Raw genomic sequence first — 57,671 nt, forward strand, 5'->3', positions numbered from 1 at the left:
CTACATAAAAGAGCTTTCCTCTTCAAATCTCCGCTTATATAATGTTTCACCATAAGATGATACCCATATATAAAGGGTTATTTTAGAGGTCAGCTCTTTTAATGTTTATATTGTTTTTAACATTTTACTCAATATTAATAACGGAAGGGTCCACCATATGGGTATCCGAATCCATATCCATAAGGGTAACCACCAAATCCTCCACCATATGGGGGATAACCTCCATATGGATAAAACGGTCGTGGTCTAAATACTGCACTTCCTACTAAACCACCGAGAAGTCCACCAACAAAAGGTCCTCCAAAAAAGAATCTATCCTGGTGTGGACTGCGAAACCCACTTTGTAAATAATGTGACATTATTCTACCTCCTCTAATATTTACCTACACTATTAAGTATTCATGTAAGTAACTATTCGATTGGGTAGATACCTATAAATTAGGTAATTCGCTTAAATATCTTCTTAAGATCAATCAAATTTTGATCACCTTTCATTGATTGAAATTATAATAAAACTACTATTTGAGTGTTTTATCACATTTATTTAATAAGTACTTTTCGTAATAAGTACAAAAGTTAAAGTTAGTGTTCATAAATCATTTTCTTCGTCATTCCACCATCTACTACAAGATTTATTCCTGTGACAAATTCATTATCCTCAGCAGTTAAATAAAAACATGCTTTAGCTATATCTTCTGGTTTTCCAACTCTTTTGGATAAATGTTGTGAGTGATCCACTTCTCTTAAGCTACTATAATCTCCTGTTTCAATCCAACCTGGGGATATCGAATTAATTTGTATATTATCTTCACTTAATGATGTAGCTAGTGCATGTGTAAGAGAAATAATTCCACCCTTGGTTGCTGCATATGCTTCAGAGTCTGGCTCTGACATAAATGCTCTTGTTGATGAAATGTTAACAATTTTACCACCTGTATTATTTTTCTTCATCATTTTCGCAGCTTCTCTTGAGGTAAACATCACACTTCTTAAATTTGTATTAATGATTGTATCCCAATCTTCAACTGTAATTTCATAAGGTGATATCCATTTTGACAATCCTGCATTATTAATTAGGATATCCAATGAACCAAATTGATCCACCGTTTTCTGTATTAATTTCTTTATATCTTCTATAACAGAAACATCTGTTTTAATAAAAAGAACAGGTAAATCATTATTTTTACAATGATCAACAATTTTTGAACCTTCTTTTTCATCTACATCAGCAATAACAACTTTATACCCTTTTTTAGCATATTGGTAGACAAGTTCTTTGCCGATGCCATTTGCTCCACCAGTAATAATGACAGTCCTATTCACGATCAATTCCTCCTTCTGTTTCACAAAAGGTATTTGCCCATTTTCCTACCTCTAGCATTACTCCTTCTAACATTTTCCCTTTATCTGTTAACTGATATATAACTTTAACAGGCGTATCATCTATCACGATTCTTTCTAAAAGACCTTCATTTTCCAATTCTTTTAGCCTTTCAGAAAGCATTTTTTGGCTAATACTAGGGATAATCTCAGTCAGGTCTTTAAACCTTTTCGGACCGTCTAATAAAACATGAATAATAATACCAATCCAACGTTTTCCTAATAGTCGAAAAGCAGATTCCATTTTTGGACAAAGATTTAATTTCATTAAAATCGCCCCTTGTTTTCGTATCTCTTGACTCAATATATTAAATCATTTATGATGTTTCTTATGTTAATCAAACTTACAAAAAGTAAGTTTATTACTTTTAGTATATAATATACACTATATTTTTTCAAATATTAGGAGGAATTTTAATGAGTACAACTTACACCGAGGAATTAATGTCAGTAATAACCTCTCGCACATCAATTCGTAACTATAATGCAAATGAACAAATTTCTATAGAAGAGTTGCAAGAAATTCTCTCAATTACAACACAGGCACCATCTGCTTGGAATTTACAACATTGGCATTTTACTGTATTTCATAGTGAGGAAGCAAAGAAACAGCTTTTACCTATAGCCTACAACCAGAATCAAATTGTAGAATCTTCAGCAGTTATTGCTATTCTTGGTGATTTAAAAGCAAATAAAAATACCGACTCTGTATACGAGCCACTAGTTGAAGCAGGCTATATGACTTCTGAAATCAAAGAAACTTTAGCTAAACAAATTAACGGAGCTTACACTGATGAAGGTTTTGCTAGAGATGCTGCTTTCTCAAATGCATCATTAGCTGCAATGCAGTTTATGTTGACCGCTAAAGCAAAAGGCTTTGATACTTGTGCAATCGGTGGGTTTAACAAAGAACAATTTGTGAAAGAATTTAATGTTTCTGAAAGATATGTTCCGGTGATGCTTATTACTATAGGCAAAGCTCAAAAGGCTGCTCACAAAAGTAATCGATTAGATCTTCAACAAGTTTCAACTTGGCTTTAAGTAAAAAACCAAATTAGAGACAGAAATAGCTCTTCGATAAGTCATAGAATATGTGACTACCGAAGAGCTATTTTTTATAATTCTTTTTTTAGTGTTTTAATTGCTTTATCTAGTTGTGTGTCATTTTCCTTTATTTTCGTTTGTAAAAGCTCAATTAATTTAATTGTTGTACCTTCAGAAATTTTCCCATCAACATCTAGTCCTTGATCTTTTTGAAATTGCTGAACAACTTTTAAAGTTTTTTCATCAAAGAAGCCATTTACACTAACATCATTATAACCCAATGCTTTAAGCATTTGTTGTGCAGCATTAACCTCAGGTGTTGCATCTCCTTGTTTTAATACATTGTCAGGATTAATGTAAGGTAAATTCGCATATTCTGGAAGTACAACTTTCACTGTTGGCTCAATACCTTTATCATGAATCCAACTACCGTCAGGTGTTAACCATTTTGCAGTAGTATATTTAACAGACGAATTGTCTTTAAATCCTTCAGCCGATTGTACTGTTCCTTTACCAAATGTCTTTTCTCCAACAAGTGGAATACCAGCTGATTGATTTAAAGCAGCAGCCATAATTTCTCCAGCACTCGCAGTACCACCATCAATTAACACAGTTATAGGCAAGTCAATAACCACATCATTTTGAGCCTTATAAACATCTTTATTTCCATTATTATATTCTACTTGAAGAAGATTTTTTCCTTTTTCTACAAATATGTCAGACATAGCTATTGCTTGATCCATTAAACCACCAGGATTTTGTCGAAGATCAATAATTAGACCTTTAACATTCTTATCCTGAAGTTCACTTAATGCTTTAGCGAGTTCTTCACTAGTACTTTCTGAAAACTTAGTAATTTGAATTTTACCAATATTATCTTCCACTACTTCAGAATATACTGTTTCAATAGGGATAGTATCTCGTGTAATGGTAAAATTCAAATTACCAACACCTGGTCTTTGAACAGTGAGGTTAACCTCTGATCCTTTTTCTCCTCTTATTAACATAACAGCTTCTGTCACAGAAAACCCTTCAACTGATTTATCATCAACCTTTGTGATAACGTCTTTTGGCTTTAATCCAACTTCTTCTGCAGGAGATCCTTTTATTGGAGATACAATGATAATACTTCCATCATTTTCTTGTATTTCTGCACCGATACCTTCAAAAGTCGAAGAAATGTTTTCATTAAAGCTCTTCGCTTCCTCAATATCCATGTATACAGAATATGGATCTTCTAAAGATTCCACCATTCCTTTGATAGCTCCTTCTACTAACTTTTCTGTCTCAACATCTTGGTAGTAATTTTCTTGTAATAAATTATATGTTGATTTTAGTTTTGAGAAAGGGTCATCTTCTTTCAACAGTGTTACTTCTTTAGGTTGTACAACATTGTATGTAATACCTGCTGTAATAATTGCTGTAACAATAATTGAAATTAGTATTTTACTGTTATTCATTCTTTACTGCACCACCTTTATGTATGTATTTATTATGTCTAACCACATTTAAAACGTCAATGAATATGTCTAGATAGATATATTAACAACATGTAAATTTGGACATATTATGTAAGATCACATCAATAATGTAACCAATTTCATTGAAACAATGAATTTTAGACAAAATCGGCTTTTATTTTCAATGTAATAATGGACTTTAAGAAATATTCGAGAATACTCTTTTTTCAATCGACAAAAAGCACGATACTTTTTCATTAATTTAATGTAAAGTTCATTACACGAATGTAAATATGGGAGGTTTTATAATGCAACTAATAGATTACATCGGAAAACACGATTTTAATATGATTCACTTTTCTTTGACTTTAATTAAAGATATTGATTATAAGATAAATAGCAATATTCTCTATTATAAAAATCAAGTATTACATTATATTGAAGATCGTATTGAAAATTATCTAGAAGCTTTACATGTTAAATGTTCATTACAAACAATTTACAAAGCTGAAATTTATCATTTTCTTCATCCGAAATTAAATAAATTATATGAAAAACACCAATTATTCTCTTGCTTATAATCACAATCATCTCATTCCTTCATACTATACATCTAGAATATACATGGGGGAATCATGATGAATTATTTACAAATGTTGTCCTATTTAGGGATTGGGGGAGCTCACCCTGGTGGTCTTTCACTTACAAAAGCAATTTTTGAGCTGGAAAATCTCCCACCTTTTACAACTATTCTTGATGCCGGATGTGGAACAGGACAAACAACTAATTTTCTTCACCAACTAGGCTATGAAGTTACAGGTCTCGATCATGATTTACGAATGATCGAAACAGCAAGAAAAAGAAATATTGATCAAAAAAACGAAATAACTTATTTACATGAAAGTCTTTCAAACACTTCTATTGCAAGCAATGTTTTTGATTTAATTTTATGTGAGTCAGTATTATCGTTTACCATCCTTAAAGATTCACTCTATGAGATAAAGAGAATCATGAAAGAAGATGGAAAAATGATAGCCATCGAAATCATAAAAAACGAAACATTGACAAATGATGAAGAAACAGAGTTACTTGATTTTTATGGATTTTCTTCCATACTTACTATTGAGGAATGGGTAACTAAGTTTAAAGAAAACAATCTTTATATATACAATACTTTAAAAGCAGCTGATATTATGATTAATGACCTTCATGAACCTAGTACTGAATTCAACTTAAGTAGTGATATTCCAGAAAGCACCTTTTCCATCCTTGATGAACATGAGCATTTATCTAATAAGTATAGAGATAAACTTTCATATTGCGTTTTTTTCTTACAAAAAACTCACGATCAGTAGTTTTGTTTTCGATAATTATTCATTGTTTTTCAAATGTAATGGAATCTGGTTATATCTCTTAAATTGGATAAAGTTTTAATTGTCTATGAGAAACCAATTGTTTTATGCCCTATGGTTTTAAAAACTGAATAAATTATTCGTAAAAGCTATGTTTGTACTTTTTTCTTCTATAAAAAATTTAAACAAATAAATACTTTTAACTGTGATAGGCGTACAATCCCTCTTTATGCACTCATCATAAGCTATGTTGAATGATTATAAAGGAGGGATTATTTTGTCACAACATTATTATCAATTATGTTGTCGTTATAATGGTAAAGTGGTTAGAATTAATGATAGACATGGTCGAGTTCACGTAGGAAGAATTTGCCGAGTAACAAATAATAAAGTATTTATTGAACCTGTTCTTCAAAGAGGTGGCTATGGATTTGGCTTTGGTTATGGTTATGGCTATGGCTTCGGTGCCCCATATGGACTTGGGCTAGGACTTATCACTGGAATTGCACTAGGCGGTCTTCTATTCTGGTAATAAGTTAAGGCTCTTTTCTAAACGATTGTTGCAATGTAACCAAAATTTATAGTGAAAACAGTGTTTTTTCACTATAAGAGTACTAATTTATGAAGAAAAGATGCCACTAGACTTAATACAGTGCTGATTGGGTATTTAAAAGCAACAAAGTTTGCGAAAACAGCCTAATTAAAAAGGTAAGGGTTACTGCTCCCTTACCTTTTTATATATAATCTTTCAGGTGTTTATAGATTGTAGTGACATCCTTCATCTTCATTCGGACTAATCCACTAGAGGAAGGTGCAACAAAATCAATTACACCAGGAACAATGTTTTTTTCTTGCTGACCCCATGGCGCTTTTTTTAAGTGACTATATTGAAGATAAACACCTTTACCTACAAAACAAGCAATTTTAGGTTTATAAGAAGTAATTTTTTCATAAAGGATTTTCCTACCTTCTTGATATTCCTCTTTTGTAATTTCATCAGCTGCACGAGTAGGTCTAGAAACAATATTTGTAAATCCAATTCCTTTATCTAATAATTTTAAATCTTCTTCAGGAAGATACAATCTGTCAGTTATACCTGCTTCATAAAGAATTTTCCAAAATCTATTATTTTTATTTGCATAATTATGTCCTACTTGACCAGAAACCAAACTTGGATTGAAGCCAATAAATAAGACCGTTAATCCTAACTTTAAATGGTCCAAATTTTTCGTCATAAAACAAATCTCCAACTATATTTTTTTCACTTTTTCAAAATATTCCTCTAAAGTTAGGTTATTTTCATAAATAACTTTTGCCTTCTCTACTCCAACATAGCGAATATGCCATGGTTCATATTGATAACCTGTTATTGCCTCTTTTCCGAGGGGATATCTAATAATAAAACCTGCTTTGTGGGCATTTTCCTTTACCCATTTTCCTTCTTTTGTTTCTCCAAATTTTGATGTAATAGCAAGATTTACACTTCTACTCGTTACATCCATAGCTAATCCTGTTTGATGTTCACTTTGACCAGGTAATGCTACTGCTTGTAAAGCTTCATCTTCACCCTTATTCTCTTTTTCAACATTAAAAATACCTTGCTGTCGAGAATAAGATCTATATCCTGAAACGGCAAGCAACTCTATATCATCCTGTTTTGCTAGTTGAAATAATTTTTCTAATGCAGTAGCTGCTTCTTTACGTAAATAGCTCTGAGGTATGTCAGCATCTCCAAAGGAAAAGTCCACATTTGGGATCACTAAGTTTTCTGGTTCATACTCATTTGATAGACCATAATCTTTATTAACCATCGCTAAAATATTGGAAGGATTTTCAATAACTTGAACACCATCCACTACTTTCACTTCATTAAAATATTTAGACTGTAATAAGAAATCTGTATCAATTTCCTCTTTTTCTTCAATGTCATCAATTCTATTGCTCTCTTTTTTCAAATTATCTTGTTTTTCTCGATCATTTATACTTTCTACTCGTTGTCCTTTTTCGTCCTCATTAAAAGGTATGCCTCTTGGTAATGAGAAATTTGCACATGCAGATAACACTATAAACATACTTAATACGACAAATACCTTTCCATTAAACAACATCTTATCACCCAATCTAAAATAGATAACAAATCTATTTTATCATTAAGTGCCTTAAAAAGGATATGATATAAAGCACCTACACACATTTTTACCCTATATTCCTAAAATTTAAAACAAACGATCTTAAAATAGTCTGAATTATTTATCGACAAATTTCACTAATCGAATTTGAATCAAAAATAAAAAACGTATACTTTTCGCATACGTTTTAGTAATAGACAATCTAGCTTATCCTGCCAACAAGCCTTATTTTTTTATAGCCGCATCTAAAGCAACAACAATCATATCATTGAAGGTTGTTTGTCGTTCTTCAGAAGTTGTTTCCTCACCAGTTAAAATATGATCACTTACTGTAAGAACTGACAAAGCTTTTCGCCCAAATTTTGCAGCTAAAGTATAAAGGGCAGAGGATTCCATTTCAATCGCAAGAATTCCGTAGCGTGCCCATTTTTCTAATTCAGCATTATCATTGTAAAACATATCAGCAGTGAAAATATTACCTACTTTTAAATTTAACCCTTTTTCAATACCTGTATCATATGCTTTTTTAAGCAATTCAAAATTTGCTGTTGGAGCATAATCAACTCCACCAAATGTTAAACGGTTCATTTGATTATCTGTTGATGCACTCATTGCTAGAATAACATCTCGAACTTTAACATCCTTTTGAATTGCCCCACATGTACCTACACGAATTAGCTGTTGAACACCATAACTATTCATTAACTCATTTATGTAAATTGAGATAGAAGGCACACCCATACCAGTTCCTTGTACAGAAATACGTTCACCTTTATAAGTACCTGTAAAACCTAACATTCCTCTTACTTCGTTATAACATGTTACATCGTCTAGAAATGTTTCTGCTATATATTTTGCCCTTAATGGATCTCCTGGTAATAATACCGTTTCTGCTATTTCGTTTTCTTTTGCACCAATATGTACACTCATTCTCTTTTACCTCCTACTTAAATAATCAAAAAGAGTACATTTACTATAACACAATAATACAAACATGAAAAACGTTCTCTCATAAGTATCCATATTAGCTTAACCTATAAATAATAGCTCTATTATAGTTCTCCTCCTTTATTTAGGATAAGTTATGAAACATTACTACATTTGTGTTAAGTATTTTTTAACAGCTTTAAGCTACGTATATAAGGGCAATATAAACATGAATTCATTTTAGGAGGGATTTCTATGAAGAAAAAGCTTGAACAAGCTGTGCAACATGCGAACGAAACAACTCCTGGTTCAAGGAATGGAACAATGCCACATGAATCAAAAAAGCCTAGAAAGCAGAAAACACATACAACAAATAGAACAAACGAAAATTAAGGGGGATTTTAGATGGGAAAAAAACATCGCAACAGAAACACTCCAAAAAAAAATAATCATATACCACCTGAAATAATAGCAGCAGAAGAAACAGCACACTCAAAAGAACATACTTCTGAAAAACGCAAAAATGGACCAGGACACAATAATTAATTACAAAATCAGGAGGCTATGATTTCATTTATGGCCTCCCATAATCTGTTGCTACCTTACTTGTATCCGATTAATTTTTTGCCATCCTTGAGGAAACAATTTGTAATAATATTGACCTTTTTTCCCTTCATCAATTAACACGATATCACCAGTACTTAAGTATCTAGCTCGATAATCATCGGGAATACGGTCATTCACATTAAAAACCTGAAAGACATTTTTTAGTGCATCTTTATGTGTCATGCCATCAACACTTAAGCGGTACACATCTTTATAACCTTTTTTGTCACCAAAATTCGGTGTTTGAAAAATTGTCATATCATAAGTTATAACACGTTTCTTTACTAGTAAGGAATACATGTTTTTCTTCCTCCCTAACTAAAGTTTTGTTTATATCTTTAATTAGAGAAATACTATGAAAAACCCTTTATCTAATATCTTCTATTTTTGTCGAAAAACAATATTAATTTTGAGTGAATTAATGTTATAACAATGAGCAACATTAGACCTGCACTAATCCCAGCTATCACATCTGATATATAATGAACGCCCAAATAAATTCTACTTATCCCAATTATTCCGACTAAAATAATTGTACTTATTAACAATGTATTTCTATGATTTCCATTTCCACTAAAATGGTTGAGAATGATAAAACATATAAAACCATATATTGCAGTGGAGTTCATAGCATGTCCACTCGGAAAACTATAATGACTTTCTTCATATACAAATTGAAATGAAGGGCGATCTCTAACGAATAAGTCTTTTAATACCACATTGAGCTTTCTTACGCTATAAAAGATGATAACTAGCATGATAATATCTAACACTTTTCTTTTTTTATAATAAAATAAAGCACTGAAGACAATACAAATTGGTAATGTATATTTGATTGAACCAATATCGGTTATAAACATGAATACTTTATTTAAAAAAGGGCTACGTATTTCTTCAAAAAATAAAATGACGTTTACATCATACTGGTAAAAAAATTCAATAGGATAAATAAGTGCACAAATACAGAATACAAAAAAAAGAATAAGAAATCTAAAAAGCATCATTTCCCTCCAACAAATAATTTATCATATAAGCGGCATCTATATGTAGGTCTCTCAAATCTATACTATCGCTATTGCTATTTTATACCTATTTATGTTCCACTAAAGTTTTTAGTTCAATGATGCTTTTTTACCCCAATCCCTCTTACCCTTGTATCATCACTGTTTTAGTAAGGTATTTTACAATTAATAGAAACGCTAACTTATGAAGACTCTTTTGAAAGATTTTTGCTAATTAACTTAATTATCAGTTGAAAAAAGTCTCTTCATCACATAAATGGTACTTATCTAGCTTTCCTCAGAGGTTTTGAGCGTTGGAGCTAGACATTGTCCATCTGAAAAAAACTGATTCTAAAAACATCTCCGCAAAGATTGTTTTTGAATCAGTCATTATTTTTATCATTTTCTTATTATTGATTTGCTGCTCCAATTGATGTTGTATTACGAATATGGTCGTCTTCATAATTATTAGCCTTCGCTTTTTCAGCCTTATCATTTACTAATTGTTTTTGATCCACTACTTTTGAAGGTGTTACCTTTTTCTTAGACATTTTAAAACCTCCTACAAAAAGTTTTATAGCCTTCTTAGTTTATCTAAAACGATAAAGAAAATTCCTTTAACAAAGTTTTTTGAAAAGCTGTTTTTAAAGGGGCTCTTCAGAAGGTTCTTTTCTGAAAGATTTTTACTAATTGACCTAATTATGCATTGGAAACATTGTTGTTAAAGCAAAATAGGTACTATCCTAAGAAGAAAAGATGCCATTATGCTTTATATAGTGCTGTTTACTTGGAGTTGTTAAAGCAATAAAGTTTACGAGAACAGCCTTTCAGAAAGATAGTAGATATTGGACCTTTTTATACAGTCGGAACTTATTTTATAGCATAAAAGAAAGAGGCCTAATGGCTTTTCACCAAATTATTTACTTAGAATTGGTAAGACAACAATGTTTACAAAAAAGAATTAAAAAAGCAGACCTTATAAAGCCTGTGGTCTGCAGCATGAATCCTTTATTCACCTAAGTCAACATTATGATAAACTTGTCGAACATCCTCTAAGTCTTCTAAAGCATCAATTAATTTTTCGAATTGTTGTTGTGCATCTTCTGCTAACGTAACATCATTTTGAGCTAACATTGTTAATTCAGCAACGTTAAATTCAGTTATGCCAGAATTCTTAAATGCTTCTTGTACAGAATGAAATTGATCTGGATCTGCATAAACGATAACAGAATTTCCCTCTTCTAAAATATCACGAGCATCAACGTCTGCTTCCATTAAAATTTCAAGAACATCATCAGCCGTTTTACCTTCCACACCAATAACTGCTGTTGCATCAAACATATAGGAAACTGAACCACTCACTCCCATATTTCCACCATTTTTACCAAAAGCTGCTCGAACATCAGAAGCAGTTCGATTAACATTGTTTGTTAATGCATCAACAATGATCATCGAACCATTTGGACCGAATCCTTCATATCGAAGCTCATCAAAATTTTCTTCTGAGCCACCCTTGGCTTTATCAATAGCGCGGTCAATAATTGTTTTTGGGACATTGTATGTTTTCGCTCTTTCAAGAACAACCTTTAAGGCTTGATTAGATTCTGGATCTGGTTCACCTTGTCTAGCTACAACATAAATTTCTCGGCCAAATTTGGCATATATTCGACTAGTGTTAGCATCCTTAGATGCCTTTTTCTCTTTAATATTATTCCACTTACGACCCATTATGAACACTCACTTTCAACTTTAAATCATACCAGTAACATAATCCATATATGTATTACAACTACTTACAAAAAATATATTTCGAACTATGTCATGGCAGTTCTAGCACTTGTCTATATTATACCTTAATTGATCCATTTGTTAAGTGGTTAATGATAAGAAAAGTACAAGGAGTTTTACCTAAGTATCAACGGAAAAATCGATACTATTTCTCAATACGATCATGTTTTGTCTTAGGTATTTATATCCTTGCTTAAAAAGGCAATCTTAAATAAAACTTCATGTTTTTATTGGAACTGAATATAGGAAAATCGTGCTGATAGCGTGCCAAGGGAAAGTGAATGTCTGTAACTTAATCAAAAACCAACTCATCAGAGCCTTTAAAATGGTCAGGAACTTTCAATACATACCGAGATTAAAAGCAATCGAGAATTAATCATCGAGCTTTATTACCTCTAAATATGAAATATGATGTCCTTTAATATCCCTTATTCTAAAAATATAACCTTCTGCTAAGATTTCAGAACCTGATTTGGCTTCAAAATTTCTAGTTAAGAACCAACCACCAATTGTATCAATTTCTTCATCTTCTAATTGAATTCCGAGTAATTCATTTACCTCATCAATTAGTATTTTAGCATCTAGTATATAATGATCTTCACTGACTTTTTGTATCTCAGGAATTTCATCTTCATCAAACTCATCCCGAATTTCTCCAACAATTTCTTCGAGAATGTCTTCAACTGTAACTAAGCCAGATGTACCGCCATATTCATCTATTAGTATTGCAATATGAATGCGTTCTGTTTGCATTTTCACTAATAAATCATGAATAGGTACTGTTTCACTTACCTGTATAATAGGATTGATAAAGGAGTGAAAAGGTGGTTGTTTTTCATCTGATTTTTTCATAATCATGGCAGTGAGAAATTCTTTAATGTTAATAAACCCTAAAACATTATCTTTATCACTATCGTGAATAACTGGATAGCGAGTATATTTCTCGGCAGTTACAATGTTTATTACTTCCTCATAAGTATGTTCCATTGATATAGAAACAATTGCCGTCCTAGGAACCATCACTTCTTTTGCAATTCTTTCATCAAATTCGAAGATATTATTTACGTAATTTAATTCATTTTGATTGATTTCACCACTCTGATAACTCTCTGATAACAATATTCTTAATTCTTCCTCAGAATGTGCTAATTCATATTTTGGAGAAAATTTAAAACCAAATAGACGAACAAAGATACGAGCTGCACTATTTAAAAGCCAAATAAAAGGAAACATCAATCGATAAAACCAAATGATTGGAACTGAAAAAAGCAAGATTATTTCTTCTGCTTTTTGAATTGCAACTGTCTTAGGAGCTAATTCACCTATTACAACATGTAAAAAAGTAATACCTCCAAATGCTATGGCAAATGATAAAATTTGTATTACTTTCTCATTTAACTCATAACTACTAAAGAAAGGTTCTATCATCTTCGCTACAGTAGGTTCTCCTAACCAACCTAATCCTAAAGCCGTGACAGTAATACCAAGCTGACAAGCAGAGAGATATTCATCTAGATGAGATAAAACAATTTTTGCTGATTTAGCACCTTTTCTTCCTTCAGAAATAAGCTGATCAATTCTTATTACACGAACCTTTACAATAGCAAATTCTGTTGCCACAAAAAAACCTGTAAAAGCTACTAATAAGATAATTAAAAGAAAATTTAGTGTAATCAATAGAACTTCTTACATATGTAAGCATTACTTGAATTTTTACTGACAAATAAAAGAAGGATTCTATTTTATGTTTATAAGTGACTCATTATAAAATCAACATGAAGTATCCAGCTTTTGATATCTGTCTGTTTTTACAAATGTAAGATCTACACCTCCTTGTTACACGTCGTTGAATTCAGGAATATATCCAAATTTTTTCATGCGCCGGAATTTGAGTACCCTTATAATAAACCTTTCCCGAATAAACAATAGCTATACTAAATCCATTAATTCTAAAAGCATTAAAAATAATTTTTCATTCAGGTAATTTACTATCTAAATTTATCTATATGTTTATTTTTCATGTGCATCAGTAATGTTTTAAGTTACTCTGTCGTATTATACCTTTAATTTAAGATAATCAACCTATCATGAATTCGTAAAGACGAGCATTCTTAAAGTTTATATGAAATAAGAATGTTAAAGTATGTTATTAAAGGAGCAAATTAATGAGTAAGCTTATATATAATGTAGCAAATGTTGCAAAACAACTATTCATATTGTTATAGAGGATCGTGCTTACCTATTTGGAGACGGTATTAATGAGGTTATTAGAGTATATAACGGTAAGTTTACAGCTACTAAACATTATGCAGAGAAGAGGCATCTTTTAAATGCTGATGAAGTGTTTATAACAGGAACAACAACTGAAGTAATAATTGATCAGCAAGTAATTGCGAATAGTATACCAGGACCGTTTTTAAAATAGACTATGTTAAAGCTTAATGTTGATTTTTAGTACTTTGTTGCTTGGAGTGAAAGGCATGAGACTCCTGCGGGAGGAGCGTGTCAAAGGGAGACCCCACAGGCGCTTGCGCTGATGAGGCTCCCGGACCGCCCGCGTAAAGCGAATGCCTGTAACGGAAATCAACAACAAAGTTTAACAGAGCCTTAAAATAAGAAAAGAAATGCAGTGTGGAGCTATTCTCAAGTATCATATGGAAGGCTTTTGGAAGAAATAGAACTTAAGTAGCTTTACCTTTAAATAAACTAGATGACTAGTTTTTAGTCATCCTGTTTTTTTGTGAGCTTAATAAAGTTCTATTCATTCAGCTTTGAAGCAACTTATTTTCATTTAGTTGTCGTTAAATCTCAATGAATTTTTTGAGACTTTGTTGATTGGATTGGTTAGATGAAACAGGCAAGAATAACTTTACACAGAAACTCAACATCGATGTACAAGATCACAAACAAACACTAGTTTTTCTGATCATATACAAGCCAATCTGAACCGTTTATCTCATTAGAGTAATGAATAATTTTTTCCATAACACGATTAGATTCTGCTCCATTTAACTTTGTCGGTTGATAATTATTTCTTGAAGCAACTGATGATATTGAAAAGGGAATGATATTTATTTCCTTTTTCACTGTCAACTTACCATCCTTCAAATGAAATGTTTGTTGAAACACAAAAGTATCTTTATCACTAGGGTTTTTATTTCCTCCAAACATAAAATTTCCTAAGCTATATACGATAAATTTACCTTTGTATTCTTCTATCCCTTGAATCACATGGGGATGATGACCTAAAATTAAATCAGCTCCAGAATCAATCGTAAATTTCGCTAGCGTTTGTTGACTATTATTTGGTGTATACTGTTTTTCATCTCCCCAGTGAAAGTGGACAAGAATAATTTGAGATCCTTTTTTTCTTAAATCAATAATATCTTTTTCAATTTGAGCTCTTATTTCTTCTGTATCCTGCCAACCTTCATACCCTAGAGCAGCTACTTTCACATCTTTAATAGTAGTTATAAAGCTATTTTCATACCCAAAGTAACCAATATTATGTGAATCCAGAGCCCTCTTCGTATCCTCATAGCCTTTTTGTAGATAATCAAACATATGATTGTTCGCCAAATTAACTGCTTCAATGCCACCTAGTCTTAGAATTTCAGCATAAGAAGGATCACCTTTAAACCGAAATGTCTTTTCCGCTTTCTCTGTAGATGTTGTTAAAGTTGTTTCCAAATTAACTGATGTAAAATCATCCGTTAAAAATAGTTGATTAATATCTTCTACAAAATAGCGAAGACCATTTTTAGTCGCTTCATCTGTAAATGAACCAGAATAGTCATAATTTTCATCTCTACCTAATGTAAAATCACCAGCCGCACTAATTTTTATTGTTGTATTACTCGACACAACTTTGGAATTTTCTTTTACCAAAACATTTATTTCCTTAGGATTATGAGTTGTAGAAACGATCGCTTTTTTTTCTGGTAAAAAGATTTTATATAAAATTACACTGCACATTAAAAATATGAATAAAAATAATAATCTACGAAATGACCTTCTAAGTCTTCGGCTTTTCTTATTATTTCGAGTTCTTACCCTTGAAAATGTCCCCTTTTTTTCATCCATCTTTTTTCCCCTTAACATTCTCTTACAATTGCTATCTAGTTAATCAATTCAGTGAAAATCAAGTATGATTTGATAGAATGTCTTCAATTGTTTCTCTTAGACTAGGTACATCTTCCATTTGAATTGTAAATTTTATAATGGATTCATCAAGATCTAATGCCTCAGTAAGTAGACCGGTGATACCTTTGGAGCGACGATCCACTTCAATAATAACATCCATTTTTGTTTCACTTATAGGAAAGAAAATAACTTCAACTTCATCAAATTTTCTGTAATAAGGTCCTTCAGTAGGAACGAGTTCAAATTCTTGAATAAACGGTAACCTTTTTCGTATTTTATATGAAGCGGCTTCATTTTTTACCTTTCTCATAACAAATCCCAAATTTTGAAATGCCTCTAATGTTTCTTCCATTAACTGATTTGGTAAAATTGTAACAATATCACGATCAGTTGGATCAACAGAACCTTTTATATCTATTCCTGTTTGGATCCATACTTTTGTTGAACCCGCTGAAATTGGAGTATCTAAAGGTAATGTAAATTGAAAAGGTATTGTTTTCTTTTCTCCAGGCATAATAATAAAGGGTTCATTAAGTTTAACTGTTGAAATCACAGCTTGTGTATGTATAATTCTGTCATCATCTTCTTTTTCGAAATTAGTGTTTACGGTTAAGTATATTTCTTCAATTGCTTGCTCAACACTACCACCTGTTACTTCAACTATTCCTTCTACATCTTCTCCCACTCTTATTGAAGAATGTGTTAGCTTTGTATCAACCTTTGAAGAACCTATTCCTACACTCGCTAAAATTTTATTAAAAAAAGACATAATAAAAACTCCTTTATTTGAATGAATTAATTTGCAAGATCATTTATAAGTTCATTGACATGATTGTATGGCACATCTAGCTGAAGCATTTTCCTTAAGATTCTTTTGCTTTCATCTGTTATAGGTAGTTCTTCTTCCCATGTTTTTGATTGTTTAGAATCTGGTTCATATGAAGAATACAGTAAAAATAACATAAAATGTCCTAAAGCATATAAATCGCTTTTATAAGAGATCTCCCTAAATAACCTCTTTTCTTCATTATTGAAAGTTTCTTTTGAAACTTCACTTACACTTCTTGCTAAACCAAAATCAATGATACAGATATCATTTCCATTCTTAAGAATATTCGGTATCCTTAAGTCCCTGTGTATATATCCTTTGTTATGGATTTTTTTGATTAATTGTAAGATATAAGCTAATTCTCTAAATGCTTCTGTTTCAGTAAAGATCCGTTTTTCGTGGAAAATTAATTCTTCATATGTTTTCCCACTTAAATATTCCATGACGATAAATAATTTACCTTTGTCAGTAAATTGATCAAATAGTTTTGGAAAAGCTGGATCTGCCAAGTCATTTAAAATATTCGCTTCTAAAAGAAAAGACCGTTTTCCAGTTCCATCAAGCATTTTGTACTTTCTTAACTGTTTTAGAACTCGTATATTCCCATCAAGATCTTTAACTTGATAAGCGAACCCATAGCTCCCCTTCCCAAGTAGCTGAAGAATAACATATTTTCCACCAACCACATGACCAATCTGTAAATGTTGCTCAAAAAGCTCTATTAATTTTATATAGAGCTTTTTCATTAGCTGCTATAGGAACTAAAAAAACCACTTGATTTATGTTTTTTCTTATAATGTTGATGACCATATTTTGAGGGATGATGACTTCCATACTTCTTTCTTTTAAAATCGCTTGAACTATAAGAGCGACGATTAGTATGTTGTTTATTTGAAAGTAATGATTTTAGAATTTTTCGAATCATTTTAAATACCTCTTTCTTTCATTAGTTTAATTATATATACGGTGATTCTTAACAAAAGTTTCAAAATTTCATATAAATATACTATATACCATCTAATGAAAGTTTGGACTGATTAAACATGAGAAATATAACTAAAAAAGTAAAAGGAGCCAGTCATAACAAAGGATCTTTAAATGAAAAAGACCGTGAGCAGATTTATGAAAATATCGAGGGTATTTTAAACAAAGTTCTTCCAATTGTTTTAACACAAAAAGAAAAAGAACTTATACGTAACATTTATCAAGAAACGCAACATCTAAACGAGAACAATGTTACGAGAACTTCAGCATATCTTTCTTTTTTTAATAAACATCCTGAAGTTCATTGGTCTTTTTTAGCACATATGGTTTCACGTAATGGTGGATATAATATGACAGATTTGAAGGGAACTCTCTTGAATCCTTTTCTTACTGAAAAAGATCAATTAACATTATTTCAATTTCTTGAGAAAGCAAATGCATTAATCTTCCATGATGCTTATCCACAGCTTTTACTATATAAAGCTAGTAAAAAAGAACAAATGTCATTATTTCATTTGTTACCAACTTTTAATGTATCGAGGTTTATGATACCTATTTGGGAATATTTTTTTAAGTGCAATGAATCTACACTTTTAACACATGCTTTAATAACAAATGAACAACAATATATTGAAAAACATTTAATGACATTACCATTTATAAAGAATAATGTTCTCAAATCATTTTCTTACATTCTACAAGAAAAATTAGGTTTTACTCATGTCATTTTTCCATATAAGCGATATCCATTTTTACCTAAATATTCATTAGCTGGTATAGAGGTTCACAATTTCACTTCAGTTAAGCAAAGAATTGATCTTGGAAAAAATCTTTACAATATTCTTTATACAAACAATCGCTTCGATGCCTTCCATGAATTCAGTAGAAATCATCCTCACACAGGTTCTAGAACTGATTACTGGGCACATATTTTTTCTGAAAATAAATTAGATTCCCGTAGGTTAAATAGCCCTTCATTAAAAAAGACTTGGGCAAATGTAACTCATGAATTTAATATAAAGCAGGATTGGTTTAAACAGGTATCTCAAATAGAAAATTTCGATTTAGTAAGCGAATATCGATTTCAAGACATTACAAAAGAAGTAACAAAAGACATAAATATTTTAAAAACATTAGGAAAAATCAAAGAAATATCTCCTCTTCACACGGAAAAAGGCTGATAAAGAAAATAGGTACTATTACAGTATCCAATCTCTTAATCAGCCTAAGTTTTTAAATTTTACTCAATACCCTCAAATTCTTCATCTTCATCGATAATACATTTGTTAAGAAGGTAATCAAATGTGATATCAGCTAGTTCTCCTAGCTCTTCCTCTCCAGGAACATACCCTCTTTTTGTGAGCTCATTGTAAAAGAACTCCGCAATCTCCTCTGTATCAATAATTACTTCGATCTCCTTCACAATATCGCCCCCCTTTTATTGTTTATGTCCTTATAGAGGGACATATGTCTATGAAAACAACAAAATTTTCACATTTTAATCATTACCTTGAAAATAAAGAAGTTGCAGTACAACAATTTATTCTAATTCACTACCCATTCAATCAGAACTGACTTCAATATTCATTTCTTCCTAGTTAAAAACATCCAAAGCCTTTCATTTGCTGAAATACTTAAACATTTGATTTTAAAAAGGAAAAATAATTGCATATGTTCAAATACTTCGTCATATAAATAATTTCAGATGGACAAGCTTATTTAAAATAAGGGGTTGAAGACAATGTTAAGAGAAAATTTGCAGTATATTGAATTTACTAAGAATGATAAAGAAATGAAAAGTAATAAAATAATGAACTTTCTTGACGGAGAAGGATTTGATCATTTTTTACAATTTTTATTAAAAGGTTTGTATTTCGGTATGATCTTCTTTTGTATTCCTTATCTTTGCTTTTTACTGATTACGTTAAATCTTTAATTCAGGAATCACTTTTAAGATCATTATTGAGAACATACTTACAAATTAGTAAGATCTAATTTTTTATTACTTCAATTGAAGTCAAATAGACCCAAGTTAAAATGGAAACTTACTTTAAACATTTGGATCTTTATATCTTTTTAAACTTTTCACAACAAGCTTCATCATTTCTTTATATTCTTGATCACAAAACATCTGATATAAAGCTTGGTAATCATTATACATATCGAGTAATTCATCTATTATTTTGATATTTGTATTTTCTTCTACCACTTCATTTATGGATTGAGTGATTATTGATTTATTTATCTTTGTTTCATGATAATTACTTTCATCATCTATTGTATGGTGTAAGAAAAGTTGTTGCATTAATGACTCTGCTTCATGTTCACTTATCATAAGACTAAGTTCATCTTCATCTGCTTCAAGCCATTCCCCATCAGACATTCTTGTAAGCTCATATGTTAAATCCTCCCAACCATCTTCTTCATATCTCCATATTTCAGTTCTTACTCCCACAATTTTAAATAAGGATTTTCCGTAACCTTTAACTAAAACAATATCTCCAATTTGGTAAAGTACATCAATGTTAATTTTTTCTGTTTCTATAACTACTCCATCATAGTCTGAAAATAATTGAAGCGCATTTTCGAAATATAAAACTTCACTATAGTTCACTTCATAGATCACTTGTTCATCTATTAAATGAATTTTAGTTATCGTACCGACAGTACCATATAAAATAATCACGACAATATCACCTATTTTAAACTTTGGTCTATTTATATTTTTCATCATCCATCTCTCCTTTTGTCGTGATTTATAAGGATAAGATAGTATATGCTTTTATTTACATTTCGTCATGGGCACTTATAATAAGAAAAGCGCAAAGCACTTAGCCTTGATTATCGCCCCTGAAAAATGGTGTATCTTTATCTTTCGAGGATTAGCAGTTATAGCTATATGTCATAGCACAGCTAAGTTTTATGATTTACTAAATAGAAACAAACTAAGATAATCAGGTCTCAGCAATGAAAAAACAAGCAAGAAAGGTAGAAAATCCTTCTATGCTTGTCTTAAAGTGATCTTATTCTAAACTAGAATAATTATATTCTTTTTAATATTTCGTTTTCATATCCTTCCCATGCCTGATCGAACACTACCATACTTTTTAAATAATGACCATTCATCTCTAAATAAGAACTCAGTTCATCATAACTGATTGTATTTTTTGGGAAGCTATGATCAAGATAAGCCTCATTAGCAAATTGTGAAATGTCATCTTTCGGCTTAGGATGACGAAACTTCATTAAATAGTGATAAAAGGATTTCATCGTTTGTACCCCCATCGACAAGATTTTTTCATTATAGCTTGTAAATGATCAGAATGAAACCCTTTTAATTGAAGGCTCTTTCTTTTCTAAAGGCTCTGTTAAACTTTGTTGTTGATTTCCGTTGCAGGCATTCGCTTTCCGCGGGCGGTCCGGGAGCCTCCTCGGCGCAAGCGCCTGTGGGGTCTCCCTTCGACACGCTTCTCCCGCAGGAGTCTCATACCTTTCACTCCAATCAACAAAGTGCTAAAAATCAACATTAAGCTTTAACATAGCCTTTCTAAAAGATCGTTGCTAATTTGCCCTAATATTGCAGTTTAACATTGTTCTTGTTGCATAATAAGTACTATTAGAAATAAAAGATGCCACTATGCTTGATAAAGTGCTGTTTACTTGAAGTAGTTAAAAGCAACAAAGTTTACGAAAACAGCCTAATTGCACAATCAAATAGGAGAATTCTCAAAATTAAAATCAACTTCAAACCCTAAGTCTTCTAGCATTTTATGATCTGCAGTGCTTTTTTGTCCTGATGTTGTTAAATAGTCACCTACAAAGATTGAATTAGCAGCATATAAACCCAATGGTTGCAACGATCTTAAATTTACTTCTCGACCACCTGAAATTCTGATTTCTTTTGTAGGATTTATATATCGGAATAGAGCAAGTACTTTTAAACAATATCTTGGATTTAATTCACTCGTTCCTTCTAAGGGTGTTCCATCAATTGCATGGAGAAAATTTACCGGTATTGAATCCGCATTTAATTCTCTTAAACTATAAGCCATATTGATAACGTCAAAAAATGTTTCTCGCATGCCAATAATCACACCAGAACAAGGAGATATTCCTACATCTTTAACGGTTTGAATTGTATTTACACGATCTTCATATGTATGACTTGTAGTAATCGCTGTGTGATGTTCTTTAGATGTATTAACATTATGATTATATCGGTCTACTCCAGCTTCTTTTAATGTTTTTGCTTGTTCTGGTTTTAAAAGACCTAAGCATGCACAAATTTTCAGACCATATTTATTCTTTATTTCACCTACAGCAGATGCTACTTGTTCTACTTCTTTATTTGAAGGACCTCTACCACTCGCAACAATACAATATGTACCAACCTTCAAATGGTGCGCCTTCTCTGCTCCCTTTAAAATTGTTGCTTTATCTAACATTTTATATTTCTCAATTGGTGCTTTTGAGACAATTGACTGGGAACAATATCCACAATTTTCTGGACATAACCCAGATTTTGTATTCATGATCATATTTAATTTAACCTTTTTACCATAATAATGTTTACGAATAGTAAAGGCACCATGAAGTAATAACAATAAATCATCATCTGAACATTGTAATATTGACATCGCTTCTTCTTCACCTAATAACTTGCCATTAATCACATCTTGCGCTAATAAATCCCATTTCAACCTAATCCCCCCTATTAAAAAAACACTTTAAATATATGGTAAGGAATGGGTAAATATATGTCAACACATTTTGTTTTTAAGTTTACATAGCTACTTTTTAAAAAGACAAAAAAGAGCCCACATAGGAGCTCTTAATAAAGTATTCTTAGTGAATATATGCTGCACCAACAATTATTAATAAGATGAAAAGAACAACTATTAAAACGAAACTATTTCCGTATCCACCTTGAACACCTTGTGTATATGGATATCCATAATCATAATAACAATGCATATTAAACTCCACTCCTCATTAACTAATATAGATTTCTCTCTATACTTTATGTAACGGGTGGGTTGTTGTGTATGGTCATTAGCCCAATTTAGGTGAATGACTTAAAAAAATGATAAAGAATAAAATAGAATTTGCGTCCGATTTGTTGTTTGGGTACATGAATATTATGAAACTACATCACATATCTTATATTATAAATCTACAGGCACTTATCTTACCTGAAGACTCACGGAACCACACAGTAAAAAAACGTATTACTATTTTCCGCAGAAAACGAGTAAAAGCAAACAGCAACTAAGCAGTAATTCTAGTTTTTATCTTCATAGAATTCAATCCATTCCCGATCAGGTCCTCTAAAAAACAAATACTTGGCACCATTTGGTAATACTGTGATATCTTCAAAAATTAATTCTACCTCTAATTCTTCAAGTCTCTTCTTTTCTTTTTCAATTTCGTTCACTTTAAATGCGATATGATGCACTTTACCTTCTTCAGGCAAATTAGGATTATAGCCTTCAATCAATTCAACTATTATCTTTCCATTTATACCTAAGAATGCTAGCTTCATTTTTCCATCTGTATGTTTGAATTGATCAATTAAATCCAGTGTCACAACTTTTTGATAGAAATTAATCGAGTTTTCAATATTTTCTACTTGAATACCAACATGTTCAAACCCTAATACTGTCATAAAAAACCCACTCCTTTTATTATTTTATATATGTAAATTAAAAGATCCTGTAAGCTGGTTTGAAGAATATTTGAGAAGTTCACTTTCCAGCACGGTCCGTGAACTCTCATAAATAAAACTTTATACTATTCAGGCAATTTTTTTTTGAGAGTATTGATCTTTCTCCTACTTTTGTTTCTAATCCATTAAGACTTAAAAAGATAACAAACAGCTTTCCATTATTTTAATTTATGCTTCAAAAATTTTAGAGTATTTTCCATAACCCTCTTTTTCAAGATCATCTTTTGAAATAAACCTTAACGCCGCTGAATTAATACAATAACGTAAACCGTCAGGACCTGGGCCATCATCAAATACATGTCCTAAGTGAGAATCTGCCGTTTTACTTCTTACCTCTGTTCTAACCATGCCATGTGTTGTATCCATTTTTTCAATCACTTCTTGATCTTGAATAGGTTTTGTGAAGCTTGGCCAACCACAACCAGCATCATACTTATCCAAAGAACTAAACAATGGCTTTCCAGAAATAATGTCTACATATATACCATCTTTATTATTATTCCAATACTCATTCCGAAAAGGTGGTTCAGTACCGTTATTTTGAGTTACTTCATATTGAATTGGATTTAATTTATTTAACAATTGACTTTTTTCGTTATCTTTCCAATGTTGTTCTATAAAACGATCTCTTCCAGATCCTGTTCTATATTGCTTATATCTGGTTGTGCTCTTTTTATAAAAATCCTGATGATATTCTTCTGCTGGGTAAAAAGGTTTTGCTGGAATTACCTTTGTAACAATCGGTTTGTTGAATCTGCCACTTTGGTTAAGCTCTTCTTTTGACTTCTCAGCTAGTCGTTTTTGTTCTTCTGAGTGATAAAAGATTGCCGTTTGATAGGATTCACCACGATCATGGAATTGACCACCTTCATCCGTAGGATCGATTTGTTGCCAAAACAATTCCAAAAGCTTTTCATAAGGAAATATTTCAGGATTAAATACGATTTGCACAGCTTCAAGATGTCCAGTTCGATTTGAGCATACTTCCTCATATGTAGGGTTTTCTTTTTCACCACCTGTATAACCAGAAACGATTGAATCTATCCCTGGAAGCTCATCAAAAGGCTGTACCATACACCAGAAACAGCCACCTGCAAAGGTAGCAAGCTCTAACTTGTGATTATTAGACATTATTGGTCCCCCTTATTTAGATAATTGTTCTTATTATATAGCATGTTATAAAGAGATTAAAAGTAAACTGATTTTAAAGTATTACTTTTACTTAGTATACAGCCAATTTTAAAAAAATCTTATGACCATCACGATTGCCTACAATTATTATTTTCTTAAGCTCTGTTAAACTTTGAGGTTTATTTCCGTTACAGGCATTCGCTTTCCCGGGAAAAAATGCAGTTCGTTTTTTCCTAGGTCCGGAAGCCTCCTCGTAAGCTGCGCGCCTGTAGGGTCTTCCTTCGACACGCTTCTCTAAGCAGGAGTCTCATGCCTTTCACTCCAATCAACCAAGTGCTAAAAATCAACCTTTATCTTTAACATAGCCTTTTCTTATTAAAAATTTCCTCAGTAGTTCTTGACACAGCCTTGAACTTTCCTTAGTCTAAACAAAAGAATAAAATGTTATTTCGGAGGAAATTAGCTTGAATAATCGTCAAGACAAAATGTATGAAATGGAAGCACTTATGCGCCATGTATATAAAAAGCTACGTCAAGAAATGAACCTTATTTATGATAATGAAATATCAAGAAATGAATTTTTCATTTTAAAAAAGCTTTTTGAACAAGGTCCTCAAAAATCATCGGATCTGTCTAAAATGTTAAATGTGTCAGCTTCACATATTACCGCTGTTACTGACTCACTTATTGAAAAAAAATGGATCGAACGTGTACGCTCAAAAAATGATAGAAGAATAGTTGTTATTCATTTAACAAATGATGGCAAGCAAACATTAGAGTTATTTGAGAAAAGAAAAACGGACTTTCTTTTAGAAAAGTTTAGTAATCTTAGCAACGATGATATTGAAAACTTCATCAAACTATTTAATAAAATGCTTAATAATTAATTGTAAAAAAACTATCGTTTAGACTATTTACATAAGTAAATAGATTGACGATAGTTTTTTTACATATATTCCGTCATATTAGAAAAAGATATGATAAATACATTTTTCTACGATGGAGGAATATCCAAATGACTGCTCCTTATTTATGTCCTAATTGTAAAACAAACAAAACCAGGTTCAATCTTATCGAACAACATGTTAAATCTGTAAAATTAGATCCACAAACAGGTGTTGTCATCCAAGAAATCAATCAGTCTTCGCTAGACCCTTTTCATATCGCTTATAAAGGCCCAGCATATAGAGTACAGTGTGGTGCATGTGGATTGATTGAAGACGAAAGAACCTTTATAAAAAGAGCTGAACTACACAAATAACTCGTTACAACTTGGATAATTAACTTTACAGGTATTTATTTAATAGCATTCTAGAACCTCTGAAGGCTTGCATGAAGTTTTCTAAACTTGCGTTACTAACAACACAAGGTAACCTGTATACAAAACTCTTTAAAAGAGATTCTTTGCATAACATAGTCTAATTAAGAAAATATCAATTTCACACTAAAAAACAATCGAATATTTATCCCCTTCTAAAGGGACTTCAATCCGATTGTTCATAACATACGTGTTGATAAATGAGTTCTCTAAGAGCTTATTCCATTTTACTGTCAATAACTCCCTCTAAAAAGGACTGTAATACCTCAACCAGTTTATCAGGTTGTTCTAACATTGACATATGGCCAGAATTCTCTATAACTGCTTGATGCATATTATCATTTTCAACAGAAAATGTTCGTTCTTGTGGAATAATCTCGTCATCACTTCCTGCAACTAGGAGAATAGGGACGATGAGATCTTGGAGGACTTCATTTCTATTAGGCCTATTTTTCATCGCATTAAGAGCACCAATCGCACCAAATTCTGATGTTCCATATCCAATATTTTTCACAAGTTTTACTTGATACTCAAGTTCTTCTCTATTTGTCATAGAGAAAAGGTTTGGTACAAGTTCATCTATAAAAGGCTTAATACCGTTTTTCGTTATTTTTTGAATACCATTCTCTCTATTCTCTTTGGCTTCAGTTGTATCTGGTAAAGCAGTAGAGTGAACTAAAGATAATCCACATAATTTATCAGGATATTTCTCTGCAAAAGCGAGACTAATGTACCCTCCTAATGAGTGACCAATAAGAGTTGCTCTTTCAATTCTAAGTGATGTTAAGAGTGATGAAATATCATCTGCAAAGTCTGTTATTTCAAAATCATTCTTTGGAGTACTTGAATCACCATGACCTCGTAAATCTACAGTAAGAACTCTATTTTTCTTCACTAAATGTGGAACGATGTATTTCCAATAATGGGAATCACCACAAAAGCCATGAATCAACACAACACAGTGACCTACACCTTGGTCAGTGTATGAAATCATATTTTCCCCTACATTATGTGTATAACGTTCCATCGTTTACCCTCCGAGTTCAGAATGTAGAATTTAGTATATCAATGGTAATCGTAACAAACATTGACAACGAACTCAAATATTAGTTACGAAATTCAGAAGAATTTTTAAAAAACAAAATTAATTCTGTTAAACACTTGAAAGCTAAAAAGAAAGAAGTCATCTTTTTTTAACTGTAAAAATTATTCACTATCTTGTGTTGTATTAAAAAACAATTCTTCTTTTTTACTTTCCGTATTCTTTTTATTTTTATCTTTACCCATTTTACCATCTGATTCATAGCTAAGTTTTCTTATAGATTTTTTCAATTACTTTGCCCCTCTACATAATATTCATCTTCATTCTGTCCATTCAAATAAAAAATTATGTAAAAAATACTAGTGACTACAGATATGTATTTTTAATTATAAAGGACCATTCCTCCTATTATTCATATAAAAATATGTAAATAACATTAATATGTTTTTAATAAATTATAAATTTTTAAAGAAAATGTATCGTTTTTGTAAAAAGAGGTTTTTCTCCGATTTTTTCCATTATTATTATGTTATACCAGAATTTAAAACACTGGTTATATAAAGATACTTAATCGTTACATGGGAGGAATAACAATGAACAAAAGCTTATTATTAAAAGTAGGAGCTTCATTACTTGCTGTATTCTTAATGGCTGCATGTAACAACACGGATGATACTGAACAAGAAGACACAAACGTTGAAGAAACAGAAGAGGGCACTGAAGAGGGTTCTGAAGAGGGCACTGAAGAAGAAGCTGAATAATAAAAAGATACCGTTAAAAAATGAGAGGTTTTAAGCCTCTCATTTTCTTAATTATTTTTTTGTTTCTCATCCTTAACATGCCACAAATAGATTGAAACACTTAAAAACAATGTACTATAAGCAATATTTAAATAAACCTCATCCATATTTTCAGCAACAAGTTGTTGATACGCAATACTTCCAAAAACAATTGAAATAAGAATAGCAACAAGACTAAATATAAACAATTTATTTTTCATTATTAAGTTCCCCCACATACGTTTTCTACAATCGTAAAGCTTTTTTATTTCTCTGACATAATCTTGGCTTGGTCATTTTCGTAAGCAACAACAAATGTTCTGTTTTTTGTTTGTGTCTTATTTTCTCCAACATTATGCTCTTCTATAGATAAAACCGTTTCGACAAATACACGATCGTTTTTGTAATTAGTTGTTAATTCGTTAATCTTTATAGAATTAATATGCAAATACTGACGCCGAAATGTTTCATAATCAACATTTGATTGCCACTCACTACCTAATAGTGAATAAGCTGTAACAAAATCTCTAAAATTTATGCTTTCTATAAAATAATTCACAAGATATTCAGAAGTTTCCAGCATTTTACTTTGATTTATTTGCGACGTAATATCCAACGAAGTAATTGATGGTAGATTTCTCATAGGAGTCTCCGACCAACCATTTACTAATGGTAAAACAGTACTGATAGGAATACTAAAACCAATGCTCCCCTGTTCTATTCGTGCCGAATTAATTCCAACAACATGTCCAGACTTACGATCTAATAAAGGACCACCACTGTTACCAGGTGCAATTGGGGCAGATATCTGATAGACATTTTCATAAAAATACGGTTCAACATTTAATTCTCTGTCCGTACCACTAATAATTCCTGTTGTAACAGTATTTTGAAAACCCAAAGGACTTCCTAATGCTAAAATTTCGTCACCGATTTCAAGCTCTGTGCTTGGAGAGAGAGTCAATGGTTCAATATCTTTCAATCCTTCGACTCTAATTACTGCAATATCAGTTTCAGTGCTAATTCCAATCACTTCTCCATCATAACCTTTTGCATCTGTTGTGCGAACCTTTACAACAGATGTACCATCCACAACATGCGCATTTGTAATGATATCACCCTGTTCATTATATAAAAATCCAGATCCAACAGTCCCATCTTCCAATTCTACCATGACTACTTTCTTCTGGGATTCTCTAATAATTTCCTTTATTTCTGGAATGGTTTGATTATCGGTATCTTCATTATTGTGTTTAAGAATGGTTGATTCAGCATAAATACTTGAAGCTGTATAATCTTTAATATAAAAATAACCAAATACACCGATTAATAAAATAAGAAGGGATACTATTATGCTAAAAATCAATTTTTTATCCATATTTTATCCTTTCTTCTCCTCTAATAACCATGAGATCTTTGTAATCTCTACCTTTGCATCATTTTTTGTAGAATAGGTAACATGTTCAAATTCACCTGTTTCTCCTGGATCTAGTTTATTTGGAAACACATTTGTTTTCCCTTTTTCAAGTATTACTCCATCTTTATCTGTTACAAAAAACTCAACTAGAATAGAATGAACAGTTTCAGTACCATTGTTCTTAACCGTACCATTCATATAAGCATCACCAAATTTATCTACCTTAAAATCTAAACCTGTCAATTCAACTGCTTTAGTTAAATTTAGTTGTTCTTCTTGCTTTGCTGCTAACATTGCCTTATCGATTCGTTCTTGTTGAGCTTTTTCAAACGAAGCTTTTTCCTCTATTATTCTTTCTTTTAAAGATATGAGCTTCTCATTGTTAACCACATACTGAAGTGCAGCATCTACTTGATATAACGCTTGGTTAAAATGATTATTTTCTAAGTTTTTTTCTGCTTCAGTAGAGCTTAAAATCACCATTTTGGTGTATATTTGTTGTTTTAATTCAGATGCTTCCTTTAAGTCTAAAGAGTATATCGTTGATAATTTTTCTGCTAACTGATTAATCGTAGATAATTTATTTATCTCTTCCTTTATTTCTCCTATTTTTACACTGGATTCAACTTGTTCAATTTCATGAGTAAGTTTTGCATATAGAGGTGATTCATTTTTATCTACTTGACGCTTTAATAAATTGATTTCTTTTTGAGCAGCTTCAAAATGCTCGTCCATAATTTTTTGTTCAACTTCATTTAGATCATCATTTAATTCAAGGACAGATTCTATCATTTTCTTTTCTTCTAATAATATTTTGTAATTATTGCGATAGGCTATCGCATCATCAAGTAAACTAAGTGCTTTCTTATATTCCCCTGAAAGTGCAGCTCTTTCTGCTTTATCCTGGAATTTAAGAACCTTTTCATTCACTTTAGATTCAAAATATTGAGTAGAAAATATAATAACTGCCACGATAATAGAGCTAATTATAGGAAGCATAAACGAAAGAATATTTATTTTTCTTTTTTTCGAAGTATCCATGTTTAGCTTTTTTCCACATTGAGAACAATAATTTGCATTGTTTTCAATGTTATTTGTTCCACAGTTCGGACAAAACAATAGAATACCTCCTTTTTTCTATTTTTCCATAGTTAAGGAGAATAATTGTTATATACCCTTATTTTAAATTTACTATCATCATATGATTTCGACATACTATTTTATTAGTATACATGTTTCGTGCATTTCATTCTAGACATTCGATAGAGGGTAATTCGTACCATTTTATACAATATAACAACAAAACAAAAGGAAAGAGTCCAACAAAATGAATGTTAGACCCTCTATTATGTCAAAATTAAGGCATAGGAACATACAAAGTAAACGTTATATCATCTTTTTTTAAATTAAAACTCTCAGCTCTAGCGCTTAAACCATTTTTAAATGTTAACTCATCTAAATATATGTCAATTACCTTTTCACTTGAATCAATCACAACATAGCTGGGTAACTCATAATAAGTATTCATGTATTTTAATACATATGAAACAGGTAATTGTAATTGACCAATAGACATCTCTTTTACATGTAATTGTACATTTCCATCTTTCTTTACGGTAGGTTCTAAAATTAACTTCATATTTATATCTTTATTAAATGCTTTAACACTTCCATACACATTGACTTCATCTTCTAACTCAACAGTATAATTAAGGTTTTCTTGATCAGCTTCCTCTTCTAAATAACGATTAATTAGACTTGTTAAATGATCTTTTTGTGTACTAATTAAAAATGGTACTGTTGCATCAGATTCAATTTCCTGTGGCTTCTCTACTGTATGATTCCGATCAGTTGGACTAAATAGAAACACCAGAAATACAATTAGTATAAATAAATTTAAGCCTAATAAAATTAAAAAAGATAATTTCCATTTTTTCATTTTTAAATCACTCTTTTCTACCTATTGAATCTGTATTAGTTAATTCTGTATTTTTTAAGCTTTCATAAATTCTATCTGCCATTAAAGAATACCCGATTTCGTTCGGATGAAACTCATCTTTATAGAGAAGTTTCCCATTTGTTGTAGTTGAGAAAATATCCGAAACAGAAACAAAAACACCATTTACGTCACTTAAGATTATTTCTTTCGAATCATTGTTCCATTCTTCCATAATTGTATCAATCTCTGTTATTTCTGGTAGCATATACTTAAATGGATTATACAATCCAATATAGACAATTTTAGCAGAAGGGTTATAACTTCTGACCGTTGTTAGAATGCTCTCAAATCGTTTTTTGTAGTTTTTTTGCTCTTGACGAAAAGGTTCAAAATCCAAAGAGAAAATATTTTTTCGAACAACATTCATTATGTCATTTCCACCAATCGTCATAACAATAATGTCTGCTTCTTTAATACCATTAATTACTTCTTTATCCTTGAGTTTTTTTTGCAGATTACTTGTTTTATGACCTTTCACTCCAAAATTCATCACATTAACTTCTTTAATATTATCTTGCGTTTCTAACTTTTCAGTTATTCTCCCAAAATAACCGCCCAATTTTGCTTCATCCCCGACACCTTTTGTTAAAGAATCACCAATCCCAACCATATTAATTGTTTTTGGTATAAAATCTTCTGCTGGTTGATTCTTCAACGCTAAAGAAACTGACTTTGAGCTAAGGCTAGTGCTTACATCTGATTGACATCCGCACATTGTCAAAAGTATTATACTGTTCACAATAAAGTTACGTATCACCAAATCACCTTCGATCTATATAAATATTAGTTAGTGAGGTAGCTACTTTTTTATCTTACAAATATTTCTACTAACAATTTATTCTTATTTCCCTTATAAGAATACAGTAATGATATAAGGAAAGAAGATCATACTTAAATTTATGACTATTAAAAGCTCAATGTTGATTTTTAGTACTTTTCATAGCTATTCTGAAAGATTGTTGCTAGTTGCCCAAATATTGCAGTTTAAATATTGTTCTTATTGCATAATAAGTACTATTCTATTAAGAAAAGATGCCACCCTGTATGATAATGTTAGTCAACAAAGTTTACGAAAAAAATCTATTAATTAGACTATGTTAAAGCTTGATGTTGATTTTTAGCACTTTGTTGATTGGAGTGAAAGACATGAGTCTCCTGCGGGAGAGCGTGTCAAAGGGAAAACCCACAGGAGCTTGCGCCGAGGAGGCTTCCGGACCTAGGAAGAATCGCCCTTTGAAAATGCCGGTAGTTTGGCTTTTTCATTATTCTTCCCTAGGAAAAAAGGAATGCCAAAATAAATTGCTAAATTTAAAAGTTTATAAAAATTCATTTTAACAATCATTTTGATAATTTGATACACCTTTAACAATTTTTATAAAATTTCGTATCTCTAAAAAAAGATTCCTTAGCTTAGGAATCTTTTTTTCATATATATTAATTACTTAGTGATTTTATATCTTCGATTATCTGATCGTATGGTGTATCTGTAACTCCACTATAATCCTTCATAACAACACCATTTTGATCTACAAGATAAAAGTTGGATACATGGATAACTTGATCACTATCTTGAGGTTTCTGAACAATCGTTTTGAAACTATCCATTGCAAACTCTTCAATTTCTTTTTGCTCATAGCCCGTCAAAAAATACCAATCATCAAATGATATCGAATAATTTGAAGCAAATTCTTTTAACTTCTCTTTCGTATCGACTTCTGGATCTACACTGAAAGATACTACTTTAACGTCAAGTCCTTCCGCCTCTGCTCTTTTTTTTAATTCTTTCATATGAGCTGTCATTGGTGGACATACCGTTTCACAATTTGTAAAGATAAAATCTGCAAGCCATATTTGTCCGCTTAAATCATCCAATGATACACGATCACCATCTTGATTGGTAAACTCAAAAGACTCTATTTCATAGTTTAGTGGATCCTTAATTTTAGCTGAAGTTCCACATGCAGTTACTGTAAAAACCATAAAAACAATAAGTAATAACAATGAACTTTTTTTTGTATTTTTCATTTAAATTGCACCCTTCTTCAAACATCAACAATGAAAGTGTATCAAATTCATTATAAAATGAAAAGAATTACAGTGTGAAGGTTTTATGACTGTTTTATTGTCTAAGCTGTTCCACCATTTAAAAACGTATTAAAAACATCTTTAACAAAAAATTCATAATTAAATTTTATTGCGATCGTATGGACTGGATAATCTGCCAATTCCTGAAATGGTCGAAAATCTCCAATACTTACTCCTCTTCCTTCTCCACTTTCTGTAATAATATCAACTGGTTTTTCGATAAATTCGAATGAATTCATGTTAGTAACAGCCCATAATGTTAACAAATCATGTAGAGGTCCTCCTAATATTGATGGATCTCTGCTTTTATACCAATTTGTATAATATGTAATCATCGGCTTTAATAACATACCTACCGAATCATTTCTTTTTCGAAACATAGTATCTAATTCATTAATCGTTTCAGTAGGTAGTATGGCATAATTCGTTACATTTAGAGGAAAAATTCTTGCGTTTTTAACATATTTAAGAACAAGATTTGCCGCAAAGTGATCACTATAAAAATTTGCCTCAGCTAATGGTGAAGCATTACCAGGATAAAGGAAGCTACCACCCATTATATAAATGTTTTTCACAGCTGAAAGTATATTTGGATATAAAACAACCGCTGTTGCAAGCGATGTAAGTCTCCCAAGGTTTACAATCGTTAATTCATCTTTATATTGACTAATTATCTTTAATATTTCGTAAAAATTCTCAAATTCGGTCGTTTGTGTTGTTGGTATATCTGGAGTAATTGGTCCGAGGCCGTATTCTCCATGTATTTCAGGAAAATATGTTGGTAGTTCTCCTGTTAGTGGACGCTCAGCACCACCGATTATTGGTATGTGAGTTAAGTTAGTCAATTTCTGAAGATATGTTGCAGAAGTTAAAGCATTTTCTTTTGATATATTTCCATAGTCAACAACAACACCAACTACTTCTATTTCTTCACTATAATATGCAAATATTAAAGCAACGATATCATCAATACCAAAATCACCAATGAACAATACCTTTTTACCTATTTCCAACACCACCTTTTAAACATTCTCTTTATATTATATGATGTGGTTTTAATGTTATTTCAAATCAATATCATGAAAAAATATAAGGACACATTCTTAAAAAATTTGGCTCTGTTAAAGTTTACTATTGATTTCCCACTACAGGTCTTCACTTTTCCTCGGCCGGCCGTGAGCCATCGTATACTGCGCTCCCAAAAGGCCTCACTTTAACACGTTTCTATATTAATTCACCTCCAAAAAAGTGCAATAATCAACATGAAGCATTAACATTGCCAAACGATAAAAAAACAAAATAAAAAGGCCTGCAAATTGCAGCCCATTTATTATTCAGCCATAAACATAAATCCAATTGCGCCTGGTCCTGTGTGAGTTGAAATAACTGGTGTTGTAAATGAAATATCTACATGACAATTAGGTGCTATATCATGTATTGCTTTTTTTAAGTTTGAAGCGTAGTCATATGCATCTGCATGAGCAATGCCAACTGCCTTAACCGTTTTACCTTTTACAGCTTCCGCGAACTGTTTTGCTAAGTACTTAATGGCTTGTGATTGACTTCTCACTTTAGCCACAGGAGTATATACACCATCTTGAAGGCTTGCAATAGGCTTGATGTTTAATAATGAACCAATCATTGCTTTTCCTCTTCCAATGCGTCCACCTTTCACCAAATTATCTAGCGTATCAACAGCAACGTACAAATTTGTGTACTGTCTAATTTCTTCAATTCTGTCCAGAATTTGTTGTTTTGATGAACCATTTGAGGCCATTTTAGCAGCTTCTAATACTTGATAGCTTAGAGCCTTTGATATATACATTGAATCAATCACGGTTACATCTGCATCTGTCATTTGTGCTGCTCCTTGTGCAGATTGAACAGTTCCACTCATTCCTTTTGTCATATGAATAGATATGACTGAGCTTCCGTCCTTACTAAGATTCTCATAAACTTCAAGAAATTCTCCAGTTGGTGGTTGAGAACTTTTCGGAAGTTCTTTGGCTTCCTTCATCATTTGAATAAATTCGTCAGGCATAAGATCCACACCATCAGTATATGTATTATTTTCAATAGTGATTGATAAAGGTACAACTGTCACATTGTAGCTATCTAAAATATCTTTGCTAATATCTATTGTTGAGTCTGTTACGATTTTAATGTTACTCATGATATCACATCCTTAAAATACTACCCTCTATTATACAGTCAATTCAGTAGGATTCAATTAATTTTATTGAATCCTTAATTCTAAGCATTCAAGTTAATTTTATCTTTAGTCAATCTCTTTCAAGGGTTGTCTTGAATATTCTGGCTTTAGGATTTTCTCATGATACACTTCTTCTTAATAAACAAAATAGTACTTTAATATAGACTATTTTAACCACGAACGAAAAGGACCATTCTTAAAAAATAGGCTATGTTAAAGGTATATGTTATTTTTAGTGCAGTTTCCGATTTGAGGTGGATATAGGGTGACTCCTTTTTAGATAGGTGCGCCAAAATATTACCACAAATACCTGTTACAGTATCAATACTAAAGAATTGACACCGCTAAAAAGAATAATATACGGTTATAACAAATAAGATCTGTTATCCAGAAAAAACTGCAAAAAAAGAACCCAGATACATTCTGGATCCCACAAATATTATGCATTGTACTTTAAAATAACAGAGCCAAATAATGCCTCATAATCAGGCCACTTTAATGTTTTCTTTAAATAATCTTTAAATGAGTAAATACTTTTAGGTTGTTTTTGAGAATAAATCGTTGTTAAAAATTTTTGTAAACGGATTTGAAGCATGAAACGATATTTGTTATCTTCCTCCAATACAGGAATATCAGTAATTTTTACCTTCTGTCCATTCATTAGCTTGAACTCTAGGCTCTTGAATAACACTTTATCAATCCTCTTTTTCTACCCGTTTCCTATATTATAACCCATTTTCTAAAGAAAGTATGTCTAAATATGTCGGTCAGAAAAAAATTTCAGCAATTGTTTGACTCGTTTATTATTTTTCAGATTAGCAGATGAAACAAATTACTATCCTTATTGACTTCTGTGTAATAAAATCCTTTTTTCTTCATTCTTTGGAGAAGTGGTTGGTAGTCTTCTCGTTGTTTGAGCTCAATTCCAACGAGGGCTGGTCCTTGATCTTTATTATTCTTTTTTGTATATTCAAAGCGACTAATATCATCATTAGCCCCAAGTACTTCATCTAGAAATTCTCTTAAGGCACCAGCACGTTGTGGAAAGTTCACTATAAAATAGTGTTGTAACCCTTCATAAATCATTGACCGCTCTTTAATCTCCTGCATTCTACCTATATCATTATTTCCACCGCTGACAACACATACTATATTTTTTCCTTTTATTTGATCTCTAAGGAAATCTAGCGCAGCAATTGACATAGCTCCTGCAGGTTCGGCAACTATGGCATTTTCGTTATATAACTCAAGAATTGTTGTACAAATTTTACCTTCTGGGACAAGTAAAACGTCTTCTACAACATCTTTACAAATCGAAAAGGTTTTATTACCAACTTTTTTCACAGCAGCTCCGTCAACAAATTTATCAATTTTATCAAGAGTGATTACTTTATCCTCTAGTCTAGAGTTATATAAAGCTGGTGCACCTTCTGGTTCAACTCCGATCATTTTTGTATTAGGCGAAATTGAGTTAAAATATGTTCCTACTCCCGAAATTAAGCCTCCACCACCAACACTCGCTACAACATAATCTATTTCAACATCTGTATCATTTAAAATTTCTACTGCAACCGTACCTTGACCAGCAATAACATCAAAATCGTCAAAAGGGTGGATAAATGCACGTTGCTCTTCTTCACTACTAGCTACAGCCTTTTGATAAGCATCATCAAATGTATCTCCAGCTAAAATAATCTCCACATACTCTTTTCCAAACAATTCAACTTGCGACACTTTTTGACGAGGAGTAGTAGATGGCATAAAAATCTTTCCATGAATTTTCAATTGTTTACAAGAATATGCCACACCTTGTGCATGGTTTCCTGCGCTCGCACACACAATTCCATTTTTTGTTTGTTCTGTATCTAATTGCTTTATTTTATTAAATGCTCCACGTATCTTAAAAGATCGGACAACTTGTAAATCTTCACGTTTTAGATAAATATTACACTGATACTTATCAGATAGTTGTTCATTTTTTTGAAGTGGTGTGTGTGTTACAACATCTTTTAAAAGATGGTGTGCTTTTAAAATATCTTCTACATAAACATTTTCTACATCATTTATCATTTGTTTCATTGTCACGACCCTTTCCAAAAGCTTGCTTGTTAATTTGAAATTATATCATGAATATTCTAAATTTAAAGGTAATATCGTAAATTTTTACAGAATTTTTAAATGTAAGGGTTCACATAAAAGATAAATAATAAGTCAAACTAAGTTTTGAGGTGATAATGAATGGAATTTGATCTTAAGAATAAAGATGGAGCGATTCCTTGCTGGGTTGTAGCTGATAATGATAATGGACGGTACATGATAAGAGAGGAAGATACTAGTGGTGAAGTGTTTAACGATCCTACTAGTATGCTATTATGGATAGAAAATAATTGGGATATAAGTAACTTTGAAAATAAGACCTTATTTCTTCAAATGGTTAAGTCCTTACAACAAGTTGTTGAAGAAAAAAACTGAATAATAAATAAAAATCTTTTAAAAACGTTTTCATCGTTTATTGCTTTCTTCCTACAAAATATCACACAAGATTACCATTCTCTTTTTTGGAAGAAAGCCTTTCTTATATGTTAGGATTAGATGTCATTTGATGGTATAATAGATCATAGGATTTTAGATCTTTGTAGGTAAAGATTCATAGAAAGTAAACATAATAAGTACTTGCTCTTGAAAGGAGATAGCAATGGCTAATACACACACATTCTCCAAAGGAGAGGAAATTGCAAATTCTATCACTCATGGTATTGGTGGACTGTTAAGCGTGGCTGGACTTGTTCTATTGATTGTCTTCTCTTCCTTATATGGTACACCTTGGCATGTTGTAAGTTTTACTTTATTTGGCGTAACGATGGTGTTATTGTATACATCTTCAACACTTGTTCATAGCTTTCCAGCAGGAAAAGCGAAGGACATATTTGAAATATTAGATCACTCAGCAATTTATTTCTTTATTGCTGGTACTTACACACCTTTTTTATTTATAGCTGTGAAAGGTTGGCTTGGCTGGACATTATTCGGAATCGTCTGGGGATTAGCTATTGGTGGTACTGTTTTTAAATCCTTTTTCGTGAAAAAATATCTGTTTTTTTCCACTGTAATGTATGTTGTTATGGGCTGGTTAATCGTATTTGCATGGGGACCAATTAGTACAAACGTTCCTTCTAATGGGGTTATTCTCCTTGTCATTGGTGGCGTATTATACACAATAGGTGCAGTCTTTTATGTTTGGAGAGCATTTAAATACCACCATGCAGTTTGGCATCTGTTTGTTTTAGCAGGTACTATTGTACATTTTTTTGCAGTATTATTTTATCTTTTACCTTAAAAAAACAGACTAGTAGGCTAGTTGTTTCTCTAACAATTAGTTCTAGGTCTGTTTTTTTACGACATTCATTTAATTATGATTTATCTTTATATTTAATTGCGTTCCTTATTAACTCGGTTATCTCTTTTACTTCTAAAGTTGTATCATCTAGATAGAGAGGCTTATGAATATACAAATCAATAGGAGATGATGTGAATTTTTTTCCTTTGTTTTTCTCCATTATTTTATAAGTTCCGCTAACCGTGATTGGCAAAATTGGAATTCTTGCTTCTAGAGCCATTCTTATTGCTCCTGTCTTAAATTGGCCAATTTCTGTTCCCTTACTTCTTGTACCTTCTGGAAACACAATAAGCGATTGTCCTCTTCTGAGCTCCTCAACACTATCGTGAAAAGCTTGAATAGCCCCTCTACGGTCATTTCTTTTTACAAGCACACACCCTATCGCTTCCATCCAAACTGATGCGAATGGCACTTTCTTCATCTCATTTTTAGCTAAAAAACCAGCTGGTTTCTGAAGATATCCAATAATAACAGGAATATCAAAATTCCCTTGATGGTTTGAAACAATAAGAACAGGTCCTTTTGGTATATTACTCTCATTATGTACCGTGACAGTTGAACCAGTTAATTTAACTAATAATCTAGCCCAACGTTTCGTGATCATATGAACTTCTTCTTTAAATTGGTTATTAGTGAAATCACTAGTGGATCTTTTAATCCTCGATAAATGAGGAAGTTTATAAATAATATAAAGATAGCCAATTAAAATTGTAGAAATCATTCTTAACATAATAACTCATTTCCTTTTCATTGATTACATACACTAATCAAATGTCAAATAATTTAATGCGGATACTATAACATCTATCGAGTATTGTTAGGAGTATGACATAAAAAAGGGTAACACATGAACCTTGCTGATCATGGTTACCCTTTTTAAAGAACTATTTACTTTTTTTCTCATAAACGACAAAATCAAATTCATATGGATTTCTATCATCTTTTACTCCGTGCTGTGTTGAAACAGATTCCCATTCAGAACTTTCTAGCTTGGGGAAATACGTGTCACCTTCAAATTCATGATGGATATGGGTAATATACAGTCTATCAGAGTATGGTAAAACCTCTTTAAATATTTCGGCACCACCTATGACAAAAACGTTCTCATCTGTATTTCTTGCTAAATCTAGAATATCATCTATTGAATGCAATATCTTACACCCCTCTATCTGATAAGAAGGATCTCTTGTTAAAATAATATTTTCTCTACCTGGCAAAGGTTTTCCGATAGATTCATATGTCTTACGACCCATCACAATTTTGTGATTCATCGTAATCCGCTTAAAATAAGCTAAATCTTGAGGTAGTCTCCAAGGTAGTTCATTATTCTTGCCGATTAAATGCTTTTCATCCATTGCAACGATTAGGGAAATCAAACACTAACAGCTCCTTTGATGTGTGGATGTGGTTCATAATTTTCAAAAGAAAAATCATCAAAATTAAAATCGAAGATAGATTTTACTTGATTATTAATTTTTAAAGTTGGTAAAGTATGTGGCTCTCTTTGTAATTGTTCATGAATTTGTTCTAAATGGTTCGTATAAATATGAACATCACCAAATGTATGAACAAATTCTCCTACTTCAAGATCAGTTGCTTGTGCCATCATATGAACTAATAATGCGTATGATGCAATATTAAAAGGAACGCCTAGAAAAACATCTGCTGAACGTTGATACAGTTGTAAAGACAACTTCCCTTCTGCCACATAAAATTGAAAAAGGCAATGACAAGGTGGTAATGCCATATGATCAACATCTGAAACATTCCAAGCTGATACAATTAATCTTCTAGAATCAGGATTAGTCTTAATTTGCTCTACAACATTTGATATTTGATCAATCGTTGAGCCATTGCTTGTAGGCCATGACCTCCATTGGTGACCATAAACTGGACCAAGTTCCCCATTTTCATCTGCCCACTCATTCCAAATGCGTACACCGTTATCTTGTAAATACTTAATATTTGTGTCACCTTTAAGGAACCATAATAGTTCATGAATAATTGATTTTGTGTGAAGTTTTTTTGTTGTCATTAATGGAAAGCCCTCTTGAAGATTGAACCTCATTTGGTAACCAAAAGAACTTATCGTCCCTGTGCCTGTCCGATCTTCTTTTTTAAATCCATTTTCAAGAACATGCTTACATAACTCTAGATATTGCTTCATAATCTCGACACTTCCCTTACTTAGTACTCCATGTATTTTAACATTTAGTAATCTGATTGCCCATAATAACTATTATATTCTTGAACTGTGACCTTTTTTTCTAACGATTGTATAAATTGAAAGGTAAGTGGTGCTTTTTGCTTTAATAATTTACGTGTTTCTTCATCAAAATAAAACATTGCAAAGGCTTCAGCAAAATATTCTTCAGGAAAATTGATAAAATAGTCTCTAAACGGAAAGATTCCTTTCACTTCTTGCTTCCAGATATTAATAAAAATTGGATCTAATCTAATATAATGAAAAACATATCGATCTATCGCATGTGCAAATTCATGTAATTCTAATGAAACAGATCCATGTCCACTACCGAATTCACTGTGACCGATCTTTGCGTAGACAACTCTATTATCACTCATACCAGGAACTAAATCCCAATAAGAATCAGATTCGGTATAGCCTCTTGGTTTACTATTTTTTAAGCTTCCAAGTCCTGGTTGATTAGTTAATGAACCAGTGAAGAGTTTTATTTGAATACTTTCTCTAGCAGCAGCAGATAAAATGCCTTCATCTATTTTTTCAAGATTTTGGATCATCCTCATTGCATCTTTTTCTTCAAAAAAGCTAGTCGGTAAGTAGACGAGTTCTCCTAGCACTGGTTTCGTTAAGGTAAGGTTAGTATTCTTAAATTGATACTCTGATAATTGTATCCCTTTTGGGAAAGCCATGGCTAAATGATAAAAAGGAATACAACAAAGCAGGATGATAAGGAAAATAAGGACCTTTCTCACGGTGTTCATCCTCTCGATGTCATTAAGGATTTAAAGATGAGGTATATTTAATTAAATGCGAAGTCTGTCTTTCAATCTACTATTATCATATCATATCTAGTAAATCCCAGCTAGATATCTACAAATATTGGAAAAATTATAGAAGTAAATATTGATAGATCGACTAAGTTAGAGGATGATTTTACATTCTCTTAGAAATGTAATTTATAGCACACAAAAAGGTAGGTATTTTTCCTGATTTAAATTAGTTTCGACGACTAAACTATTTAAATAAAGAATAAATACCTACCTTATTAAATTTAAAATAATTAATGAAGAGTATTCCAGTTTGGTGGTGTATTTTTGTTCCAATATATACTTCCTAGATCTTTATGAGATTGAAAGGAATCATGGTAAGTATGATAATGAAAATTAAACCAGTAGCCTTCTAATGGTCGATTCTCACGACGAACATGAAATCTTAATACATCTTGCCCTGTTTCCGTGTTATAAATATGGAAAATTTTCTCTCCAGTACCACCTGAAGGTTTAGAAATAGCTAAGTGTTCAAATTGTTCATCAGCTTCTACATTTAAATAATAAGTAATAACTTCTTCTATTTTCGGAAAAATAACCTGTTTAAATTCTTCTTCAATCACAACAGAGATTTTATCTCCAAATTTAAGAAATGATTTATGTTCCGCTTCAGTAATCATATGTGTCAAAAACTGCTCTTTAGTAAGAGAGTATTGTTGATCATCAAACTGCTCTAAATTTGCAGATAAAGCGTTATCAATTTCTCCATTAGGAAATGTAGCTTTTGAAAGGCTATCTTCAGAAGGCTTATCTTGCACCGCAAGAGATGCTGGTGGTGTGACAAGTCCGAAGGTTGCGATAGAAAATAGAATGACAAGTGATTTTTTCATCCATTTATTCATAGGATTACTTCCTTCCAAACTATACTAATTTAATAATATTCTAACATACCAGAATACAAATTTATATAACAATATTGTTACAGTTGCCTAACAAAAAGTAATAGATAAAAATAAAAGCATAATTATTCACACAGGACATTTTCACAAATAAAATATTCCTTATATAATAGTTTCTTATATAATGTATTAAAGAATATTCTTATATATCTGCGGTATGAGGATTCATAAGGTGAACTCACAGGCCCATGTCGCTTTTAATGAACATACAACCTAGGAGAAAGTGGATAAACCAAGAAAATTAATATAAAGCATACTGAGTCTCAAAAATAAGCTTTATCTGTATAGTGAAAGATCAATTTTAAGGTTACGAGAGATTTATCTTTTCGTTCTTTTACAAGATATGTTTGATGTTATCCATTACATTCCATGTTAAAATCCATTTAGTAGATAAAATAACACTAAGGTACCTATACCAAATTATGTATAAACGTCTTTATTTCTTCTAAACGCTTCAAATTCTTAAAAGAAATTAAATAATAAATGAAAGCTCTTTTAATAATCATTAAAAACGTTTAAAATAAGATTACATATATTTATTATTTTCTAAAAGTGCTAGGAGGGGTTATAACATGAGCTACGACACTTTATTTTTCATCGGCTGCTTTGCAACACTTGCATTTTTCATTTATCTTGAAATAACTGATTAATACATAAATATAACAAAAATGGGATCGTAATGATCCCATTTTTTACTTTTGTTTCGTTTTTTTTCTTGCAGAGTCTACGCTTTTCCCTTTTGTTTCTCTTGTAGTTGTTCCCTGTCCTTCAACATTAGGCGAACCTAAACCTATTCTAGATGGATCTTTCTTTATTTTAGACATATAATAACACCTCCAATAGTGTTATCATCTGCTATTCACCTATTTCTATAACTCCATAATGAAATTTTGCCGTTTTCCTAATGTCGACGATAAAACCATGTTCTTGAAATCGAGTACTTTTCCAATGATCCTTTAATACAACTCTTTTTTTCGCTACCCTTTTCGCTTCTACTATTGCTTCATGAACTAACTGTTCATATACGGCAACGCTTTTCAAAGGTAACAATCCAATAGATTCATCAATTGATTCTTCAAACATAGGATCAAAATAAACAACGTCAAAAGTGTTATTTTTACACCCTTTTAAAAAGGTTAAATGGTCTTGTGAAGAAACTTGAATACGATCCATAGCTTCATTGAGTTCTGTTAAATCAGTGATCCAGCTCTTCAAACCCATTTTAACGATATAAGCTAATTTCTCACTTGCTTCAATTCCTTGAATAAAGCCTTGTTCTCCAACACAATAGCTAGCAATAATACTATCTGAAGCAAGACCTAACGTACAATCTAAAAAAGAATCACCAACTTCTAAAAGACAGGCTTCTAAAAATGAATCAGATTCACCTCTTAACAATCGTTTTATTCTAAACATAGCTGAGTTCGGATGAAAAAATAAAGGAGCATTCGTATTCAGAACATGCAATTCCATTCGATTTTTTCCAATGACTAATATATCTTCCTTTAAGGTTATCTTCATAGTTTGTATCGCTTGTTTATTTCTCAATATAAATGGACTATTTAAATCACTTGCAGCTTTTTCAGCTGTAAAAAGCAATTCAGGATCTGGTCTACTTGATGTGGTTACGATCATGATCACGCACTTCTTTCTACTTTTTAAATTCTTGTTTTGGAAAAATGTTTTTCATTAACATCAGATCCAATCCGCAAAGCACCTTTCATGTTGAGAAGGTTTCTAACAAAAAAAAGATGCAAAATGCATCTTTTTTAACAATGTTGATCAAAAGCATTCTGAAGGTTTTCCATAATACCTTCAATTGAATTACCTTCAATATCATGTCTTGGAATAAAGTGAACAACTTCTCCATTTTTCATTAATGCCATTGATGGTGATGATGGTTCATACCCTTTAAAGTACTCACGCATTTTACTAGTTGCTTCTTTATCTTGACCAGCAAAAACAGTGACAAGTTTTCCAGGTTTTTTCTCTGCATTAAAAGCTGCTTGGGTAGCTGCTGGTCTAGCTAAGCCTGCTGCACACCCGCAAACAGAATTAATAACAATAAAAGTTGTTTCTTTTGAATCGTTCATTAACTCAACCACTTCTTCTTCAGTTGTTAATTCTTCAAATCCAGCATTTGTTAGCTCTGCTCTCATTGGTTTAACGATTTGTTTCATATATTCTTCATATGCCATTGACATAGAAATCCCTCCTGGCTATTTACATGTAGTTAAAGAATACTATAGCAAAACTTTTTCTGCAAATAATGTGAAATAACCAAAAATGGAGAAATCTCCACTTTTGGTTATTTGTTTTGTCTTAATATTTATCTATTTTACTTCAATAGTTTCCTTTTCTTCTTCAAATAAATCTGTAACTGCTCCCTTTGATGCACTTGAAACATTACGAGCATACTTTGCAAGAACACCTCTTGCAGCTAGCTTAGGTGCTTTCCAATTTTTCTTTCTTTCAGCAATTTCAGCTTCAGTTAATTCAACTGTAAGTACTCTTGCTTCACTATCAACCGTTACAATGTCTCCATTTTCAACAAATGCTATTGGTCCACCCACTTGTGCTTCTGGAGAAATATGACCGACTACTAGTCCATGAGATCCCCCTGAGAAACGTCCATCGGTAAGCAAGGCAACACTTTCCCCAAGTCCTTTTCCAACTAATATTCCTGAAATAGAAAGCATCTCAGGCATACCTGGACCACCTTTTGGTCCTTCATATCGAATAATTAAAACATCTCCTGCTTTAATATCACCAGAAATAACCGCTTCTGAAGCTTCATCTTCAGTATTAAATACTTTTGCTGGACCCGTTAATTTAGATACCTTTAATCCAGACACTTTCACAACTGCTCCCTCTGGAGCTAGATTCCCACGTAGAATCACAAGTGGACCATCTTTACGTTTTGCTTCTGAAATAGGATAAATTACTTTTTGCCCTTCTTTTAAGTCAGCGCATTCTGCAAGGTTCTCAGCAATCGTTTTACCTGTTACTGTTAAACAATCTCCATGAAGTAAACCTTCTTGTAGAAGATACTTCATAACAGCAGGAACACCACCAACTTGATGTAAATCATTCATAACATATTTACCACTTGGCTTAAGATCAGCTAAATGTGGTACACGTCTTTGAATACGATCAAAATCGTCAATTGTTAAATCTACATCAACAGCATGTGCAATCGCTAGTAAATGTAAGACTGCGTTTGTAGAACCACCAAGAGCATAAACAACAGTAATTGCATTTTCAAAAGCATCTTTTGTCATAATGTCTTTAGGTTTGATTCCTTTTGCAACAAGATTATAAACAGCATCACCTGCATCAAAACAATCTTGGTATTTTTCTTCTGATTCAGCAGGATTTGATGAACTTCCTGGCAAACTCATACCCATAGCTTCAATTGCAGATGCCATCGTATTAGCCGTGTACATTCCTCCACAAGACCCCGCTCCTGGACACGCATGACATTCAATTTTACTCAATTCTTCTTTGTCAATTTTTCCTGCATTATATTGCCCGACACCTTCAAAAACAGATACGATATCAATGTCCTTACCGTTAAGGTTACCAGGTTTAATAGAACCACCATATACAAAGACAGATGGTAAATTCATTCGAGATAAAGCAATTAAACAACCGGGCATATTTTTGTCACAGCCACCAATTGCTACTACTGCATCTAAGCTCTCTCCACCAACAACTGTTTCAATCGAGTCTGCAATAACTTCGCGACTTGGTAATGAATATCTCATACCTGCAGTTCCCATTGAGATACCGTCTGATACAGTAATCGTATTGAAAATCATCCCTTTACCGCCTGCTTCATTCGCCCCTTTTTTCGACTGAACAGCAAGCTTGTCTATATGTATATTACATGGAGTTACTTCACTCCATGTGCTAGCAACCCCGATCATTGGCTTTTTAAAATCCTCATCGCTAAAACCAACAGCACGTAACATTGCACGATTCGGCGCTCTTAATGCACCTTCAAACACTTTACTTTCACTTCTCAAATCCTTGGTCATGATTGAACCTCCAAAATTTATTATTGTTAAATACTATAGTTCGAATTTGCATGTTTTGCAACAATATTCAAACAATTTATAAAAAAAAATAAAAAGAGGCTGGGATATAATTAAATAAGTCATACAAAAAGGCGCATAAATCTAAATTCAGTTAAGCTGACAGAAACAAGTTCGTTCCATTGCGCTGCAGCCACTCGCTTTCCACGGGGAGGAAACTGAGCCTCCTCGGCATGCCTGCGGGGTCTCAGCCTTTCCTCAATTCCCGTAGGAGTCGAGTGACTTCCGCTCTATTCCACTAGTTGTTAAAATTATTACGCAAAATCAAAAAAACTATTGATAACAGCAAATAAAAACCCGAACTATTAGGCGAATGATTAATTGATATCCCACCTAATAATTCGGGTTTATCATTAGCTTTAATACTTATGTCCCAGCCACTCTATTGATCTTATGTTTAGCTTTTTCTACTTTCTGTCATTTGTTTCCATACAGATCCTTTTGCTTCTTCTCCACCTTCTATACGTTCGATCGCCATTTTTATTTGCATACTTACCTCAAATTCAGAATCATTTTCTGCTTCTTTTAAAGCAGGTAGAGCCTGATTATCTCCTACTTCAAATAAAAACATTGCAGCTCTCCATCTAACAAGTTTATTTTTGTCTTTAAGAGCTTCCATCATGGCTGTCGCTGCTGATGGGTCACCTATGTCTGATAAACAGTCTCCAGCAGTTCTTCTAACAGTCACTGATTTGTCTTTTAAAGCTTTATACAGAAGCGGCAGTACATCTTGTTTTTCAATCATTCCTAAATAAACTGTTGCCAACCTTCTAATTGATGCTTTTTCATCATCAAGCGCCTTCTCTAAAACTTCAAGATCTTCTTCAGAAGGATTCATCTGATCCAAATGAGCAAATCGTTTTGTCCAATCATCTTCATTTAACATGTCTAGAGTTACTTTATATGATGTTCTCATTAATTTTGTTTTATCACTTTTTCCAGTTGTTTCATTAACAAGTTTTTGTAATCGCTCATCAGAATAAGCAGCATTTATTTCATCAACAACTTCTTTTCCGATATCTTCTAGATCGCCATATCTTACACCCTTCTCTTTCCACTGACGATCTAATACTACATTTTCATTATCTTGCTGTGCATTCAATACAGCTTCTTTAAAACGATCTGGAAGTCCAAACCTCTGTTCTTTGATACCGTCGGTTAATTTCACTTGCATAGGGATATTATTAAACATTTGAATAAATACTTTCACTTCACCAAATGCGTCATCACTAACTAATCGATCATTTGATTCTTCTGTTATACCTTCTCCAAAAGCTTGACGAACTCCTGCTAATATATCTTTCCAATCATATTTCGCATTACGTTCTACTGCTAGGAAATCAGCAACATGGTAGACTCCTTTTACACCCTCTACCTCAAGAATTTCCTTAATTACAAGAGGTGCTTCACTCGCTTGATCCTTTTTATAATTGTTACTCTTACCAGAAGGTAGCTCTTCTGTTAAAAGTATTTTCATTGTATTAGGACTAGGAGTAGGTTCAATTGATTTTATCTTCATTCTGTCACTCCTCTTTCATTTGTTTTCGTAACGATATTGTAACATAGCCTATTCTTCACTTGCTATTATTAGGTTTCAACTTGTCTACTACTGGTGGATGAACAAGGATTTTGTCATAATATTTTAATTTCACAGTATCCTTTAGGGACATTGTTTTATATTTTATTCATGTTAGGAGAGACAAAGTATGTCAATAGCAAGCTCGGCGAAAGAAGCATTTGTCATTTCATCAGTAGCTGCTGGAATTATGCTTAGTGGACCTTCTCTAGTTAAAGCAGGCATTTCTACAGATCAAAATGAAGATAAACATGTTTCCATTGAAACAACTCAAATTGTTAGGTATGGTCATATCGGTCAAGTTGTTGAAAATGTTCAAACTAAACTAACGAAACTCACTTTATACAATGGATCAATTGATGCTGTTTATGGAAAGAAAACAGAAAACGCAGTCAAACAATTCCAACGACTACACCATTTAAAGGTCGATGGGATCGTTGGTAAACAAACATTAACAAAGCTAACAACATTAAATTCCTCTACAAAGGAATTTAGATTGGGTGATCAAACTGAGGAAGTAAAACCTTTTCAGCAACAGTTGAAAACCTTAAACTATTACAATGGGCAAATCGATGGTATTTATGGTCCATTAACTTTATCAGCAGTAAAAGAATATCAACAAAAGAATAACCTAGAGGTAACTGGTGAAATAAACACACCTACTCAAATTCATCTTCTTTCTAACAGAAACAAAAAAGGGAAAACACTAAAAACTGTTAAAGTGAAAGCAGCCCAAACTACGGAGGTAAATTCCTCAGTTACGTCTGTTGCTAAGTCTCTTTTAGGAACAGCTTATGTATGGGGTGGTACTTCACCCTCTGGTTTTGATTGTAGTGGCTTTATTAAATATGTTTTTGAAAAAGCAGATATCCTTTTACCTCGGACTGTCAATGAAATGTGGAATTACTCTAGAGAAGTACAAAAGATTGGAATTGGTGACATCGTATTTTTTGAAACCTACAAGCCTGGACCATCACACGCAGGAATTTATCTAGGTAACGGACAATTTATCCATACAAGTTCTTCACGAGGAGTAACGATTAGCGATTTATCAAACAGTTACTGGAAGGAACGTTATCTTGGAGCAAAAAGAATTCCAAATTCTTAGTAACCGCAATAATTTAATAGATTATTTCGACGCAAGATTTAAAATTCTTATTATTCTTGCGTCTTTTTATTGACTATTTTTAAAGGTAATTAACAATATTTTTTTCAAATGCCTCTGTTAAAAACCATTTTATTCATTACTTCCCCATTCGTGATAAAACTCTTCTAGATACAATTCCATAAACTCATGTCTTTTATTTGCTAACATTTTACCTGTATCAGTGTTCATTAAATCTTTTAATTTTAATAATTTTTCATAAAAATGTTGGATTGCATCTTTTCCATGTTTATTACTTGGATTATATATCAGTTGTCCTCGTGATCCTGAATATGCAAACGTCCTAGCTATACCAATAGCACCAATAGCATCTAAACGATCAGCATCTTGAACAACCATACCTTCGAGTGATAAAAATTCTCGCGATATATTAGAACGAAAACTAATTTTCTGAATAATAGAAAGGACCTCATCTATTACTGAATCATAAACAAATTGCTTTTTTAATAAAGACCGTACATCATCTGGAGAAATCTTTATTTCTTCTGCGAGCTTGTCATCTATTAAATCATGTAACAACGCTGCCAGTTCAACAGTAAACAAATTAGCATGTTCGAGCTTTCCTATTTTAAGTGCATTTTTCCGTACTCTGTCAATATGCCACCAATCATGACCGCTTCCTTCATTTATAAGTTTGTTATAAACATAATTTTCAATTGCTGCTATAGTTACTTTTTTGTCCATTTCACATTTCTCCTATTCATAAATATAATGTGATAAAGAATCCTTATAATTCGGTAATTTTTGTTATTTAATACCAATCAGGCTCTGTTAAATATGGTGGCTAATTTCTGTTGTAGTTATAGTTCGCTACCTTTCACACCCTTCTCTAAGCCAAGGGTCTCATATCTTCAATCGGATCTACAAGTGGCTAAAATCCAATATTGAGCTTTAACAAAGCTTATTAAATAAAAGGAGATTATGTATGAAATTTCATCGAAATCCACAATTAACGATTGGTCAGCCTTGGACTGGCAAACATGTGATATTAATTCAATGTGATGGAAATACATTTAAACAACTTTACAAAAGTTATCATGCACCTGTTGAAAGACCACGCTATCATTGTGCAGAAACTTTATCTCAATTATTAAGCATTGGTTATAAAGTATATAAAATTACTCCTCTCCATAAAAACCAAATTCAATACTTTTTAATTTTAGAGTGAGTAAACAAAATTGAAGGGTTAAATGATTTTATCGCAAAACATAGTGATCTATAAACGAAATTTATTTGGAATTAGATATTAATTAATCTGACTATTATAAGGAAAGAATAAGCGTGCTAAAACTAGATAACTCATTACTTATCCACAGCTACTAATTAATATTTCTAAAACGCAGAAAAAAAGAAGTCCATGATTAGACTTCCTTTAGCAATTTTTCTATTTTCGGCTTAATTTCGCTAGGATTTGTATTAGGAGAAAACCTCTCAACTACTTCACCCTTCGCGTTAACTAAGAACTTTGTGAAATTCCATTTGATTGCTTTACTTCCAAGTAATCCGGGGGCCTGTGAAGCTAGCTCTACAAAAAGGGGATGAGCATTTTCACCATTCACATCAACTTTTGAGTGCATTGGAAATTTCACCCCATAATTTATTTCACAAAAACTTTCGATATCGTTATTCTCTCCAGGTTCTTGACCCATAAATTGATTGCATGGAAAACCTAGAACTGTAAAACCTTCTCCTCCTAGCTCATCATATAACTTTTGTAGCTCCTTATATTGTGGTGTAAACCCGCATTTACTAGCTGTATTCACGATTAACAAAACCTGATTTTTATATTCTTCTAAAGTTTTCTTTTCACCTTTAATTGTTTCAACTTCAAAATTGTATATACTCATTTTATCCCTCCATTATTATCTTAATCATCACATGTTATTAGAAAAGACACAAGAAATAGTATGTTAGTTCATAGATTTCATTCTTAACAAAAGAATTGCAGAATCGACAATATTTAAAAGCTCTTCAAGGTCATCTTCACCAAACAATGTAGCGAAGTTTATTTGATACTTATGAATGTGTTTAATTGATGATTTTGATTGTTCTTTAATGACAATTAATTTGACATCATGATTCTCTGCCCAATTTCTCTTCAATTTCTTATAAAAGAAAACATCATAATCCTGTGATTGACTTTCTTCAACGAATGTTAGTGAAACAACACACCCTGGGTTATTAATCGTTTGCAAAAGTTCACCTGCTAACTGATGCTGATCCATATTAATATCAATTTTCACATATGTACTTCTGAAATGGTCACTTACAAAGTGAATAGAATATTTCCGAGACATCGTGGCCATATCTACAACATCACTACGGTGTCTAATTGAAATCTCATTTCCTAAGTCCAAGTCATAGATATATCCTTCTATTACTACTTTCAGGTTATCAAATACAGTTGGATCAAACATTCTTACCTCCTATTGAGTAAGCTACTTTTTCAAATTACTGCCTAAATTATAGACCGTGAGCAAACTTATAGTTGTTTATTACCACTAGAACGACAAACTAAAAAACAATCTTAAAATAGACCTGTAGCATTCCCATCATTTGTCACATCCATTAATAAAGCAGCTGGCTTGGAAGGTAATCCTGGCATTGTCATAATGTTTCCAGCTAAAGCAACAATAAAACCTGCCCCACGAGAAATTTTGAATTCACGAATTGTAATAGTGAAGTTTTCGGGTTTTCCTAGTATTGTAGCTTCATCTGTTAACGAATATTGAGTTTTGGCCATACAAATTGGAAAAGCCCCCCACCCATACTTTTCGTATTCTTCCATTTGTTTTTTTGCTTTCGATGTATATTGAACTCCTGTTGCACCATATACCTTACTAACAATATTAAAGATTTTTTGATTGATCGTATCTTCTTCTCGATAAAGAAAACGGAAATTGTTCGGCTTCTGATCGATTACATTAAGAACCTTTTCCGCTAGTTGAATTCCACCTTTACCACCATGTTCCCACACTTCACAAAGAACAGAAGGATGTTCGTATTCCCCACACCAATCCAAGAGCGCTCTTATCTCTCCATCTGTGTCTGTAATAAACTTGTTGATTGCAACTACATAAGGCAACCCAAAACTTTCTATTGTGTCTATATGCTTCTTAAGATTTGCTACGCCATTAAGTAGTGCTTCCACATTTTCTTCCTTAAGCTGCTCCTTACTAACTCCTCCATGCATTTTCAAAGCTCTAATTGTTGCTACAATAACAACTGCCGACGGCTTAATATTACCTTTTCTTGCTTTAATATTAAGGAATTTTTCAGCACCAAGATCGGCTCCGAAACCAGCTTCAGTTACTACATAATCACCTAACTTTGATGCTATTTTTGTGGCCAATAGGCTATTACAACCATGCGCTATATTTGCAAATGGTCCTCCATGAATAATAGCAGGTGTATGTTCAATTGTTTGAACTAAATTTGGCTTAATTGCTTCCTTTAATATTAATGTAAGAGCACCTTCATATCCTAAGTCACTGACAGTGATTGGTAAGTTCTCATATGTATAACCAATAACAATTTTTGAAAGTCTTTCACGAAGGTCTGTAAGGCTATCTGCTAAACATAAAACCGCCATAATCTCTGATGCGACAGTTATATCAAAATGATCTTCTCGTGGTACTCCATTTGCAGGCCCACCAAGACCAATTGTTATATTTCTTAACGCACGATCATTTAAATCTAAAACTCTTTTCCAAATAATTCTCCTTGGATCAATATTGCATTTATTTCCATGATGGATATGATTATCAATAAAAGAAGCTAATGCGTTATTTGCTGTCGTAATTGCATGAAGATCTCCAGTAAAATGCAAATTTATTTCATCCATTGGAATCACTTGTGAGTATCCCCCACCAGTTGCTCCTCCCTTCAACCCCATAGTAGGACCAAGAGACGGTTCCCGCATCGCGATAATTGCTTTTTTATTAAGTTGATTAAGAGCCTGTCCTAACCCCACAGTAACTGTTGATTTCCCCTCACCTGCTGGTGTAGGATTTATCGACGTGACTAAAATGACTTTTCCAGGATCTTTCTCCTTTAACCTATCTAAAATAGTTAAAGAAAGTTTTGCTTTATATTTTCCGTACAGCTCTATTTCATCTTCACGAAGATCCAAATAATTATCAGCAATCTCTTGTATCGAAATAAGAGGTGTTTGTTGTGCGATTTCAATATCTGATTTTATTTTATGATGCTCCACAAATTTCCCCACCTTATTGATTTTTTCCATTCAGAATATTTTACCATAAATAGAATAGGAACCTTCAATTTACGCTTCGGCGTATTTGAAATTTAAGGTAAATGATACTTTGGTGAAAAAATTTGAATTGAAAAACTTTTCTAATTTTTCTATAATAGTTTATTAGCTATTCAAATACTTTAATTATTAATAGTTAACTTCAACTTTAAGAGAGCTTTTAAAAAGCATCTTTGATAGTTAAGGAATTAAGAAAATCTAAAACCAAGATGTTTTGTTGTTTTATTTCTACACAGAGCTTACTAATTTTATTTACAAAAGAGCTATGTTCATACTTAGCGTTAATATTTAAGTTTGTTGGTTGAAACGGATAGATGAGACTCCTGATTAAATTTTTTTCTCAAAAATGAGTATCAAACAGACTTCATTTGAAAAGAGCCACCAGTTTGACATCTTTATATTCTCTCCTAGGAAAAACGTATTATTTTTTCCTTGCGACTGACTATAACGGAAATCAACAACAACAACGCATAACAAAGTCTACATAAAAATATGGAGGTGCTTTTATTGCCAATTAATATACCAAATCATTTACCCGCAAAGGAAATACTTGAACAAGAAAACATTTTTATTATGGATGAAAAAAGAGCTTATTCACAAGATATACGCCCGTTAAACATTGTTATTTTAAACATCATGCCTGAAAAAGAGAAGACAGAAACACAGTTATTAAGATTACTTGGAAATTCACCTTTACAGTTAAATATTACTTTTTTAAGACCTGAAACACATAAGTCAAAAAACACTACGATCGAGCATTTAAAGGAATTTTATACTACTTTTAAACATATACAACAAAAAAAATATGATGGAATGATCATTACTGGTGCACCAATCGAACATTTAGAATTTAAAGATGTCTCTTATTGGGATGAGTTAAAAACAATTATGGATTGGTCTAAAACAAATGTTACTTCAACTTTACATATTTGTTGGGGTGCACAAGCAGGACTTTTCCATCACTATGGCGTAAATAAGTATAAACTGGAAAAAAAATGCTTTGGAGTTTTTGAACATGAGATTATTGATCCTACAGTAAAATTATTGAGAGGCTTTGATGATCATTATTTTGTACCACATTCAAGACATACTGACGTTTATAAAGAACAAATCGAACAAGTTTCAGATTTGCAAATTCTTTCTGTTTCTGAAAAAGCTGGAGTATGCTTAGTTATGTCGCGTGATGGTAAACAAGTGTTCCTTACAGGTCACCCGGAGTATGAATTAACTTCATTAAAAGATGAATATGATAGAGATATCGCTAGAGGCCTAGACATAAACATTCCTGAAAACTACTTCAAAGACAATGATCCAAATAAGCAGCCTATTCATTGTTGGAGATCACATGCATATCTATTATTCGTTAATTGGTTAAATTATTATGTTTACCAAGAAACACCTTATCTTTGGGATTAAGATTAATTAAGTTACCCGGTTTGACCGTAAACGTAAGAAACATACTTTTTGATTTGATTCGCCTTCAAAATCTCAATATGTTTTACAAGATTTTTACATCTTAAGAAATACTTAATAAATGCTTTATAAATAAATAACATTTATATGGTAATCTTTAAGACAAATTCAGTTCATAGATACATATAAATTATTATGAACTGTTTTTGGTTTCTTATTGAACTGTTTCTGATTAGATTGAGGTGAATGTGTTGAAAAAGGTATTAATTTTAACAGCGAAGTATGGTAATGGTCATGTCCAAGTTGCCAAAACTTTGGAGAAAAAATGCAAAGAACTTGGATTTGAGAAAATTGTAGTATGTAATCTTTACTCTGAATCCTTCCCTATATTTTCTGAGATAACTCAATACCTTTATTTGAAGAGTTTCTCAATAGGTAAACAGTTTTATCGTCTCTTTTATTACGGAGTTGATAAAATTTATAACAAACGTATGATGAATTTATATTTTAAGATGGGTCACAAACGATTACATCAAATCGTAAAAAATGAACAACCTGATATGATAATAAATACCTTTCCTATGATTGTGGTTCCAGAATATCGTCGAAAAACTGGTACAGTTATTCCGACATTTAACGTACTAACAGATTTTTGTTTACACCGAATATGGGTCCATGAAAACATTGATAAATATTATGTTGCAACTCACAATGTCAAAGAAAAACTTATTCAAATTGGAATTCACCCAAGTATAATAAAAGTGACAGGTATTCCTATACGCTCACAATTCCAACAATCTCTTTGCACAAAAGAAATCTATGGAAAATACAACCTAGATCCTACTAAAAAAACATTATTAATCATGGCTGGTGCACATGGTGTTTTAAAGAATGTAAAGGAACTATGTCAAGCATTTATCTCCAAAAGTGCTAATATCCAAACAGTTGTTGTATGTGGAAATAATTCACTCCTAAAGGAAAGCCTAGAATCACTTTCTGCTAACTATCCAGAGCAAATTAAAGTTTTGAGCTATGTAGAAAGAATAGATGAGCTATACCGTATAGCTTCGTGCATGATAACAAAGCCAGGTGGAATTACATTAACTGAAGCAACTGCTTTAGGAGTTCCCGTTATTCTCTATAAACCTGTTCCTGGGCAAGAAAAAGAAAATGCTCTTTATTTTGAGGGGAAAAAAGCTGCAATTATTGTGAATCAAGTAGAAGACATTTTTAATGAAGTAAACAGTCTTCTTGCTGATGAAAAAAGATTAAGACGAATGAAAGAAAACATAAAAAAAATTCATGTTCCTCAATCAGCCGATTTAATATTAGATGATATGATTAAAGAAGCATCATATATTAGAGATAAGAAACTGATGATTGGTTCTGTAAACTACTAAATAATCTTTTTGGGTGAAAGTGTTTATCTACTTACCTGGAGGCTTAAAATGGATACAAGTACTCATATAACAATGGGATTTGGTTTAGCAGGTCTAGCTTATCTTGATCCTGCTGTTTCATCAGATCCTTCACTTGCTACTGCCATTTTATTCGGAACTGTATTAGGTTCAAATGCACCTGATTTTGATTATATAATTAAATTAGTCAAAGGAAACGGAATGTATATTGAGCATCATAGAGGTGCTTCACACTCCCTACCAGCTCTAATTATGTGGCCTTTGTTAGTTTCATGTATTATTTTCTTTTTTTGTAAGAATATCAGTTTATCACCTTTACTTGTTTGGACATCTTTAGCTGTTTTATTACATATTTTATTCGATGTAATGAATGCATATGGAACACAGGCAGGAAGACCTTTTACAAAAAAGTGGCTATCATTAAATTTTTTACCCTTAATTGACCCTTTTATCTACCTTATTCACTTAGTCGGTTTTTTCTTTTGGAGTATAGGGTATTTTCCAGGGACTATTTTTGCCTATGTTTATATCTTTTTAATTCTTTACGTAGCTAGTCGATATATTATATCTAGGAAAGTACGTAGCTTTGTCAAAAAAGTCGCTAACTTTGATGGTGATTATACACTTATACCTACAATATGGATACATAAATGGGATATAGTTATTGAATCCGAATCAACATACCACGTAGGTTCCTTTAAAGGTAAAACCATTTTATGGGTTCATCAATTTAATAAGCATGATCCTAACTGCCCTAAAATAAAAGCTTCACTAAATGATAAGAATATTGTTCACTTTCTTGCTAACTCAAATCATACTCATGCAATGATCATTCCAGGTAACAAGGAGTTTGAAGTGCGCTGGATGGACCTGCGTTTTCGTCATAAAAACCATTATCCCTATATGGCTGTAGCTAAATTTAATAATCACCACGAGATCATTTCCTCATATACAGGATGGGTTCATCGATCACATAAATTACAAAATAAACTAAACCCCTCTAATGCCGTTCAACTATAAAATAAAAGTCAGATCTTGAGTCCAGTTGATCA

The 57,671-nt window shown here is 32.1% G+C and carries 66 protein-coding genes and 1 pseudogene; 18 read left to right on the forward strand and 49 right to left on the reverse strand.

The window, feature by feature from the left end; translation table 11 throughout:
- Window positions 1–134 precede the first annotated feature (134 nt).
- The 3 genes from LC076_RS05015 to LC076_RS05025 form a co-directional block, all read right to left on the reverse strand.
- On the reverse strand, window positions 135–359 hold the full coding sequence (locus LC076_RS05015; RefSeq protein WP_226666667.1) for a hypothetical protein: 225 nt from the start codon (window positions 357–359) through the stop codon (window positions 135–137).
- A 223-nt stretch (window positions 360–582) separates the two neighbouring features.
- Entirely contained in the window at window positions 583–1,323 is a 741-nt protein-coding gene (locus tag LC076_RS05020; RefSeq protein ID WP_413465944.1) for an SDR family oxidoreductase, read from the reverse strand.
- Window positions 1,316–1,648 (reverse strand): winged helix-turn-helix transcriptional regulator, encoded by a 333-nt coding sequence (locus LC076_RS05025; protein ID WP_226666670.1) that lies wholly within the window; start codon window positions 1,646–1,648, stop codon window positions 1,316–1,318. Before LC076_RS05025 ends, LC076_RS05020 begins: the two co-directional genes overlap by 8 nt.
- 176 nt (window positions 1,649–1,824) lie before the next feature.
- Here LC076_RS05025 and LC076_RS05030 point away from each other — a divergent pair, with 176 nt between their 5' ends.
- Entirely contained in the window at window positions 1,825–2,421 is a 597-nt protein-coding gene (locus LC076_RS05030; RefSeq protein ID WP_413465952.1) for a nitroreductase family protein, read from the forward strand.
- A gap of 74 nt (window positions 2,422–2,495) precedes the next feature.
- Here LC076_RS05030 and LC076_RS05035 read toward each other — a convergent pair whose 3' ends face one another.
- Window positions 2,496–3,884 (reverse strand): S41 family peptidase, encoded by a 1,389-nt coding sequence (locus LC076_RS05035; protein ID WP_226666674.1) that lies wholly within the window; start codon window positions 3,882–3,884, stop codon window positions 2,496–2,498.
- A 308-nt stretch (window positions 3,885–4,192) separates the two neighbouring features.
- Between LC076_RS05035 and LC076_RS05040 the strand changes: the two genes are divergently transcribed.
- From LC076_RS05040 to LC076_RS05050, 3 genes are all read left to right on the forward strand, one after another.
- Window positions 4,193–4,465: a hypothetical protein gene (locus tag LC076_RS05040; RefSeq protein WP_226666677.1), complete on the forward strand. Its 273-nt coding sequence runs from the start codon at window positions 4,193–4,195 to the stop codon at window positions 4,463–4,465.
- Between the two features lie 57 nt (window positions 4,466–4,522).
- Window positions 4,523–5,239: a class I SAM-dependent methyltransferase gene (locus LC076_RS05045; RefSeq protein ID WP_226666679.1), complete on the forward strand. Its 717-nt coding sequence runs from the start codon at window positions 4,523–4,525 to the stop codon at window positions 5,237–5,239.
- Window positions 5,240–5,513: 274 nt separating this feature from the next.
- A complete protein-coding gene (locus LC076_RS05050; RefSeq protein WP_413465945.1) occupies window positions 5,514–5,768 on the forward strand; it encodes a hypothetical protein in 255 nt (84 codons plus the stop codon).
- Between the two features lie 202 nt (window positions 5,769–5,970).
- Here LC076_RS05050 and LC076_RS05055 read toward each other — a convergent pair whose 3' ends face one another.
- The 3 genes from LC076_RS05055 to deoD all read right to left on the reverse strand — a co-directional run bounded on the left by LC076_RS05055 (window position 5,971) and on the right by deoD (window position 8,295).
- Window positions 5,971–6,471: a mismatch-specific DNA-glycosylase gene (locus LC076_RS05055; RefSeq protein ID WP_226666683.1), complete on the reverse strand. Its 501-nt coding sequence runs from the start codon at window positions 6,469–6,471 to the stop codon at window positions 5,971–5,973.
- Between the two features lie 15 nt (window positions 6,472–6,486).
- Window positions 6,487–7,344, reverse strand: coding sequence for a D-alanyl-D-alanine carboxypeptidase family protein (locus tag LC076_RS05060; RefSeq protein WP_413465946.1), 858 nt, complete (start codon window positions 7,342–7,344; stop codon window positions 6,487–6,489).
- Window positions 7,345–7,590: 246 nt separating this feature from the next.
- Entirely contained in the window at window positions 7,591–8,295 is a 705-nt protein-coding gene (deoD, locus tag LC076_RS05065) for a purine-nucleoside phosphorylase (protein ID WP_226666685.1), read from the reverse strand.
- Between the two features lie 252 nt (window positions 8,296–8,547).
- On the opposite strand from deoD, the gene LC076_RS05070 reads away from it, so the two are divergent.
- Window positions 8,548–8,685, forward strand: a complete 138-nt coding sequence (locus LC076_RS05070) for a hypothetical protein (protein WP_226666686.1) — start codon at window positions 8,548–8,550, stop codon at window positions 8,683–8,685.
- 12 nt (window positions 8,686–8,697) lie between these two features.
- Entirely contained in the window at window positions 8,698–8,838 is a 141-nt protein-coding gene (locus LC076_RS05075; RefSeq protein ID WP_226666688.1) for a hypothetical protein, read from the forward strand.
- Window positions 8,839–8,889: 51 nt separating this feature from the next.
- Here the strand turns inward: LC076_RS05075 and LC076_RS05080 are convergent, their stop codons facing one another.
- From LC076_RS05080 to LC076_RS05125, 9 genes are all read right to left on the reverse strand, one after another.
- Entirely contained in the window at window positions 8,890–9,198 is a 309-nt protein-coding gene (locus tag LC076_RS05080; protein ID WP_226666689.1) for a YodL domain-containing protein, read from the reverse strand.
- A 71-nt stretch (window positions 9,199–9,269) separates the two neighbouring features.
- The gene (locus LC076_RS05085) at window positions 9,270–9,899 is read right to left on the reverse strand and encodes a phosphatase PAP2 family protein (protein WP_226666693.1); all 630 of its coding nucleotides are present in this window, start codon (window positions 9,897–9,899) and stop codon (window positions 9,270–9,272) included.
- Between the two features lie 410 nt (window positions 9,900–10,309).
- Window positions 10,310–10,450 (reverse strand): hypothetical protein, encoded by a 141-nt coding sequence (locus tag LC076_RS05090; protein ID WP_226666695.1) that lies wholly within the window; start codon window positions 10,448–10,450, stop codon window positions 10,310–10,312.
- A 457-nt stretch (window positions 10,451–10,907) separates the two neighbouring features.
- Window positions 10,908–11,627 carry a YebC/PmpR family DNA-binding transcriptional regulator gene (locus LC076_RS05095; RefSeq protein ID WP_226666697.1) on the reverse strand — a complete coding sequence of 240 codons (720 nt, stop codon included), beginning with the start codon at window positions 11,625–11,627 and terminating at the stop codon, window positions 10,908–10,910.
- A 432-nt stretch (window positions 11,628–12,059) separates the two neighbouring features.
- Window positions 12,060–13,364, reverse strand: coding sequence for a hemolysin family protein (locus tag LC076_RS05100; RefSeq protein ID WP_226666699.1), 1,305 nt, complete (start codon window positions 13,362–13,364; stop codon window positions 12,060–12,062).
- Between the two features lie 1,236 nt (window positions 13,365–14,600).
- Window positions 14,601–15,662: a CapA family protein gene (locus LC076_RS05110; RefSeq protein ID WP_413465953.1), complete on the reverse strand. Its 1,062-nt coding sequence runs from the start codon at window positions 15,660–15,662 to the stop codon at window positions 14,601–14,603.
- 166 nt (window positions 15,663–15,828) lie between these two features.
- Window positions 15,829–16,599 carry a sporulation protein gene (locus LC076_RS05115; protein ID WP_226666703.1) on the reverse strand — a complete coding sequence of 257 codons (771 nt, stop codon included), beginning with the start codon at window positions 16,597–16,599 and terminating at the stop codon, window positions 15,829–15,831.
- 26 nt (window positions 16,600–16,625) lie between these two features.
- On the reverse strand, window positions 16,626–17,405 hold the full coding sequence (locus LC076_RS05120) for a serine/threonine protein kinase (RefSeq protein ID WP_226666707.1): 780 nt from the start codon (window positions 17,403–17,405) through the stop codon (window positions 16,626–16,628).
- Window positions 17,405–17,584 carry a hypothetical protein gene (locus tag LC076_RS05125; RefSeq protein WP_226666708.1) on the reverse strand — a complete coding sequence of 60 codons (180 nt, stop codon included), beginning with the start codon at window positions 17,582–17,584 and terminating at the stop codon, window positions 17,405–17,407. Before LC076_RS05125 ends, LC076_RS05120 begins: the two co-directional genes overlap by 1 nt.
- A gap of 118 nt (window positions 17,585–17,702) precedes the next feature.
- On the opposite strand from LC076_RS05125, the gene LC076_RS05130 reads away from it, so the two are divergent.
- The gene (locus tag LC076_RS05130) at window positions 17,703–18,824 is read left to right on the forward strand and encodes a DUF2515 family protein (protein WP_226666709.1); all 1,122 of its coding nucleotides are present in this window, start codon (window positions 17,703–17,705) and stop codon (window positions 18,822–18,824) included.
- A gap of 59 nt (window positions 18,825–18,883) precedes the next feature.
- Here the strand turns inward: LC076_RS05130 and LC076_RS05135 are convergent, their stop codons facing one another.
- On the reverse strand, window positions 18,884–19,066 hold the full coding sequence (locus LC076_RS05135; RefSeq protein ID WP_226666711.1) for a YozD family protein: 183 nt from the start codon (window positions 19,064–19,066) through the stop codon (window positions 18,884–18,886).
- Window positions 19,067–19,384: 318 nt separating this feature from the next.
- Between LC076_RS05135 and LC076_RS05140 the strand changes: the two genes are divergently transcribed.
- The gene (locus LC076_RS05140; RefSeq protein WP_226666713.1) at window positions 19,385–19,579 is read left to right on the forward strand and encodes a hypothetical protein; all 195 of its coding nucleotides are present in this window, start codon (window positions 19,385–19,387) and stop codon (window positions 19,577–19,579) included.
- Between the two features lie 114 nt (window positions 19,580–19,693).
- Here the strand turns inward: LC076_RS05140 and LC076_RS05145 are convergent, their stop codons facing one another.
- The 6 genes and pseudogenes from LC076_RS05145 to msrB form a co-directional block, all read right to left on the reverse strand.
- Window positions 19,694–20,374 (reverse strand): hypothetical protein, encoded by a 681-nt coding sequence (locus LC076_RS05145; protein WP_226666716.1) that lies wholly within the window; start codon window positions 20,372–20,374, stop codon window positions 19,694–19,696.
- A 311-nt stretch (window positions 20,375–20,685) separates the two neighbouring features.
- Complete coding sequence (locus LC076_RS05150) at window positions 20,686–20,913, reverse strand: YozE family protein (protein WP_226666718.1); 228 nt, start codon at window positions 20,911–20,913, stop codon at window positions 20,686–20,688.
- Between the two features lie 440 nt (window positions 20,914–21,353).
- Window positions 21,354–22,343 carry a biotin synthase BioB gene (gene bioB, locus LC076_RS05155; protein WP_264191421.1) on the reverse strand — a complete coding sequence of 330 codons (990 nt, stop codon included), beginning with the start codon at window positions 22,341–22,343 and terminating at the stop codon, window positions 21,354–21,356.
- A gap of 145 nt (window positions 22,344–22,488) precedes the next feature.
- Window positions 22,489–22,569: pseudogene (locus tag LC076_RS24480) on the reverse strand (YjcZ family sporulation protein); the annotation flags it as partial.
- A gap of 355 nt (window positions 22,570–22,924) precedes the next feature.
- Window positions 22,925–23,308 (reverse strand): VOC family protein, encoded by a 384-nt coding sequence (locus tag LC076_RS05165; protein WP_226666722.1) that lies wholly within the window; start codon window positions 23,306–23,308, stop codon window positions 22,925–22,927.
- A 228-nt stretch (window positions 23,309–23,536) separates the two neighbouring features.
- Complete coding sequence (gene msrB, locus LC076_RS05170) at window positions 23,537–24,499, reverse strand: peptide-methionine (R)-S-oxide reductase MsrB (RefSeq protein WP_226666723.1); 963 nt, start codon at window positions 24,497–24,499, stop codon at window positions 23,537–23,539.
- Between the two features lie 464 nt (window positions 24,500–24,963).
- On the opposite strand from msrB, the gene LC076_RS05175 reads away from it, so the two are divergent.
- Together LC076_RS05175 and LC076_RS05180 are read left to right on the forward strand one after the other, a co-directional pair.
- Window positions 24,964–25,386, forward strand: coding sequence for a MarR family winged helix-turn-helix transcriptional regulator (locus LC076_RS05175; protein WP_413465947.1), 423 nt, complete (start codon window positions 24,964–24,966; stop codon window positions 25,384–25,386).
- Between the two features lie 128 nt (window positions 25,387–25,514).
- Window positions 25,515–25,760 carry a DNA alkylation repair protein gene (locus LC076_RS05180; protein WP_226666725.1) on the forward strand — a complete coding sequence of 82 codons (246 nt, stop codon included), beginning with the start codon at window positions 25,515–25,517 and terminating at the stop codon, window positions 25,758–25,760.
- A 274-nt stretch (window positions 25,761–26,034) separates the two neighbouring features.
- On the opposite strand, the gene LC076_RS05185 is transcribed toward LC076_RS05180, so the two are convergent.
- Window positions 26,035–26,844: an alpha/beta fold hydrolase gene (locus tag LC076_RS05185; protein ID WP_226666726.1), complete on the reverse strand. Its 810-nt coding sequence runs from the start codon at window positions 26,842–26,844 to the stop codon at window positions 26,035–26,037.
- Window positions 26,845–27,023: 179 nt separating this feature from the next.
- The gene (locus tag LC076_RS24100) at window positions 27,024–27,149 is read right to left on the reverse strand and encodes a hypothetical protein (RefSeq protein ID WP_264191422.1); all 126 of its coding nucleotides are present in this window, start codon (window positions 27,147–27,149) and stop codon (window positions 27,024–27,026) included.
- 303 nt (window positions 27,150–27,452) lie between these two features.
- Between LC076_RS24100 and LC076_RS05190 the strand changes: the two genes are divergently transcribed.
- A complete protein-coding gene (locus tag LC076_RS05190) occupies window positions 27,453–27,620 on the forward strand; it encodes a hypothetical protein (RefSeq protein WP_226666728.1) in 168 nt (55 codons plus the stop codon).
- Window positions 27,621–27,667: 47 nt separating this feature from the next.
- Here LC076_RS05190 and ypmT read toward each other — a convergent pair whose 3' ends face one another.
- The 10 genes from ypmT to ilvA form a co-directional block, all read right to left on the reverse strand.
- Window positions 27,668–27,859 (reverse strand): protein YpmT, encoded by a 192-nt coding sequence (gene ypmT, locus LC076_RS05195; RefSeq protein ID WP_226666729.1) that lies wholly within the window; start codon window positions 27,857–27,859, stop codon window positions 27,668–27,670.
- 44 nt (window positions 27,860–27,903) lie between these two features.
- Window positions 27,904–29,004, reverse strand: coding sequence for a trypsin-like peptidase domain-containing protein (locus LC076_RS05200; protein ID WP_226666730.1), 1,101 nt, complete (start codon window positions 29,002–29,004; stop codon window positions 27,904–27,906).
- A 15-nt stretch (window positions 29,005–29,019) separates the two neighbouring features.
- Complete coding sequence (locus tag LC076_RS05205) at window positions 29,020–30,174, reverse strand: FxLYD domain-containing protein (RefSeq protein ID WP_226666731.1); 1,155 nt, start codon at window positions 30,172–30,174, stop codon at window positions 29,020–29,022.
- Between the two features lie 238 nt (window positions 30,175–30,412).
- Window positions 30,413–30,994 (reverse strand): YpmS family protein, encoded by a 582-nt coding sequence (locus tag LC076_RS05210; RefSeq protein WP_226666732.1) that lies wholly within the window; start codon window positions 30,992–30,994, stop codon window positions 30,413–30,415.
- Window positions 30,995–31,001: 7 nt separating this feature from the next.
- On the reverse strand, window positions 31,002–31,811 hold the full coding sequence (locus LC076_RS05215) for an SGNH/GDSL hydrolase family protein (RefSeq protein ID WP_226666734.1): 810 nt from the start codon (window positions 31,809–31,811) through the stop codon (window positions 31,002–31,004).
- Between the two features lie 677 nt (window positions 31,812–32,488).
- Entirely contained in the window at window positions 32,489–33,034 is a 546-nt protein-coding gene (locus LC076_RS05220) for an SCO family protein (RefSeq protein ID WP_413465954.1), read from the reverse strand.
- Between the two features lie 146 nt (window positions 33,035–33,180).
- Complete coding sequence (locus tag LC076_RS05225) at window positions 33,181–34,152, reverse strand: nucleoside hydrolase (protein ID WP_226666737.1); 972 nt, start codon at window positions 34,150–34,152, stop codon at window positions 33,181–33,183.
- A gap of 317 nt (window positions 34,153–34,469) precedes the next feature.
- Window positions 34,470–35,312: a DegV family protein gene (locus tag LC076_RS05230; protein ID WP_226666738.1), complete on the reverse strand. Its 843-nt coding sequence runs from the start codon at window positions 35,310–35,312 to the stop codon at window positions 34,470–34,472.
- Window positions 35,313–35,790: 478 nt separating this feature from the next.
- Window positions 35,791–36,042, reverse strand: coding sequence for a DUF2535 family protein (locus tag LC076_RS05235; RefSeq protein ID WP_226666739.1), 252 nt, complete (start codon window positions 36,040–36,042; stop codon window positions 35,791–35,793).
- Window positions 36,043–36,161: 119 nt separating this feature from the next.
- Window positions 36,162–37,430, reverse strand: a complete 1,269-nt coding sequence (gene ilvA, locus LC076_RS05240; protein ID WP_226666740.1) for a threonine ammonia-lyase IlvA — start codon at window positions 37,428–37,430, stop codon at window positions 36,162–36,164.
- A gap of 159 nt (window positions 37,431–37,589) precedes the next feature.
- On the opposite strand from ilvA, the gene LC076_RS05245 reads away from it, so the two are divergent.
- Window positions 37,590–37,823, forward strand: coding sequence for a hypothetical protein (locus tag LC076_RS05245; protein ID WP_226666741.1), 234 nt, complete (start codon window positions 37,590–37,592; stop codon window positions 37,821–37,823).
- 223 nt (window positions 37,824–38,046) lie between these two features.
- Window positions 38,047–38,688, forward strand: a complete 642-nt coding sequence (gene trhA / locus LC076_RS05250; RefSeq protein WP_226666742.1) for a PAQR family membrane homeostasis protein TrhA — start codon at window positions 38,047–38,049, stop codon at window positions 38,686–38,688.
- 73 nt (window positions 38,689–38,761) lie between these two features.
- On the opposite strand, the gene LC076_RS05255 is transcribed toward trhA, so the two are convergent.
- The 10 genes from LC076_RS05255 to LC076_RS05300 all read right to left on the reverse strand — a co-directional run bounded on the left by LC076_RS05255 (window position 38,762) and on the right by LC076_RS05300 (window position 48,293).
- A complete protein-coding gene (locus tag LC076_RS05255) occupies window positions 38,762–39,478 on the reverse strand; it encodes a lysophospholipid acyltransferase family protein (protein WP_226666744.1) in 717 nt (238 codons plus the stop codon).
- A 154-nt stretch (window positions 39,479–39,632) separates the two neighbouring features.
- Complete coding sequence (locus LC076_RS05260) at window positions 39,633–40,124, reverse strand: dihydrofolate reductase (RefSeq protein WP_226666745.1); 492 nt, start codon at window positions 40,122–40,124, stop codon at window positions 39,633–39,635.
- Window positions 40,121–40,915: a thymidylate synthase gene (locus LC076_RS05265; RefSeq protein WP_226666746.1), complete on the reverse strand. Its 795-nt coding sequence runs from the start codon at window positions 40,913–40,915 to the stop codon at window positions 40,121–40,123. The genes LC076_RS05260 and LC076_RS05265 overlap by 4 nt, the downstream gene beginning before the upstream one ends.
- Before the next feature lie 44 nt (window positions 40,916–40,959).
- Window positions 40,960–41,703 carry an anthrax toxin lethal factor-related metalloendopeptidase gene (locus tag LC076_RS24335; protein ID WP_226666747.1) on the reverse strand — a complete coding sequence of 248 codons (744 nt, stop codon included), beginning with the start codon at window positions 41,701–41,703 and terminating at the stop codon, window positions 40,960–40,962.
- Window positions 41,704–42,011: 308 nt separating this feature from the next.
- Window positions 42,012–42,620, reverse strand: coding sequence for a YpjP family protein (locus LC076_RS05275; RefSeq protein WP_226666748.1), 609 nt, complete (start codon window positions 42,618–42,620; stop codon window positions 42,012–42,014).
- A 749-nt stretch (window positions 42,621–43,369) separates the two neighbouring features.
- Window positions 43,370–43,501 carry a YuzL family protein gene (locus LC076_RS05280; protein ID WP_226666749.1) on the reverse strand — a complete coding sequence of 44 codons (132 nt, stop codon included), beginning with the start codon at window positions 43,499–43,501 and terminating at the stop codon, window positions 43,370–43,372.
- A 31-nt stretch (window positions 43,502–43,532) separates the two neighbouring features.
- The gene (locus tag LC076_RS05285) at window positions 43,533–44,312 is read right to left on the reverse strand and encodes a class I SAM-dependent methyltransferase (protein ID WP_226666751.1); all 780 of its coding nucleotides are present in this window, start codon (window positions 44,310–44,312) and stop codon (window positions 43,533–43,535) included.
- A 134-nt stretch (window positions 44,313–44,446) separates the two neighbouring features.
- Window positions 44,447–44,881 (reverse strand): BrxA/BrxB family bacilliredoxin, encoded by a 435-nt coding sequence (locus LC076_RS05290; RefSeq protein ID WP_226666752.1) that lies wholly within the window; start codon window positions 44,879–44,881, stop codon window positions 44,447–44,449.
- A 129-nt stretch (window positions 44,882–45,010) separates the two neighbouring features.
- On the reverse strand, window positions 45,011–46,717 hold the full coding sequence (gene ilvD / locus LC076_RS05295) for a dihydroxy-acid dehydratase (RefSeq protein WP_226666753.1): 1,707 nt from the start codon (window positions 46,715–46,717) through the stop codon (window positions 45,011–45,013).
- A gap of 454 nt (window positions 46,718–47,171) precedes the next feature.
- On the reverse strand, window positions 47,172–48,293 hold the full coding sequence (locus LC076_RS05300; protein ID WP_226666754.1) for a conserved virulence factor C family protein: 1,122 nt from the start codon (window positions 48,291–48,293) through the stop codon (window positions 47,172–47,174).
- A gap of 187 nt (window positions 48,294–48,480) precedes the next feature.
- On the opposite strand from LC076_RS05300, the gene LC076_RS05305 reads away from it, so the two are divergent.
- A complete protein-coding gene (locus LC076_RS05305; RefSeq protein WP_226666755.1) occupies window positions 48,481–49,458 on the forward strand; it encodes a peptidoglycan-binding protein in 978 nt (325 codons plus the stop codon).
- Window positions 49,459–49,587: 129 nt separating this feature from the next.
- Here the strand turns inward: LC076_RS05305 and LC076_RS05310 are convergent, their stop codons facing one another.
- A complete protein-coding gene (locus LC076_RS05310) occupies window positions 49,588–50,199 on the reverse strand; it encodes an HD domain-containing protein (RefSeq protein WP_226666756.1) in 612 nt (203 codons plus the stop codon).
- Window positions 50,200–50,440: 241 nt separating this feature from the next.
- Here LC076_RS05310 and LC076_RS05315 point away from each other — a divergent pair, with 241 nt between their 5' ends.
- The gene (locus LC076_RS05315; protein ID WP_226666757.1) at window positions 50,441–50,683 is read left to right on the forward strand and encodes a hypothetical protein; all 243 of its coding nucleotides are present in this window, start codon (window positions 50,441–50,443) and stop codon (window positions 50,681–50,683) included.
- Window positions 50,684–50,876: 193 nt separating this feature from the next.
- Here LC076_RS05315 and LC076_RS05320 read toward each other — a convergent pair whose 3' ends face one another.
- The 3 genes from LC076_RS05320 to LC076_RS05330 all read right to left on the reverse strand — a co-directional run bounded on the left by LC076_RS05320 (window position 50,877) and on the right by LC076_RS05330 (window position 53,731).
- Complete coding sequence (locus tag LC076_RS05320; RefSeq protein WP_226666758.1) at window positions 50,877–51,362, reverse strand: glutathione peroxidase; 486 nt, start codon at window positions 51,360–51,362, stop codon at window positions 50,877–50,879.
- A gap of 63 nt (window positions 51,363–51,425) precedes the next feature.
- Window positions 51,426–51,932, reverse strand: a complete 507-nt coding sequence (locus tag LC076_RS05325) for a hypothetical protein (RefSeq protein ID WP_226666759.1) — start codon at window positions 51,930–51,932, stop codon at window positions 51,426–51,428.
- A gap of 110 nt (window positions 51,933–52,042) precedes the next feature.
- Window positions 52,043–53,731: a formate--tetrahydrofolate ligase gene (locus tag LC076_RS05330; RefSeq protein ID WP_226666760.1), complete on the reverse strand. Its 1,689-nt coding sequence runs from the start codon at window positions 53,729–53,731 to the stop codon at window positions 52,043–52,045.
- 564 nt (window positions 53,732–54,295) lie between these two features.
- Here LC076_RS05330 and metA point away from each other — a divergent pair.
- The 3 genes from metA (at window position 54,296) to LC076_RS05345 (ending at window position 57,639) form a co-directional block, all read left to right on the forward strand.
- A complete protein-coding gene (gene metA / locus LC076_RS05335) occupies window positions 54,296–55,204 on the forward strand; it encodes a homoserine O-acetyltransferase MetA (RefSeq protein WP_226666762.1) in 909 nt (302 codons plus the stop codon).
- Between the two features lie 239 nt (window positions 55,205–55,443).
- Complete coding sequence (locus tag LC076_RS05340; protein ID WP_226666764.1) at window positions 55,444–56,601, forward strand: diglucosyl diacylglycerol synthase; 1,158 nt, start codon at window positions 55,444–55,446, stop codon at window positions 56,599–56,601.
- A gap of 48 nt (window positions 56,602–56,649) precedes the next feature.
- Entirely contained in the window at window positions 56,650–57,639 is a 990-nt protein-coding gene (locus LC076_RS05345) for a metal-dependent hydrolase (RefSeq protein WP_226666765.1), read from the forward strand.
- Window positions 57,640–57,671: the final 32 nt, after the last annotated feature.

Origin of the sequence: Metabacillus litoralis, assembly GCF_020524045.1 — a bacterium.
Classification (GTDB): domain Bacteria; phylum Bacillota; class Bacilli; order Bacillales; family Bacillaceae; genus Metabacillus; species Metabacillus litoralis_C.

What these genes read in the sequence shown, in the direction of transcription:
- LC076_RS05015 (WP_226666667.1), bottom strand. Translation starts at nt 359, where the DNA reads ATGTCACATTATTTACAAAGTGGGTTTCGCAGTCCACACCAGGATAGA.
- LC076_RS05025 (WP_226666670.1), bottom strand. Translation starts at nt 1,648, where the DNA reads ATGAAATTAAATCTTTGTCCAAAAATGGAATCTGCTTTTCGACTATTA.
- LC076_RS05030 (WP_413465952.1), top strand. Translation starts at nt 1,825, where the DNA reads ATGTCAGTAATAACCTCTCGCACATCAATTCGTAACTATAATGCAAAT.
- LC076_RS05035 (WP_226666674.1), bottom strand. Translation starts at nt 3,884, where the DNA reads ATGAATAACAGTAAAATACTAATTTCAATTATTGTTACAGCAATTATT.
- LC076_RS05040 (WP_226666677.1), top strand. Translation starts at nt 4,193, where the DNA reads ATGCAACTAATAGATTACATCGGAAAACACGATTTTAATATGATTCAC.
- LC076_RS05045 (WP_226666679.1), top strand. Translation starts at nt 4,523, where the DNA reads ATGAATTATTTACAAATGTTGTCCTATTTAGGGATTGGGGGAGCTCAC.
- LC076_RS05055 (WP_226666683.1), bottom strand. Translation starts at nt 6,471, where the DNA reads ATGACGAAAAATTTGGACCATTTAAAGTTAGGATTAACGGTCTTATTT.
- LC076_RS05060 (WP_413465946.1), bottom strand. Translation starts at nt 7,344, where the DNA reads ATGTTGTTTAATGGAAAGGTATTTGTCGTATTAAGTATGTTTATAGTG.
- deoD (WP_226666685.1), bottom strand. Translation starts at nt 8,295, where the DNA reads ATGAGTGTACATATTGGTGCAAAAGAAAACGAAATAGCAGAAACGGTA.
- LC076_RS05070 (WP_226666686.1), top strand. Translation starts at nt 8,548, where the DNA reads ATGAAGAAAAAGCTTGAACAAGCTGTGCAACATGCGAACGAAACAACT.
- LC076_RS05075 (WP_226666688.1), top strand. Translation starts at nt 8,698, where the DNA reads ATGGGAAAAAAACATCGCAACAGAAACACTCCAAAAAAAAATAATCAT.
- LC076_RS05080 (WP_226666689.1), bottom strand. Translation starts at nt 9,198, where the DNA reads ATGTATTCCTTACTAGTAAAGAAACGTGTTATAACTTATGATATGACA.
- LC076_RS05085 (WP_226666693.1), bottom strand. Translation starts at nt 9,899, where the DNA reads ATGCTTTTTAGATTTCTTATTCTTTTTTTTGTATTCTGTATTTGTGCA.
- LC076_RS05090 (WP_226666695.1), bottom strand. Translation starts at nt 10,450, where the DNA reads ATGTCTAAGAAAAAGGTAACACCTTCAAAAGTAGTGGATCAAAAACAA.
- LC076_RS05095 (WP_226666697.1), bottom strand. Translation starts at nt 11,627, where the DNA reads ATGGGTCGTAAGTGGAATAATATTAAAGAGAAAAAGGCATCTAAGGAT.
- LC076_RS05110 (WP_413465953.1), bottom strand. Translation starts at nt 15,662, where the DNA reads ATGTGCAGTGTAATTTTATATAAAATCTTTTTACCAGAAAAAAAAGCG.
- LC076_RS05115 (WP_226666703.1), bottom strand. Translation starts at nt 16,599, where the DNA reads ATGTCTTTTTTTAATAAAATTTTAGCGAGTGTAGGAATAGGTTCTTCA.
- LC076_RS05120 (WP_226666707.1), bottom strand. Translation starts at nt 17,405, where the DNA reads ATGAAAAAGCTCTATATAAAATTAATAGAGCTTTTTGAGCAACATTTA.
- LC076_RS05125 (WP_226666708.1), bottom strand. Translation starts at nt 17,584, where the DNA reads ATGATTCGAAAAATTCTAAAATCATTACTTTCAAATAAACAACATACT.
- LC076_RS05130 (WP_226666709.1), top strand. Translation starts at nt 17,703, where the DNA reads ATGAGAAATATAACTAAAAAAGTAAAAGGAGCCAGTCATAACAAAGGA.
- LC076_RS05140 (WP_226666713.1), top strand. Translation starts at nt 19,385, where the DNA reads ATGTTAAGAGAAAATTTGCAGTATATTGAATTTACTAAGAATGATAAA.
- LC076_RS05145 (WP_226666716.1), bottom strand. Translation starts at nt 20,374, where the DNA reads ATGAAAAATATAAATAGACCAAAGTTTAAAATAGGTGATATTGTCGTG.
- LC076_RS05150 (WP_226666718.1), bottom strand. Translation starts at nt 20,913, where the DNA reads ATGAAATCCTTTTATCACTATTTAATGAAGTTTCGTCATCCTAAGCCG.
- LC076_RS05165 (WP_226666722.1), bottom strand. Translation starts at nt 23,308, where the DNA reads ATGACAGTATTAGGGTTTGAACATGTTGGTATTCAAGTAGAAAATATT.
- msrB (WP_226666723.1), bottom strand. Translation starts at nt 24,499, where the DNA reads ATGTCTAATAATCACAAGTTAGAGCTTGCTACCTTTGCAGGTGGCTGT.
- LC076_RS05180 (WP_226666725.1), top strand. Translation starts at nt 25,515, where the DNA reads ATGACTGCTCCTTATTTATGTCCTAATTGTAAAACAAACAAAACCAGG.
- LC076_RS05185 (WP_226666726.1), bottom strand. Translation starts at nt 26,844, where the DNA reads ATGGAACGTTATACACATAATGTAGGGGAAAATATGATTTCATACACT.
- LC076_RS05190 (WP_226666728.1), top strand. Translation starts at nt 27,453, where the DNA reads ATGAACAAAAGCTTATTATTAAAAGTAGGAGCTTCATTACTTGCTGTA.
- ypmT (WP_226666729.1), bottom strand. Translation starts at nt 27,859, where the DNA reads ATGAAAAATAAATTGTTTATATTTAGTCTTGTTGCTATTCTTATTTCA.
- LC076_RS05210 (WP_226666732.1), bottom strand. Translation starts at nt 30,994, where the DNA reads ATGAAAAAATGGAAATTATCTTTTTTAATTTTATTAGGCTTAAATTTA.
- LC076_RS05220 (WP_413465954.1), bottom strand. Translation starts at nt 33,034, where the DNA reads ATGGTTTTTACAGTAACTGCATGTGGAACTTCAGCTAAAATTAAGGAT.
- LC076_RS05230 (WP_226666738.1), bottom strand. Translation starts at nt 35,312, where the DNA reads ATGAGTAACATTAAAATCGTAACAGACTCAACAATAGATATTAGCAAA.
- ilvA (WP_226666740.1), bottom strand. Translation starts at nt 37,430, where the DNA reads ATGAAACAAATGATAAATGATGTAGAAAATGTTTATGTAGAAGATATT.
- LC076_RS05245 (WP_226666741.1), top strand. Translation starts at nt 37,590, where the DNA reads ATGGAATTTGATCTTAAGAATAAAGATGGAGCGATTCCTTGCTGGGTT.
- trhA (WP_226666742.1), top strand. Translation starts at nt 38,047, where the DNA reads ATGGCTAATACACACACATTCTCCAAAGGAGAGGAAATTGCAAATTCT.
- LC076_RS05255 (WP_226666744.1), bottom strand. Translation starts at nt 39,478, where the DNA reads ATGTTAAGAATGATTTCTACAATTTTAATTGGCTATCTTTATATTATT.
- LC076_RS05265 (WP_226666746.1), bottom strand. Translation starts at nt 40,915, where the DNA reads ATGAAGCAATATCTAGAGTTATGTAAGCATGTTCTTGAAAATGGATTT.
- LC076_RS05275 (WP_226666748.1), bottom strand. Translation starts at nt 42,620, where the DNA reads ATGAATAAATGGATGAAAAAATCACTTGTCATTCTATTTTCTATCGCA.
- LC076_RS05280 (WP_226666749.1), bottom strand. Translation starts at nt 43,501, where the DNA reads ATGTCTAAAATAAAGAAAGATCCATCTAGAATAGGTTTAGGTTCGCCT.
- LC076_RS05285 (WP_226666751.1), bottom strand. Translation starts at nt 44,312, where the DNA reads ATGATCGTAACCACATCAAGTAGACCAGATCCTGAATTGCTTTTTACA.
- LC076_RS05290 (WP_226666752.1), bottom strand. Translation starts at nt 44,881, where the DNA reads ATGTCAATGGCATATGAAGAATATATGAAACAAATCGTTAAACCAATG.
- ilvD (WP_226666753.1), bottom strand. Translation starts at nt 46,717, where the DNA reads ATGACCAAGGATTTGAGAAGTGAAAGTAAAGTGTTTGAAGGTGCATTA.
- LC076_RS05300 (WP_226666754.1), bottom strand. Translation starts at nt 48,293, where the DNA reads ATGAAGATAAAATCAATTGAACCTACTCCTAGTCCTAATACAATGAAA.
- LC076_RS05305 (WP_226666755.1), top strand. Translation starts at nt 48,481, where the DNA reads ATGTCAATAGCAAGCTCGGCGAAAGAAGCATTTGTCATTTCATCAGTA.
- LC076_RS05310 (WP_226666756.1), bottom strand. Translation starts at nt 50,199, where the DNA reads ATGGACAAAAAAGTAACTATAGCAGCAATTGAAAATTATGTTTATAAC.
- LC076_RS05315 (WP_226666757.1), top strand. Translation starts at nt 50,441, where the DNA reads ATGAAATTTCATCGAAATCCACAATTAACGATTGGTCAGCCTTGGACT.
- LC076_RS05320 (WP_226666758.1), bottom strand. Translation starts at nt 51,362, where the DNA reads ATGAGTATATACAATTTTGAAGTTGAAACAATTAAAGGTGAAAAGAAA.
- LC076_RS05325 (WP_226666759.1), bottom strand. Translation starts at nt 51,932, where the DNA reads ATGTTTGATCCAACTGTATTTGATAACCTGAAAGTAGTAATAGAAGGA.
- LC076_RS05345 (WP_226666765.1), top strand. Translation starts at nt 56,650, where the DNA reads ATGGATACAAGTACTCATATAACAATGGGATTTGGTTTAGCAGGTCTA.